The sequence below is a fragment of the Pseudochrobactrum sp. Wa41.01b-1 genome (assembly GCF_019464455.1).
Taxonomy (GTDB): domain Bacteria; phylum Pseudomonadota; class Alphaproteobacteria; order Rhizobiales; family Rhizobiaceae; genus Pseudochrobactrum; species Pseudochrobactrum saccharolyticum.
In genome coordinates this window covers 1,208,785-1,266,455 of record NZ_CP080493.1, presented here as the reverse complement: position 1 = coordinate 1,266,455, position 57,671 = coordinate 1,208,785, and the positions used below count along the sequence as shown (strand labels likewise).

The following is a 57,671-nucleotide window of genomic DNA, read 5'->3' as shown; positions in this document are numbered from 1 at the left end:
TGTATCTGGATCATACGCCGTGATCAGACCTACTACGGGTGGTATGCATTTTCGTCACTGTTCTGGCTTGTTTTCATAGCTAATATTCTTGTGACCACGCCTTGGCCTTTTTCGAATTCTGTAACATTCGTAAGAGTTAACGCAATTGCCTTATTGCTGAATATTGCATGTTTTTGCATGTTTACATTGCGCTTTGGCGAGCTGGTTTTAAAGCGTTATGAGCGTTTTTTATGGGGGATTTTCAGCGTATTTATTGGCGCACTCATTCTTACACCACAAGATTATCTTGGTGCGATCCAAATATCGAGTGTACTCGTTGCGTTAGGCTTTTTCTTGTTTAACTGTGTGCAGTTTCCGCTATTGACGTTTCAAAAGCGCAATAACGAATATTTTTTGTTCTCAATTTGCTTATTAGTACTTTTTGTGACAATTCAGTACGATGCGTTGCTCCTCTTTCGGCCTGATCCGGAAAAATTTCCAATATTGCCATATGCGAATATTGTCATCACATTGTGCTTGGCGGGGATACTGGGGCTGCGTCAGGCGCATAATGTCAGACGCATTGAACGGTTTAATGTTGAATTAGCCGAGAGCATTGCGAACGCACGTTCAGAACTAGCCGTTACATTAGAGCGAGAACATTTCTTAGAGCTAAAAAATGCAAAATTAAGAGAGCGTTTGGATATCGCCCATGATCTTCATGATGGTATCGGTGGAACGCTCGTTCATATGATGGCAAAAGTTGAACAAGGCAGTGAGCAGGTTCATCGCCCCCAAGTCATTTCCATGTTGAAATTGCTTCGGGATGATTTGCGCCAAACCATCGATCATAATTCCAGTCCTAGCACTAAAGTTCCAGCTACGCCGCAGGAATGGATTGCCCCATTACGTCATCGGTTTAGCATTCTTTTTGATGAGCTTGGCATTAAGTCCGACTGGCAATTTCCATCGGCTTGGCGGAGTACACCCAGCACATTACAATGTCTGGCACTCACACGTGTTGTTGAGGAGGCATTAACAAATCTCATAAAACATAGTCGCGCGCAGCAGATGTGCTTTCGCTTGCAGCAGCAAAGCCCAAATGAACTCGTACTTGAGTTGGAAGATGACGGTATCGGATTTGATGTTTTAGCGGTGCAAACAGCTAATATCAGTGTTGGTATGAGAAGTATGTCAACAAGAATTCTCAAAGTCGGTGGCAAGTTAGAAATTTCATCAACGCCAGGAAGAACCGTCGTAAAAGTGATTATGGCACAACTTTAATTTCCGATAGTCACGGATATTAAAGTTGTGCCAGCTATCTTGTCTCTCCATAGACCAGCTAGCTGATAAAGCGGTTAGCTATCTATCAACGCAACCTTTTAAGTGTGTTTAGGCGCGGTAGTGGCGTGCTGCGCGTCTCCGCTTATTACATCTAGTAAAATAGCTATATTTTCTAATGTAGCACTGAAAATTTTAATAACTTGTCTTCCACAAATGGACAGTTATTTGTGTGACATCAATTCGGTGCTTATTTTAATAGATAAGGCTTAAATTTCAATTGAGAATAAGTGTCGGTATCGGTAGTTGCGTGCCCCCGCAACCAAATCCCCTCAAAGCAATAAAGCTCCGGCAGAAATGCGCGGAGCTTTTTTGTATTTAAAATATGCAAGAGGAGGGGAGGCGTGGGTAGTTTTTTAGCTGCTTTGCAGGTTGTTTAATGCTCATGTCTGATCCTGCGGCATTACAGGCAGATAATCCCTCTTGAGCTGTGAAGGTGAGTGGCTTATGCCTGAGTGCAAAGACACATAAGCGGGAATGAAATTTATGCAAGCCGTTGATAAATCAGCAATTGATGCTGTGATGCTGAGCCTCTCCGAACAATATAAAGGACCGGGAGGCGTCGCTGCGGTTCTCAAAGATGGTGGGGTTATAGCGAAGCAGGTTTGGGGCTATTCTGATCTGGAGAAAAGGGTGCCGATGAGTGCGGCGACCATGATGCCGATCTGCTCCGTCAGCAAAGAGTTTACCTGCGCAGTCTTGTTGGATATCTTTAGTGAAACCTCTGTTCTTGATGATGCGCTGGCTACCTATCTGCCTGACTTTGAAGGTAAACGCCCTGCAATTGCTGATCTATGTAATAATCAGTCCGGCCTGCGGGATTACTGGGCGCTGACTGTAGTTAATGGCGCTGATCCGGAAGGTGTTTTTACGGCAGATAATGCTCGTCAGCTTCTTGGAAAAATCCGAACAACCCATTTTGAAACCGGTACACATTATTCCTATAATAACGGCAATTTCCGTCTGCTGTCTTTTTTGATTGAAGAGAAAACCGGTCGTTCACTGGATGAACTTCTGCGTGAGCGTATTTTCCTGCCTGCAGGCATGAAAACTGCCGGACTTTTCCCTGACACATCTATAACGCCTGGCGATGCAATCGGTTATGAGGGCAATATTGTCTCCGGTTTTACAGCGGCAGTGAATAATATTCACTGGAGCGGGGATGCAGGCGTTTGCGCCTCTCTGGATGATATGATTGCGTGGGATCAGTTTATTGATGCAACGCGTGGAGACGAAAACGGTATTTATAACCGTTTGTCCCGTCCGCAATTTTACACGGATGGTAAACCGGCTTGTTACGGCTATGGCCTTAACCATGTCAATTTTGACGGTGTTAAAATTACCGGTCATGGCGGGGCGCTGCGCGGTTGGCGCTGCCAGCGGTTCCATGCGGCTGATGCACGTGTATCTGTTATTGTGATGTTTAATCATCAGGCCAGCGCCTATGGTGCAGCTGAGCAGTTGATGCGTGCTGCTTTGGGCATTCCTAAAGCGAAAACTGAAGTTCTGCCTGTTGATGCAGGTTGGTATGGAAATTATTTTGATCCGGCCACGAAACTGAGCCTTAGCCTTACACCGGCTGTCGGCGGGCAGGTTCATGCGCGGTTTGCCACTTCACCAGAAATGATGGATATGCAGACCGATGGCAGTTTGCAATCTTCGGGAATGGTTTTGCAGCGTAAAGACGATGAGATTGCTCTTCGTCGCGATGGCGAAAACCTCTCCGCAAAATTGCATCGTGTTTCCGGAAACGGGCGACAGGATATTGCCGGACGTTATCATTGCGCGGAAATGGATGCTGATTTTGTCTGTGAAATTGCAGGTAGCGCCGCCTATGCAGCATTTGAAGGCTTTTTAGGTAAAGGGCCAATGCAACCGCTTTATGCGATTGCTGAAGATATCTGGCTTTTACCATGTCAGCGCGGAATGGATGCTCCGGCACCGGGAGACTGGACTGTGGTGGCCGAACGCGATACGTCCGGTGCGATCTCGGGGCTGACAATCGGCTGCTGGCTTGCCCGCGGCATAATCTATAAAAAAGTCTGATATTAAAACCCCGCCGGATCATTCCGGCGGGGTTTTCACTTGTTAGTTCTTGATAATATTATGTGTATCACTTTCGGATGCAATTTTAAAAAATGCATTGATAAGTGTGCCATTGCTGCGTTCCTGAAGGCAGATCAGCGTTTCATCCATCAGCTCTTCACGCGTATTGATCGAAAGCGGATGCAAGCGGCTGTCATTGCTGAATTCGGCTAATGAAACAAAGCCGATACCGGCACCGCCTGCAACAATCTCACGAACGGCTTCGCGGCCTTCTGCCTCAATAGCAGGTTTCAGCACGACATTCTTCTCAAACGCGAGATCTTCCAATTTCTGGCGCGTTTTTGAGCCTTTTTCACGAAAGACCAGCGGCCATTGCAGCAGTTCTGCGAGGTCAATATTAGAAAAACGGCTGAGCGGATGATCTCTGGCGACAAAGGCGATGATCGGAGAAGAGTTCAGCTTATGGACGAGAAAGTCCCTTGCTTTGGGTACTTCGCCCAGCACGCCGATATCCGCTTCATAGCGATAGAGGCTGGAGATAACTTCCTCACTATTGCCGGTTTGCACACTGATTTGCACGGAGGGGTATTTCTCCCTAAAGGCTCCGAGAATACCAAGAATATGGTGTGCCGCATCGGCCATAATACGCAATTTACCTGCACGCAGCACCCGCGATTCTGACAGGAAATCCAGTGCCTGCTGCTCTACTTCAAATAGCCGGTGAGTGATCTCCAGCAGTTTTACACCGGCATCGGTCAGGCTGACTTGTTTCTTATGACGGTTGAACAGCAGCACATCATATTCTTCCTCCAGCTTGCGCACCTGATCGGAAATAGCAGGCTGTGTCAGGCATAAAGCTTCCGCAGCGCGGGAAAATCCGCCGGAAATTGCCACATAATGAAACGCCCGTAACTGAACATAGCGCATGGATTTCTCCTGATGCCGAGTGTTTTCTGACTGTAAAACGAACTCTAACATAGAGGAATTCCGGCACAAGTTATATCTGTAAAACTTATAGTTTGATTTAAAATAACGATTTTACAAATAATTACCTTTGCCTGAGGATGAAGCAAATCCGCATTTATGCAAGCTATCCGGAGGGACAGGAAATGCAATCAGCCGGTGAAAAACGACCGCAGTCAGGAGCAGATATGCTTCCGCACTGGAAAGCTAATCAGTTTCTGGCGCCGGCATTGGGAGAACCCTATTTGCTGACACCGGGGCCTTTGACCACCGATTATGCGGTGAAGCAGGCGATGTTGCGGGACTGGGGCTCATGGGACGGTGATTTTCGGGCAATGACAGCCGAAATGCGTGAGCGCTTGCTGCGTGTTGCTGGTGATGACAAGCATGAATTTGATTGTGTGCCGATACAGGGCAGCGGCTCCTTTGCGGTTGAAGCCATGCTCGGGACATTTTTGCCGAAAGACAGCAAAATTCTGGTGCTGATGAACGGTGCTTACGGGCAGCGCATTGTGCAGACACTGAATTATCTGGGGCGTGCTCATAGTAAAATTGACAAGGGAGACTATCTCCCGCCACGTGCGGATGAGGTTGCGCAGGCACTGGATGCCGATCCGGCAATCACCCATGTGATTGTGGTGCATTGCGAAACCAGTTCCGGCATTCTCAATCCGGTCGCGGAAATCTCAGAAGTTGTTTATGCCAAGGGGCGCAAGCTGCTTGTCGACAGTATGAGTGCTTTCGGCGCGGTTGATCTGAGTGTGAATAAAATCCGCTATGAAGCCATGGTCTCCTCGGCCAATAAATGTATCGAAGGTGTGCCCGGTTTTGGCTTTGTGATTGCCCGCAAAAGCGTACTGGAAGCATCTAAAGGCAACTGCCATTCTCTGAGCCTCGACATATATGAACAATGGGCAACGATGAATAAAACCGGCCAGTGGCGCTACACGCCGCCGACCCATGTGGTTGTTGCGTTTCTGGTTGCATTGCGTATGCATGAAGCCGAAGGCGGTGCTGAAGGACGCTTGGCGCGCTATACCAATAATCGTGATGTGATGGTGGAGGGGATGCGCCAGCTGGGTTTTGAAACGCTGCTGCGTGATCGCTGGCTATCGCCGATCATCGTAACCTTCTTCAATCCTGCTCATCCGAAATTCGAGTTTTCCCGCTTCTATGATCTGATGAAAGATAAGGGCTTCATCATCTATCCGGGCAAGCTGACCGTTGTCGACAGTTTCCGTGTCGGCTGCATCGGGCGCATGGACGCCAATATTATGCGGCAGGTTGTTGCTGCCGCCGCAGACAGCCTGACAGAAATGGGTGTGGACACGGCTGCCCCGCCAGCCGCCGCACTGGATGAACGCGCTAAGCTCGCAGCCTGAGTTTTAAATTTAAAACAGCAGGTTAGCGTCATGCCGCCTGCGGAGGATAATGAAGTGAACAAGATGACCAAGGTAACCGTAACCGTGAACGGCCGTGATTATAACTGGCCGAACGTCCCCGCTATCGCGATCTGCCTTGACGGGTGCGAACCGGCTTATCTGGATGAGGCAATTGCTGCGGGGCTGATGCCGACACTGAAACGCATTAAAGAAACCGGCACGGTACGCACCGCCCATAGTGTTATTCCGAGTTTTACCAATCCGAATAATCTTTCCATCGCCACGGGGCGTCCGCCTGCAGTCCACGGCATTTGCGGTAATTATCTCTATGACCGTGAAACCGGTACGGAAGTGATGATGAATGATGTGCGCTTTCTGCGTGCACCGACCATTTTCAAAGGCTTCTATGATGCCGGTGCGAAAGTTGCTGTAGTGACAGCTAAAGACAAGCTGCGGGCTTTGCTGGGGGCAGGCCTGCAATTCGGCGATAATCGCGCGATTTGTTTTTCGGCAGAGCGTTCCGATACGACAACGAAAGCGGAAAACGGCATTGATAATGCATCACAATGGCTGGGTATGCCGGCGCCTGAGGTCTATTCCGCAGAGCTTTCAGAATTTGTGTTCGCTGCCGGTGTGAAGCTGCTCAAAACTTTCCGGCCTGATGTGATGTATCTGACCACAACAGACTATGTGCAGCATAAATATGCACCGGGTGTGCCGCAGGCCAATGCGTTTTATGAAATGTTCGACAAATATCTGGCCGAGCTGGATGCTTTAGGTGCGGCCATTGTGGTGACTGCGGATCACGGCATGAAGCCGAAACATAAGGCTGATGGCTCACCGGATGTTGTCTATGTGCAGGATGTGCTCGACGACTGGCTGGGCAAGGATGCCGCGCGGGTTATTCTTCCGATTACAGATCCTTATGTGGTGCATCACGGTGCGCTTGGTTCTTTTGCAACGGCATATCTGCCGGATGGTACGGATATCGGTGATATTATGAAGCGGCTGGCTGCCATTGAAGGCATTGATGTGGTGCTGAACAATGCTGATGCTGCTGAGCGTTTTGAACTGCCTCAAGACCGTATCGGCGATATTGTTCTGGTGTCATCGGAGAATAAGGCCATTGGCACCAGTGAGCATCGCCATGATCTTGCAGCATTGAATGAGCCTCTGCGCTCGCATGGCGGGCTGACAGAGCAGGCCGTACCTTTCATTGTGAACCGTCAGATGCCGGATTTGCCGGAAGCACCGGTTCTGCGCAATTTTGATGCGTTTTTCTATGCGGTTACAGCTGCGGTAGCTCAGTCGTAAATTGAGGAAAAACATTCCCCCGTGCCGGTAAACCGATCTCTGATCTTAAAATCAGAACGGTTTCCGGTGGGGTGAATTGAAGGGAGAGCCTTTGTGGTGAAGCCGGAAACAATCATTAAAACCAGACATGAGCCTATGCGGATCGCCGGTAAAAAGGTCGATGCGGATGCCGTTTTTGATGTGCATTATCCTTACACAAATGCGGTTATCGGTACGGTTCCGGCAGGGCGTGCCGAACATGCCCGCGAGGCTTTCAGGATTGCCGCAGCCTATAAGCCGAAGCTGACACGCTATGAGCGGCAGAAAATCCTGCTGCGCACCGCTGAATTGCTGGTGGCGCGCAAAGAGGAAATGGCCGATCTGATTACTTCAGAACTGGGCATCTCCAAGATGGATTCCTATTATGAAGTAGGCCGTGCCTATGATGTGTTTACGCTTGCAGGGCAGATGTGCCTGCATGATGACGGGGAGATATTCTCCTGCGATCTGACCCCGCACGGCAAAGCCCGCAAGATTTTCACATTCCGTGAACCATTACGTGCGATTTCGGCAATCACACCGTTCAATCATCCGCTGAATATGGTTTCGCATAAAGTGGCACCGGCGATTGCCACCAATAATTGCGTGGTGGTAAAGCCGACCGAACTGACACCGATGACTGCATTGCTGCTGTGCGATATTATGTATGAAGCCGGATTGCCGCCGGAAATGCTGTCGGTGGTGACAGGCCTGCCGAAAGATATCGGTTCGGAAATGATTACCAATCCGGATATTGATCTGATTACCTTTACCGGTGGTGTTCCTGTGGGCAAGATGATTGCCAATACTGCAGGTTATAAACGCACAGTACTGGAACTCGGCGGTAATGATCCGCTGATTATTCTCAATGATCTGAGTGACGATGATCTGGCAAAAGCGGCTGATCTTGCTGTGGCGGGGGCGACGAAAAACTCCGGCCAGCGCTGCACGGCCGTTAAACGTATTTTGTGTCAGGAAAGCGTGGCCGACCGTTTTGTACCAATGGTGCTGGAACGGGCAAAGAAAATACGCTTTGGTGATCCGATGGATCCGAAAACAGAACTCGGTACCGTCGTACATGAACAAGCTGCCGCACGGTTTGAAAAACTGGTCTATATGGCAGCCGAGCAGGGGGCAAAAATTCTCTATGATCCGGGTCGTCAGGGCGCTTTACTGCCACCGATTGTGGTTGACGAAGTGCCGCACAGCTCGGAACTGGTGATGCAGGAAACTTTCGGACCGGTTATTCCGATTATTCGCGCGCCGGATGATGATGATGCGCTGATTGCGCTGTCTAACTCGACAGATTTTGGCTTGTCATCGGGTGTCTGCACCAATGATTACCGGCGTATGCAGAAATATATCCGCGGGCTCAATGTCGGTACGGTCAATATCTGGGAAGTGCCGGGTTACCGTATCGAGATGTCGCCTTTCGGCGGGATTAAAGATTCCGGCAATGGTTATAAAGAAGGTGTGATTGAAGCGATGAAAAGCTTCACCAATGTCAAAACCTTCTCACTGCCATGGGAGTGAGACGCGGGAGAAGGGCTTAAAACAAGGTTCGCGATACGTAAAATGCAATAAAGTATAACAGGCATACGTATCGCAACCGCCACATTATCTGAAAACCGTTCGGGGAGGCGGCGAGTATGAAACTGGCAGTGCACACAGAGGGCGAGTCCAACCGCTCCGAGGCAAGGCAGCGATGGCAGGCGCAGCAAAACAGTTCTCACATGAAGGAAGTGCTGCGCCGTGATGCGGATGTTTTTCTGCATCAGAGCCTTTCCAGCCCTTGCCTCACAGCGATTGTTAAGGCGCAGGGTATCTGGATTGAAGATGCCAACGGGCGCCGTTTTATGGATTTTCATGGAAATAGCGCCCATCATATCGGCTATGCCCATCCTAGACTGATTGCTGCGGTAAAGCAGCAAATGGATGATCTGAGTTTTGCACCACGCCGTTTTACCTGTGAACCGGCAATTGAACTGGCCGAGAAGCTTGCTGAAATAGCACCGGGCAATCTGGGTAAAACGCTGTTCACTACCGGCGGGTCAGATGCCATTGAGGTTGCGCTGAAAGTGGCGCGTGCAGCCACAGGACGATTTAAAACCCTGTCTTTCTGGGATGCCTTTCACGGGGCTGGCTTTGGCGCCTCTTCAGTCGGAGGGGAAGCAACATTCCGTTCGGGTATTGCAGGTCCTTTATTGTCCGGCGCAGAACATGTGCCGCCTTTTGCCTGTTATCGCTGTCATTACAAGCATAAAGGGCCTGAGAGCTGCGGCATTGCCTGTGCGGATATTGTGTCTTTTGTACTGGAACGTGAGGGTGATATTGCCGCTGTGGTGGCTGAGCCGATGCGCGCCACACCCTATCCGCCGCCGCCCGGTTTCTGGCAAAAAGTGCGTGAGGCCTGTGACCGTCACGGAACTTTGCTGATTTTTGATGAAATACCGACCGGACTTGGCAAGACGGGCAAGTTTTTTGCGTCCGATCATGATGGTGTGACACCGGATATGATTGTGCTCGGTAAGTCGCTGGGTGGCGGTATGCTGCCGATCGCAGCGGCAATTGTGCGCCGTGATCTGGATGTATGCGGTGATTATGCGATCGGGCATTATACCCATGAGAAAAATCCGGTGACGACGCGCGCCGCGCTCACCACAATTCAGATTATTGAGGAAGAAGGGCTGGTTCAGCGTGCGGCCGAGCTTGGCCAATATGCGATGAACCGTCTTCGGGAGTTGCAATTGCGCTCACCGCATGCGGGAGATGTGCGTGGTCGTGGCTTGCTGTTCGGCGTGGAGCTGGTGCGCGACCGGCAAAGTCGTGAGCCGGATAATGCACTGGCTGAGGCGGTTTATTATCGCTGTCTGGAGGGCGGTGTCAGTTTCAAGATCAGTCAGGGCAATGTGCTGACTTTATCACCGCCGCTCATCATTACTCAGCAGGAGCTTGAACAGGCACTGTCCGTTGTCGAAAGAGCGATATTGGAAGGCGCATAGATTTTTCTGTCCGGAGGAAACGCTCTCTAACCTATAAGTTTTGGAGGGCGATGTATAAAATAAATAGATTTTACTTATTGAACTGCGGTTCGCACTATGAGGAGCCATAAGAGGGAACAGCCTGCAAAAGCAGGTATAAAAATAAGCAATCAGCTATCAAATACATAACAAAAAGCTGATATAACAATGGGGAAATATGAAATGAAAAAGCATCGCGCTTTTATTCTGTCCCTTGCTGCCGGTATTGCTTTGGCATCAAGTGCTTATGCACAAACAGAACTGACTGTTTATACTGCTTTTGAAGCGGTTGATCTGCAACGTTTTGCAGAAGCTTTTAATAAAGATCATCCGGATATTAAAGTGAACTGGGTACGTGACTCCACAGGGGTCATGACCGCCAAGCTGCTGGCCGAGAAAAATAATCCGAAGGCAGATATTGTCTGGGGTATTGCGGCCACATCGCTGCTGATCCTTAAAAATGAAGGCATGCTAGAGCCTTATACGCCGAAAGATGTCGACAAGCTGGATCCGCGTTTTGTGGATAAGGATCGCCCGACCAGCTGGATCGGCCTTGATGCCTATGTGGCCGCGGTCTGTTTCAATACGGTTGAAGCAGAGAAACTTGGCCTGAAACCGCCGGCAAGCTGGAAAGACCTGACCAAGCCTGAATATAAAGGTCATGTGGTCATGCCTAATCCGGCATCGTCCGGCACCGGCTTCCTCGATGTGTCATCCTGGTTGCAGATGTTCGGTGAAAAGGGCGGCTGGGACTATATGGATGCCCTGCATGAGAATATCGCCAATTACACGCATTCCGGCTCCAAACCGTGCAAAATGGCCGGTGCGGGTGAAATACCGATCGGCGTTTCCTTTGAATTCCCTGCCTCTCAGGTAAAGAGTGCCGGTGCGCCGGTGGATATTATTTTCCCTGAAGAAGGTTCCGGCTGGGAGTCCGAGGCCGTGGCAATTATGGCCGGTACAGCGAATATGGATGCCGCCAAAACCCTGATGGACTGGACACTGACACCGAATGCCATGGAAGCGCTCAATAAGAGTTTTGCCGTGGTCGCGTTGCCGGGCATTGCCAAGCCTGTGGAACATATCCCCGCTGATCTCGAAAAGAAGATGATTAAAAATGATCTGGAATGGGCGGCGAATAATCGCAAAGCCATTCTGGAGGAATGGTCGAAACGGTACGATTCAAAATCTGAATCCAAAGGCTGATCGGAACGCTGTCTCATTGAGCGGCAGAATTTCTGTCTTCATATGGTTTCGGACACAGACCGGTTCCCGTGTTTTCCGAAGCTGCTCTAACAGACACGCATAATGCGACTGCGAACGCGGGCTTTTCCGCGTTCGTTCAGGGAGTGTGACCATGTCAGTCCAGAGGAATGAATTCGTGAAACATGAAATGGCTACAGATGCTGTTCGTATCGGTCAGCAGGCATATAATGCCGGCGATGCGGCAGCAAACAGACAGGAATATCTCAAGGTTGACGGCCTCTGGAAAGCTTTCGGAGAGTTTTATGCGCTGAAAGACATCAATCTGGAAATCAGAGAAGGCGAGTTTATCTGTTTTCTCGGGCCTTCCGGTTGCGGCAAAACCACATTGCTGCGTGCCATTGCAGGGCTGGATCTGCAGACAAGGGGGACGGTTCATCAGGCTTCCAAAGATATTTCCTGCCTGCCGCCAGCACAACGCGATTACGGGATTGTTTTTCAGTCCTATGCTTTGTTTCCCAATCTGACCATTGAAAAGAATATCGCCTTCGGGCTTGAAAATATGAAGAAATCACGCGCTGAGATTACGCAGCGTGTTGCCGAATTGCTGGAACTGGTGGGACTGGCAGATCAGGCGAAAAAATATCCTTCACAACTTTCCGGCGGACAGCAGCAGCGTATTGCGCTGGCAAGGGCGATAGCGATTTCTCCCGGTCTTTTGCTGCTTGACGAGCCGCTATCCGCGCTTGATGCCAAGGTGCGCGTTCATCTGCGCCACGAGATTAAAGAATTGCAGCGTAAGCTCGGCGTGACAACAATCATGGTCACCCACGATCAGGAAGAAGCGCTGGCTATGGCTGATCGTATCGTGGTGATGAATAAAGGGACAATCGAACAGGTTGGCACGCCGCTTGATGTTTATCGCCAGCCAAGCAGTCTGTTTGTGGCCGATTTCATCGGAGAGACCAATAAATATCCGGTCACAATCGGTGCGGATGGCACCGCCGTTTCCGGTGATCTGGTTCTGCAATGCAATGAGCATAATCTGCCGGAGGGCAGTGAGGCGGTTGCAGTGATCAGGCCGAATGATGTGATCCCCCATGGCCGCGCTGTGGATGCGAGTTCCTCTGCCGGAAACGGGGAAAATCTGATTGAGGTGCAGATCGAAGCCATGGAATTTCTCGGCTCTTTCTGGCGCACGCATATGCGCAGCACCTATTTGCAAAACCAGCAGCTGATAGCAGATTTTTCCATCAATGCGGAACGTCGCCTCGGCCTGACAGAGGGTATGACCATTCTTGTTGAATTGCCGAAAAGCCGTTTGCTGATTTTTGACGGAAAGGGCAGGCGATGAGTGCTGTAAGCGATTATTCTACCGCGCCGCTCATGCCGGCGGGCAAGGCTATCCGTCAGAAGGTCAGTTCGGACGACTGGATCAAGCGCGGTATGATGCTGATTATCGGCGCGTATCTGCTGATAACACTGGCGGCGCCGCTTTATGTGATGCTGTCCAAATCTTTTGCCAGTTACCAGTTTCAGCTGGAAAACTATGAAGTGCAGGTTGGTGACGGCAAAGGTAACTGGGCTCCCGCGCAGTCTTTGAGCCAGCTGAATGCTGAACTGAAAACCATTTCAGAAGATGAGCTGGCAACCTCCAATAGTGGCCGTTTGTCTCCGGTTGCCTTGTTTCCGGAATTCAGCTTTCGCGGACCCGAGCATTATCGTATTCGTGGTTTGACGGATAACAGCCGGTTTCTGATCGGCTCTGCTCCCTATCAGGGGCAGGAATGGCAGGAGGTGGATTCCAATAATTTTCGCCGTGTCATGCTGATGCCGCATCAAACGACAGGGCTGGATAATTATCGCACTTATTTTTCATCACCGGCGCTGTTTCAGTCGATCAGGAATTCTCTGGTGATCGCGCTGGTCAGCATGGTGCTCACCGTTTCACTGGCTTTTGGTTTTGCCTATGCGCTCAACCGTTCCAAAATGCGCTTTAAAGGCTTTTTCAAGCTGGTGGCGGTGATGCCAATTCTTGTGCCGTCACTGTTGCCGGGGATTGCGCTGATCTATCTGTTCGGTAATCAGGGGATTTTGAAAGAGCTGCTGTTCGGCCTGCCGATTTACGGGCCGCTGGGCATTGTGCTGGGGTCGGTTTTCTTTACTTTTCCCCATGCCTTGATGATTATTTCAACGGCTCTGGCTGTGTCGGATGCCCGTCATTATGAGGCCGCGGATTCCCTGCGGGCAAGCAAATGGCGCACATTCTGGACTGTGACAGTTCCGGGTGCCCGCTATGGTTTGATTTCAGCAGCTTTTGTGGTGTTCAATCTGGTTATCACGGATTTTGGTCTGCCAAAGGTTATCGGCGGCCAGTATAATGTGCTGGCGGTGGATATTTATAAGCAGGTTATCGGCCAGCAGAATTTTGAAATCGGTGCCGTTGTCTCTGTGATGCTGCTGTTTCCCGCTGTGATCGCCTTTGCCGTTGACAGAGTTATCCAGCGCAAACAGGTTGCCTTGTTATCTGCGCGTGCGGTGCCGTTTGCTCCGAAAAAGAAACCGCTGTTTGACAATCTGTGCCTGCTTTATTGCGCTCTGATAGCTGTTTTCATCACCGGCCTTTTGCTGGTCTGCCAATTAGCGGCCATCGTAAAATTCTGGCCTTATGATCTGAGCCTCAGCCTGCGCAATTTTGAGTTCGGGCGTATGGATGGCGGTGGCTGGAGTTCCTATTATAATTCTATCCAGCTGGCTTTTCTGACGGCGATTATCGGAACTGTGGTTGTGTTTGTCGGTGCCTATGCGGTTGAGAAGACCGAGGGCTTTGCTAAAGGCCGCGCCTTGTTCCAGTTTCTGGCTATGCTGCCAATGGCTGTGCCGGGGATGGTGCTGGGGCTTGCCTATATTTTCTTCTTTAACAATCCGGCCAACCCGCTGAGCACTATTTACGGGACAATGATAATTCTTGTCATCTGTACCGTGACGCATTTTTATACAGTGTCCCATCTGACGGCGCTGACCGCACTGAAACAGATGGATCCGGAATTTGAATCGGTTTCGGCATCACTCAAACAACCATTCTACAAATTATTTGCGCGGGTGACCGTGCCGGTATGTCTGCCGGCCATTCTGGATATTTCAATCTACCTGTTCGTCAATGCGATGACGACAGTCTCCGCCGTGGTGTTCCTGTATTCTGCTCATACTACGCTGGCTTCCGTGGCCGTGCTGAATATGGATGATGCAGGGGATGTGGCACCCGCTGCCGCTATGGGGATGATGATCTTCTATACCAATGTCGCGGCACGATTTGTGCATTATGGCTTGTCGCAAATGCTGCTGCGCAAGACACAGAAATGGCGGGGCACCTGACAGTGATTAAACGGCACCTTCTTCGGGAGGTGCCGTTTATTTATTGTGGCGCTGCTGCCAGAGTTGCTTTGCCTTGGTGTGGCAGGCGCTGAAGTCGGGATCATTGTGCAATGTCATCAGGCCGAGCGCCGCTGTTGCTGTGACAACGGTTTCAAGACGCGGGTCAATGGCAGTTCCTGCCCAGATAGCCTGCCAATATTCAAAGGAATCCATGCCGATACGGGGCAGGGCTTCCGGCTCATGCAGTGCTTTTATAATAATGTCAGAGCTTTCCGTGCCGCTGAGGCTTAAAAGTGTTGCCACACGGAAAGGATAAAACTCCGCAACATCGCGATTGCCGCTGAGAACGGTCAATTGTCGCTGGCTGTTTCCATAAACAGCAGTGCTATGCGTTTCCGGCAGTTCCTGCAACAGCTTTGCCGTATCTCTGTGCAGTTCCCGATAGGCCGGTCGGGATACACCCAGCAGGCTGGCACGCGCTTGCAACGGATTGAGAAGATGTACACAGTCGCCCACCGGAGAGCGCGCGGCAAATAGCGGATAGAGCGCCATCATCGATGCAAGAGCAGGCGCAAAACCTGTTAATGGCATATAGACAATGTGGCTGTTTTTCAGTGTCTGACGGGCATCGGCAAGGTTTTGTGCAACAGGAATGCCAAGCGCATGTGCTGCCTGTTCAATCTTACCGCTATTCATGCCGCTGCCATTGCTGCCATGCAGTGCGATTTTATATCCGGCCTGTGCGAGCAGTTTGGCGGCCTGTAAAAACCATGGTGCACGTGGTGAATTGGGGGAGAGATAGGCCGGCCAGTCCAGATCCGCCTGCGGACTGAATGTATCATCCAGCTGATAATATTGGCGTGCAGCCCTGACCATACCTGCCAGTTCCTGAGCGGCTGTTCCGCGATAATGGATCAGGCTGAAAAATGCGCTGGCCTGCATCGGATCAACCTGTTGCTGCAGGATCAGGGAAAAGGCTTCCTCTGCCTCCTCAATCGTCAGCGGACGGCTGTTACCGGCACCACGACCGAGTATGCCCAGAAACCGCGAAAACCGTAAAACAGGATCATGACTGCTGCTCAGATTAGCGAGCTGATTGGCGAGTTGTTTGGGGCTGGGTTGCCCGCCGATCAGTGGTGTTCTGAGCGATAAAGGCGGAACGGCGAGTAAAGCCTGTTGCTGCCAGCCGGTTTCCGCCGGTGTCTGCGTTGCCGGTATATCGGGGCTGAGCAGGTTTTCAGCCTCATCCGCAAGAGCACGCAGGCGCAGGCGCAGCATTTCTGCGCGCGGAGAGGGGATCATCCGGCGGCCGGAACGCACTAAAATGGGATCGTTGAAGGCTTCCCGAATCTGGTTGAGCAGACGACTCATCGCCGGAGCGCTGAGATTCATGCGCTTGGCAGCCTGCTGCACGCTGCCCTCCACAAGCAATGTATCCAAAGCTATCAACAGCCTTAACTGCCCTAAGCGGGACGCGGGCAAGGCGCTGTTTGTGCTGTCTTTGGCTGACTTCTTGTCATCAGGCACAGTCTTTTCACGCATTTAACTGTTCCTTCCGGCTTTGGTGCAGAGCAAAGCTTTTTTCAGGCGGTGCGATATCTTCATTATGCGGAATGCAAAAAGCTGATGTTGGAATAAGTCTGAAACATGGCGATTGACCTGTTACCTTGCCACACATAAGGGGAGTAAATAACTCATATTTGTGGCAGAGGGCAATTGAAATGACAGATATCGGACATTCAAGAGCGGAAATTCAGACAGTTTCCGGATCTGAGATGTTAAAACAGGTCAAAATGCGTCGTCTCGCAGCTCTTGCATGCGGCACAATTCTGGCCGGAACAATGCTGTCTTTCGCCCTTCCGGCTCAGGCACAGGCTGTTAAAAAGAAGCCGGTTGCGGCTGAGGCGCAGGCCGAGCAACCAACGGAACAAGTTGCGGATCAGGCCGCTGAGCAGGCTGCAGCGCCGGCAGGTACAGTGCGTCTGGATCAGATCGTTGTCACGGCCACCGGTTTTGAGCAAAATGTTAAAGATGCGCCGGCCAGCATTACTGTTGTACCGCGCGAAGAGCTGGAAAAAGGTGCTTTCCGCAACCTGACCGATGCGCTTAACAGCGTGCAGGGTGTCAGCGTGACCGGTATCGCCAATGAGCAGGATATTTATATCCGCGGTTTGCCGGGTGCCTATACGCTTATTCTGGTCGATGGTAAGCGCCAGAGCACCCGTGATGCCCGCACCAATGGTAATGCCGGTTTTGAACAGAGTTTTGTTCCGCCTGCATCGGCCATCGAGCGGATTGAAGTGGTGCGCGGCCCGATGTCTTCGCTCTATGGTTCGGATGCCATGGGTGGCGTTATCAATATTATTACCCGTAAAGTTGATGATGCATGGCATGGGGAACTGACGCTTGACGGTACCGTGCAGACCAAATCACGCTACGGCAACAGCGGACAGGCTTCCTTCTATGTCAGCGGACCACTGGTACCTGACGTTGTCGGTGTTCAGGCCTGGGGACGTGGTCTGAAGCGCAGTGAGGATAAATTCCTCAATGGTACGCAGGAACAGCGCGATGGTGATCTGGGCGGAAAGCTGACAATTACGCCGAACGAAGATCATGACATTTTCATCGAAGGTGGCGTCACCCGTGTACGTCGTGAAGGCAATGTCGGTGATACAATCGCTTTGACCGGAACAGATACTTATAATTACAACGACCGCAAACATTGGTCGATCAGCCATACCGGCCGCTGGGGTCCGACAACGTCTGATTTCTCGTTCTCGCAGGAATGGGCAGAACGCACGAATTTCAACTGGGATAAAGCTCAGGGCTCCTATGTGGAAAATCTGCGTTCACCGGAAATCCGTAACTCTGTACTCGACGGTAAATTCACCACACCGTTTGAATTTTACGGCGATCATACGCTGGTCACCGGCGGTCAGTTCATTGATGCACAGCTGACAGATCAGAATCCGGGACGCCGCACCGGTCTTGATGAGACATTCAGCATTCGCCAATGGGCGGTCTTTGCTGAAGATGAGTGGTGGATTACACCGGACTTCTCGCTGACCGGTGGTCTGCGTATGGATGACCACGAAATCTACGGTTCCCATCTCAGTCCGCGTGCTTATGCCGTGTGGCATGCAACGGAGCAGCTGACGCTGAAAGGTGGTATTTCCACGGGCTTTAAAGCACCGGAAATCCGCACAATCGCACCGGGCTATGCTTATACAACTGGCGGCGGCGGCTGTTTCTATGGTCCTGAAGCGAGCCTGCCATCCGGCAAGAACCCTTGCGGTGTGATTATTGGCGATGAAAGCCTGAAAGCAGAAAAGAGCACGAGCTATGAACTGGGTGCCCTGTGGGACAATCAGGACGGTTTGCAGCTTGGCGCGACGTATTTCTACACGGATTTCAAGGACAAGATCTCCAACAAGCAGATGCTTGATGCAAATGGCAAGCCGATCCGCTGGAGCGAAAACACCAATTATGTTCTGTGGAGCAGCTTCAATATTGATAATGCTGTGATGCAGGGTGTGGAACTGACCGCAAACTGGGAAGCCACATCTGATATCCGTTTGCGCGCCAGCTATACCTATACGCATTCCCGTCAGAAGGGCGGGGACTATGATGGTCTGCCACTGACACGTACACCTGAACATATGGGTAATATCCGTGCGGACTGGACTACACCGGTTGAAGGTCTTTCTGCATGGACGGCTGCCAATTACCATGGCTCGGAAACGAATGCCGGAGCCCGTATCGGCAGTAACGGTAAGCCGGTTTACAAAAACGGCAAGGTCATTGCCCGTAAATATGATGCCTATATGACTTTCGATATCGGTACGAGCTATGAGTTCAGCGAGAATGTTACATTCAATGCGGCACTCTACAATCTGTTCGACAAGCGTATTGAAGAGAGTGATTTCAACGCTTCGGTTGACGGACGCCGTCTCTGGGTCAGCATGACCTCGAAGTTCTGATTGTTCAGCTGTTAAAAATGAAAAGCCCTTGTGTTCTGCACAAGGGCTTTTTTGTCAGATAAATGCTAGTTCACCAGACGCGGTTGACCGGCGCATTGACGGGCAGTGCTCTTTTTGTGTTGTGTGGTATCCAGCGCGGAAACCAGATGGCGGAAGAGCAATTATTATTGCTTGATCTGACCGGCGGCGGTTGTTTTCTGCGATTGGTATTTTCCGAGGGCGGATGCATGACCGTAATCTCCGAAAAACAGGACTTCCGCATTCTCTGCAATTTCAATGAACAGCGCATGACTGTTGTGCAACGCATTTGTGATAAGTCCGGCACTCGTTCGCATCATTTGCATGGCCGGATTGAAATGTCGTTATCAGACTATTGCGCGAAAATGCATGTGGCATGGCGAACTGCAAAATAAACGTGCATTTTGCGCAATTTTAAAAAGAAACCCTGATATTTTTGATAGTTTTCTTGCTTTTAATCGGATAGACCATTGCGATCAGAATGCGCCGGATTCCGGTTTTCGGTGTCGGTGGTGCATAATTCAGGTCAGTCCTTTTCTTTTTAAACGGCTGTTCTGCGTCGATATTTCAGCAGGTCTGCGGGATCGGATTTTACACTCGTAAACTTGCGCAAACAGGATAAAAAAATGAGTGTTTCCGGTGCCCCCCGGAGTGCAGTTGCCGGTAAAAACGGCCAGGCAGCTCCGGCCTTGAATTCGCCCGCGCGCGTGCTGTTTGCCAGCCTCGTGGGAACAACAATCGAATTTTTCGATTTTTATGTTTATGCAACGGCTGCCGTTCTGGTGTTTCCGGCTGTGTTCTTTCCGGCCAGCGATCCGACTTCGGCCATGTTGCAATCTTTTGCTACATTCTCGATTGCTTTCTTTGCCCGTCCGTTTGGTGCCATGGTTTTCGGCCATTTCGGTGACAAAATCGGCCGTAAGGCAACATTGGTTGCCGCACTGATGACCATGGGTCTTTCGACCGTCATCATCGGTTTGCTGCCAACCTATGCGCAGATCGGTGTGGTTGCGCCGCTGTTGCTCGCATTGTGCCGTTTCGGTCAGGGACTTGGCCTTGGCGGTGAATGGGGCGGTGCTGTGTTGCTGGCAACCGAAAACGCGCCGGAAGGCAAGCGTTCATGGTATGCAATGTTCCCGCAGCTTGGTGCGCCGATCGGCTTCATCCTCTCTGCCGGTACATTTATTATTCTCGGTGCCACACTGAGCAATGAGCAGTTCATGAGCTGGGGCTGGCGTATTCCGTTTGTCGGTTCGATCCTGCTGGTTGCTGTTGGTCTTTATGTTCGTATCAAGATCACCGAAACACCTGAATTCCAGAAGGCAATGGACAAGCAGGAACGCGTTCAGGTGCCGCTGGCGGCAGTCTTCAAACATCACAAGCGTGCGCTGGTGCTCGGTACTTTCTCGGCGCTGGCAACCTTTGTGCTGTTCTATCTGATGACCGTATTCATGCTGTCATGGGCAACACGTCCGGTTGAACAGGCCGGCATGGGCTATTCCCGTGAGCAATTCCTGTTCATTCAGATGGTTGGCGTTGTGTTCTTTGGTCTGTTGATTCCGGTTTCCGGTCTGTTGTCTGACCGTTTCGGACGCCGCTTCATCATGATCCTCACCACAATCGGTATTGGTGTGTTCGGCCTGTTCATGGCACCACTGCTGGGTGCCGGTGTTGTCGGTGCTGTGATGTGCTCGATCATCGGTTTCGCACTGATGGGCATGACCTATGGTCCGATCGGTGCGGCGCTGGCTTCGCCGTTCCCGACTGCCGTTCGTTATACCGGTGCTTCCATGACCTTTAACATGGCCAGTATTTTCGGTGCTTCGCTGGCGCCATATATCGCGACATGGCTGGCTACAACCTACAGCCTTAGCTATGTTGGTCTGTATTTGCTGGCTGCGGCGGCAATTACTTTGCTGGCCATTCTCGGTCATAAAGACAAAGAGTTTTCTTCCTGATCGTTTCATGAAGATGATTTGCAAAAGGAGCCGCTTGCGGCTCCTTTTTTGTTGGTTTGCATAATTAAAATTTCTGAAACTGGTAAGCACGGAGATTTGCTCTATGTATAAAGAATGAAAATAAGACAGGAGAGATGATCTATGGTGCAGGTGACCCCGCAGGATATTCTGGATTTCTGGTTTTCTGATGCAACGGAAGCGCATTGGTTTGTCCGTTCTGATGATCTTGACCAGCAAATCAAACAGCGTTTCAGCGCGGTATATGAGCAGGCAGTGGAAGGTGAACTTGCGCATTGGAAGAATGATGCCAAAAGCGCTTTGGCTCTGACTATTATTTTTGATCAGTTTCCGCGCAATATGTTCCGCGGTGATCCTAAGGCTTTTGCGAGTGATCCGCTTGCCTGTGCACTGTCAAAATATGCGCTGGAGCATGATTATGACATGGCTGTGGATGAGAAAGCACGGCAGTTTTTCTATCTGCCGCTGATGCATAGCGAGGTGATTGAAGATCAGGAGCAATGCGTGAAGCTTTATAAAGCGCTAGGCAATGATTTTGCTCTCGGCTTTGCCAGAGAGCATCGTGATATTGTCGAGGAATTCGGCCGGTTTCCGCATCGCAATGCCGTACTCGGCCGCAAAAATACGCCGGAAGAAACCGAATTCCTGAAAACCCATACAGGCTTTTAAACTATTCAGGCGGCGGAACGGGCAGCCATGCGCTTTTCGTGCTCAAGCAGCCAGCGTTTGCGCCATAGACCGCCGCCATATCCCGTGAGTGATCCGTCCGAGCCGATGGTACGATGACACGGGATAATAATTGACAGCTGATTAGCGCCATTGGCATTGGCCACGGCACGTATGGCATCAGGGCGTCCGGTCAGTTCTGCCAGCTCGGCATAGGAGCGGGTTTCACCCAGCGGAATTTCCTGCAATGCATCCCAGACCGAGCGGGTAAAGGCCGGAGCATAAAGCGCCAGCGGCGTTTTAAAACCGGTAAAACCACCGGTGAAATAGAGCTTCAGCTCTGCTTCAATCTGATCAATCGGCGCAAGACGGCCAAAGCTGATGGATGATTTGGTATAGAGGCGCAGTTTTTTCAGCTCATTGGGCAGGCCTTTGCGCTCAAAAAATTCCAGCAAATGCAGATGATGCTGATCGGCTACGGCCAGCATGGAGCCGATCGGTGTTTCCAGCCAGTCGGCTTTCAGCAGATCCCGGCCTTTCAGCTGGGCAGGCGTATCACCGATCAGCTGCGTAATGGCTTCGCGAAAACCGCTGCCGGAATCATAACCGGCCTCAAGCTGCGCATCGATCACGGAATGACCGGCTGCAATGCTTTCAAGCCCGCGTGCTTTCCGGCGTAGTCGTGCCATATCCAGAAAAGTCATACCCAGATGGCGTTTGAAAGCACGGCGCACTGTGGAAGGATCAAGTTGCATGCCGATGAGGTCATCTTCGCACCAGAAATGATCCGGTCGGGCATCCAGACAATCCAGTAATTTGGCGACAACCGGTTCCTTGCCACGATAAAAATCCAGAGGACGGCAGCGCTGACACGGCCGGAAACCTGCTTCCATACAAGCGGCCGGATGATCGAAAAAGCGGCTGTTCTCGAATTTCGGTTTACGCGCCGGACAGGACAGACGGCAGAAGATGCCGGTGCTGGTTACACCAACAAAAACATGGCCGTCATAGGACTGGTCACGATCAAGAAGCGCCTGATAAAGAGTGTGCGGGTCGGGTAAAGAAAATAGCATAAACAGACTTTATCATGATTTGTTTGCGGTGCCGCCGGAAATCGGGCGTCTATTTTTCTGTTTCGTCAGATTACTGGCAGATGCGATAGGTACAGGATTTGCCGTGGCAGCCCATATCAAGATGCAGATTGGTTTCATGGGCGCTGTCGGCCTCCGGTCCTAAGACTGTCATGAACAGTTTGCAGCTTTCCTTATGTAATTCGCGCCAGAATTTCTTTTGTTTTTCACTGCCGTTCCAGTCTGTGGCAAGTGTGGTTTTTTCACCATTGGCGAGTGTGAAAGACATGATATCCAGAGCATTGCCAAAAGCATGTTCGGATACACGTCCTGCCGAGCCGTTATTCACTTTCCGGCACTGATAATGCGAACCGGTGCCGATGGTTTTGATATCGCTGCCAAGATGGGTTTTGGCCAGATTGTTAGCCTGCTGCACCCATTCAGTGAGAGCGACAGTCATCGTGCAATTGGTTGTTATCGTCTGATCCAGTTCTATCGGGACAGGTTTGGTGAAGGCCGTGATTTCCAGCGGGCTTTTGATCTGGCATTGCCCTTCATTGACAGGCGGGATGACTTTGCCGGTCACTTCATTTTGCACTAATGGCAGGCAGGCCGCCTGATAAATCCGTTCGGCTTTCGGTGTCTCCGGTTTTGATATATCCGGCTTTGGGGGAGCGGGCGGTTCTTTTAGTTCCGGTTTTGGGGCAGGGGTAATGGTTTTATTCTCTTCCGCTGCGGGTTTTTGTGCAGGTATCGGAACAGTTTTCGCTGTGGCCGGTATTGTCATCAAAGTGCCGCTACTCAGCACTGCAAGCAAACAGAGGGGCAGAAAATATCGCATCAAAAGCCTTTCCGTGAGTGCAAAATCACGACTGATTTTGCAGGGAATGCCTGAGTAAACCGCTGACCTGCCGTTTCAGTTCCCGTTTTTCTTGGTTTCTCCTGAAAGTCAGCACTTCTATGCGGCGGATAAACTATGTTAGAGGGAGGCATGAGCACATACTCTTCCGCTTCTCCTGTTTATAATCCGCCTATGGATCCGATATCGGTGATCTATCAGGATGCGGATATTCTGGTGCTGGATAAGCCGAGCGGGCTGTTATCTGTGCCGGGGCGTGATCCGGCTTTGTCTGATAGCTTAGCGACGCGGGTGCAGAAGCAGTTTCCAAAGGCACTGATGATCCACCGGCTGGATAAGGATACATCCGGCGTGGTGCTGATGTCGCTGAACCGTAAAGCCCATGCACAGATTGCCAGACAATTTGAAGAGCGCAGCACCGAGAAATCCTATGTCGCTGTGGTCTGGGGTAATGTAGCTGAGGATGAAGGTCTGATTGATCTGCCGCTGGCGATTGATCCGGACAATAAACCGCGTCACCGTGTGGATTACGAACATGGCAAACCGGCACAAAGTCGCTGGCAGGTGCTGGAGCGCGGAGAGCAGACAACAAGGCTGCGTTTGTTTCCACTGACCGGCCGAACCCATCAGCTGCGTGTGCATATGAAAGCCATCGGTCATGTGATGTTGGGTGATGAATTCTATGCAGAGGGCGCTGCTTTGCAGGCAGCAGATCGCTTGCTACTGCATGCGGAGAGCCTGAGCTTCCGTCACCCTGATGGTCGTGCTGTTACTTTTACCATACCTTGCCCGTTTTGAGAGAACCTATGCAGCAAGCAGATGATAATAACCTGATTGTTGATTTTGTCGGCGGGGCTGTCGGTCATCGTTTCCGCTCCGGTGAAGGACGCGGTCAGGCGCTTGCCAAAGCGGCAGGGCTGGTGCGCGGTGCAACACCGGATATTGTGGACGCTACCGCAGGGCTTGGCCGCGATGCTTTTTTGCTGGCATCACTCGGTGCAAAAGTGACCTTGATTGAGCGGTCAGAAAAAATGCATGCTTTGCTGGCCGCAGGGCTGGAACGCGCCGCGGCAGAAGGCGGGCGCTTGGCGGAGACCGTGGCGCGGATGACGCTGCTCTTTGGTGACTCCTGTGCCTTGTTGCCGGAGCTGAAGCCGCAGGTAGTTCTGGTTGATCCAATGCATCCGCCACGCGGAAATACGGCGCTGGTCAAAAAAGAAATGCGCCAGATCCGCGAGATTGTCGGTACCGATCCTGATGCGGAAAGACTGATGCATGTGGCGCTGGAAGCTGCGCAAAACCGCGTTGTTCTGAAATGGCCGCTGCGTGCGGAACCAATGGCAGGTATCCGCAAACCTTCGCATCAGATATTAGGAAAAAGCACCCGCTATGATGTGTTTGTGAAAGCGAAGATTATTTAAACCTTGATCCAATCCAGCATACCTTGAGCTGCCGCGCGGCCAGTTGCGAAGCAGGCGGTGAGAAGATAGCCTCCGGTCGGAGCCTCCCAATCCAGCATTTCACCAGCAACAAAAACGCCCGGTAATTTGTGCAGCATATAAGTGTCGCTGACCTCATCCCAGACAATGCCACCGTCAGAGGAGATCGCCTCTGCAATCGGGCGCGGACGCAGCAAAGGCACTGCAAGATTTTTAATCTGCTGCGCGAGATTTTCCGCGGAGAGCGTATGAGCATCCGGCACCAGTTCGCGCAATAAAGCTGCTTTCACACCTTCAAGGCCGGTGGCTTTGCGCAGGCGGTTGGAGAAGCTGCTTTTGCTGCCTTGTTTGATAAGGTCGCGTATCAGCCGTTCAACTGACCGTGCCGGTGTCAGATCAAGATAGAGACTGGCGGTGCCGGTATTATTCAGCTGATCGCGCAATGCAGCGGTGTGGGCATAGATCAGACTGCCTTCAATGCCGTGCTGCGAGATAACAAATTCGCCCTCAATCCGGCCTGCCGGAGATGTGACGGCAACCGATTTGATCGGTGCACCTGCAAAGCGCTCGCGAAAGAATGTGCTCCAGTCAACATCAAATCCGCAATTGGCCGATTGGAAAGGTGCAATATTGATATTCTTTTCCTTAAGCCACGGCACCCATGCGGCATCAGAGCCAAGACGCGGATAGCTGGCGCCACCCAGAGCCAGTAATGTGGCATCAGGGCTGATCTGTTTTTCACCTTCCGGCGTGTCAAGCAAAAGAGCGTCGCCGCTGAAACCTTTCCAGCGATGACGTTTCAGGATTTTGATGCCTTGCGCTTCCAGCCGTGCCACCCAGTTGCGCAGCAATGGCGAGGCTTTCATCCGTTTCGGAAAGACGCGGTCGGAACTGCCGGTGAAGACCTCAATATCCAATGCTTCTGTCCATTCACAGATATCAGTAGGTGTGAAAGCATCGAGTGCTGGAATGAGGCGGGAGCCGCTGGAACCATAGCGGGTACGAAAGCGTTCATAGGGTTCTGAATGGGTGATATTCAAACCGGATTTGCCTGCCAGCAGAAATTTGCGTGCAACAGTCGGCATGGCTTCGTAAACAGTAACGTCATGACCGTGCGCGGACAGAATTTCTGCCGCAGCAAGGCCTGAAGGGCCGCCGCCAATAATGGCAATGGTCTTGCCGTTGGTATGTGTGTTTTGAGACGTCATCCGGTTCACCTGCTGTTCAGGTTGTTTTAGCTAAGTTCAGTGCTGACGCAAGTAAGAAGCGAAGACGGAGAAGCCTGTGAAAAAGACCTTTATTATACCTGTTGTAACTGCGGCCATTGTTGGTGCCGGTCTGTTGTCGATGCAGCAGGCGAGTGCAGCCGGTAAGAATGAGGTGCTTTATATCAATAACAAGCTGGTTGATTGTGTTGGTGTAGGGCCGCAAAAATGCATGCAGGTGCGCAAAAGCCCGAAAAGCGAATGGACATTATTCTATGGCGGTATTGACGGTTTTCGCTATGAGCCGGGTTATCGCTACAAGCTGAAAGTGAATGTGAGCAAAATCAAAAATCCGCCTATGGACAGTTCCAGCCTGAAATATAGTCTGGTGAAGGTGCTGAGCAAGAAAAAGTAATCAGCAGCACGAGTGCTCCATCAAATGAGCCCGCCTTTGGCGGGCTTTTTTATTGGCTCGCAATAAGAATCATTAGTGGGAATAGCTGCTTTAAAGGTCGCATTCGCCTTGTCAAAGCTCATGGCAAAAATGTCACGTCTTGCAAAAAGCGTTTCAGACAGCTTTTCATCTTTTAGAAAATTAGATTTATCAATCTATATTATTCAATAAATTTTCATGGTTATTCTTAAATATTTGTATCTTTCTTAAGATGTGAACATATTTTGTGAAATTTATTCTAATTGATTGTCATTTTTTATTTGAATTGTTATTCTTTGGTTGTCCTGATTTTTTATACTGTTTTATTTTTATTGATATTTTAAAATAAGATAAGGTTTTTCCGATGAATATATCGCGGCCAATACTTTATGGTGTCAATTTAACAGATGTACAGGAAATTGAACTTGTCGATATTATCAGTAGTCATGCGGTGCGGCTTGGCTTTGACTATTACAGTTTTGTTCTTCGTATCCCGCAGTCACTGACGCGCCCGAAAATTCAGGGTTTCGACAATTATTCTGAAGGTTGGCGCAGTTATTATGTGCGCAATGAATGTATTCTGACCGATCCCGCAATTCAGCAGGCGATGCGGTCTTCCAAGCCGGTCGTCTGGACTGAGAAACTCTATCAGCAGAATAAAATTCTGTGGCAGGAAATGAGGCGTGAGGGCCATTCTGTGGGTATTACGCAGTCCTGCTGGGGGCCGCAATCGGTTGCCGGCTTTCTGTCTTTCAGCCGAACCAGCGATGCAATCAGCAAAGCTGAGCTGAAAGAGCTGGAGCCGGAATTGCGTGAGTTGAGCCTGTCTCTGTTCACAAGATTTTATGATCTTTATCGGCTGGATGAGACCTATAATACTGAGGATCAGATTATTACACTGCGGGAGCGGGAAATATTGCGCTGGACCGGTGACGGTAAAACCGCTGAGGATATTTCAATCATACTCAATATCACGCCGCGCACGGTACATTTTCACATGAACAATGTTCTGAATAAGCTGATTGTTTCCAACAAGGTTCATGCGGTGATGAAGGCGCATCTGATTGGTCTGCTCTGAAATGCAAAACGCCGCCGCAAAATTTGCGGCGGCGTTTAAGCGGAGGATGTAATTTTACTTGTAGCGTGACAGGCCGAGATCTGAAGTATCAATATCCGGTTTTTTGCCGGAGATCAGGTCGGCCATAACGCGGGCAGAACCGGCAGACATTGTCCAGCCGAGTGTGCCGTGTCCGGCATTGATATAGAGATTGTCGTATTTTGTGCCGCCGATAATCGGTGTTGAATCCGGTGTCATCGGACGCAGACCCGACCAGAAAGTTGCCTTGGACAGGTCACCCGCACCACCGAACAGGCCGCTGACGGAAAGTTCCAGCGTTTCGCGGCGTTCAGGCAGCAGACGTGTCACATAATCGGTGACTTCAGCCATACCGCCGACGCGGATACGGTCGCCGAGACGGGTAATCGCGATCTTATAGGTTTCATCCAGAATGGTCGAAACCGGTGCGCGGGATTCATCGACAATCGGAATGGTGATCGAATAGCCTTTGACCGGATAGATCGGCACATTGAGGCCGAGGCCTTTGACCAGCTGCGGCGTGAAGCTGCCGAGTGCGGCTACATAGCGATCAGCAGTGAAGATGCCTTTATTGGTTTCAACCGCAACAATCTTACCGCTGTTAAGCTGGAAGCCTTTAATATCCACATTGTAGTGGAATTTTACGCCCAGTTCTTCAGCCATTTTGGCCAGTTTATTGGTGAATGTGAAGCAATCGCCGGTGCCGTCATCCGGCATGCGCAGGCCGCCGGTAATCATGTGCTTTACATTGGCAAGGGCTGGTTCTGCCTTGGTGCAGCCTTCGGCATCCAGCACTTCAAATTTGATGCCGTCCTGACGCAGGCTTTCAATATCCTTGGTCATTACCGCATCAAAATCTTTCTGACTGCGGAACAGCTGCAAAGTACCTTTTGAACCTTCATCATAGGTGATGCCGGTATCATTGCGCAGTTCGGTCAGGCATTCGCGGCTGTAATTGGAAATGCGCAGCATGCGGGCTTTGTTGGTCGCATAGGCCGATGCGGTGCAATTGGCCAGCATGGACATCAGCCAGCTATACATTGCCGGATTGCAGGTCGGACGGAAAATCAAAGGTGAGTGTTTTTTAAACAGCCACATTGCCGCTTTCTGCGGAATACCCGGAGCAGCCCATGGGGTCGAGTAACCATAGGAAAGCTGACCGGCATTGGCGAAACTGGTTTCGAGCGCCGGTCCTTCCTGACGGTCGAGCACAGTCACTTCATGGCCGGCTTTTGCCAGATAATAGGCGGTCGTTACGCCGATCACACCGCTGCCGAGTATTGTAACTTTCATGGTCTGCCTCTGTCATATCCTGTCTGATGCCGCATGTGCAGGCTTGTTTGTTCTTCAGGCAAGAATGTCGTTAATGTAATTGCGATGATATCTGTTCCCCAGAGATGTCAGAATCTCATAGGAAATTGTTCCGGCATCCTGTGCCACTTGTTCAAGGGTCTGATGTGCGCCGATCAGCTCCACAAGGCTGCCGAGTTTTAATGTGCCTTCCGGCAGGGCGCTGACATCCAGAGTAATGGAATCCATGGAAACACGGCCGATAATAGGCAGGCGCACAGCACCATAATATGCTGCGCCTTTATTGCTTAAATGCCGTGGCCAGCCATCTGCATAGCCGACGGCAATCGTGGCAATCCGTGTCTCGCCCTGTGTTTCGTAGCTGCCGCCATAACCCACCAGAGTATGTGCCGGAACGGTGCGGCATTGAATGACGCGCGCCTGCAGCGACACAACCGGCAGCATCGGGTTCGGTGCATTTTCCTGTGGTGCGCCGCCGTAGAGTGCGATGCCCGGACGTGCCAGATCAAAATGATAGCCGCGCTCCATGAAGCTGCCGCCGGAATTGGAAAAAGCAACGGCATAATGCGGCAGAAGTTTAAGAGCTGCCTGCATGCGCTCCAGCTGGGCGTGGTTCTGCGGGCTCTGCACATTATCAGCAGAAGCCAGATGGCTGATAATGAATTTTACATCAATGCCGTCCAGCAAGGAAATATCTGCCAGCAGTTCTTTCAGTTCCTGTTCGGAAAGACCGAGACGCGACATGCCTGTATCAAGCTGAAGCAGTGCCGGAAGCTTCCGGTTGCCGGCCTTGCCCAGAGCTGCCCAGTTGCGCAGCTGTTCCAGCGAATTCAGAACAGGGATAATATTATTATCCGCGCAGAGTTTTTCTGTCTGCGGCTGCAGGCCGTTGAGAACATAAATAACAGCATCTTTGCCGATATGCGGTTGCAGCTTCAGGGCTTCTCCCAGATGTGCAACGAAAAAATCGCGGCAACCGGCGGCATAAAATTGCGGGGCGACTTTATCTGCGCCCAGACCATAGGCGTCGGCTTTCACAACAGCTGCGGCTCTGGTCGGGCTGAGTGCATCGGCGATCAGCTTGTAATTCGCGCGCAAAGCGGCCAGATCAACGGTAAGAATACCGCCGGCCGCGAGGATTTCCGGATTTTCACCGGCAGTTGTATCAACAGGCGCTGCCGCACGGGTTTCAGAAAAGAGTACAGACATAAGCAATTCCGCATTGTCATGTTCAACACGTTGGTTGGCTGCCAGTATGCATATCCGGAAAACTATAACACAGTTTCAGGTTATGCTCTGCATGCAGACCATGCCAGAGATGCCAAACAAATTTTATAAGAGGCAGCATCGTTCAGCGTCGTAACTTTACGAGCGGTATCACGTGCCGGAACTCTCTCCCTGTTTCTCAGTGTAGTCGAATAGTCTTCGAATGTTTTTGCTATTTTTCGCAATTTATGCGAATTGTAGCTAAATCAGCACGATAAAATACTATGAATTGGAAGATTCTGCGTGTCGACTTTAGATGCTATTGATCGTAATATTATCCGCTGTCTGCGCCGTGACGGGCGTATGACCAACAGCCAGCTGGCTACAGAGGTCGGTTTATCGCAATCGGCGTGCCTGCGGCGTGTGCAATTGCTGGAAACAAGCGGGGTTATCCGCGGCTATACGGCGATTATTGCGGCACCCGATGCTGATGACCGGTTGGTGGCGCTGGTGCGCATTACGCTGGAGCGACAGACGGAGGAATATCTCAATCGTTTTGAAGAAGCGGTGCGCCGTCATCCGGAAATTCAGGAATGTTATCTGATGACGGGGGATGCCGATTATATCCTGCGTGCCGAGGCAGAAAACACGGCAGCCTATGAGGTCATTCACAAAGAAATTCTCTCACGCCTGCCGGGTGTGGTGCGTATTCACTCCAGCTTCTCGATCCGCAGTGTGCTGCTGAGCAGAGCGCCGGTACAAGCATTTCGTCATCAAGTTGAAACAACTTGATGGATACGATACTGCGTCAGCTAAAAATTAGAGCGGTTTTGCAACGAAGTTGCGTAACTGCTCTAAGAACGGCGCTCTATTCGTGTAAGAATACTCAGTCTTTATGCAGGATTGAGGCATCCACATCCGTGATACGGCGTTTGCCACACAGAGCCATAGTCACATCTGCCTCACGGGCGATGATGTCCAGTGCTTTAGTCACGCCGGCTTTGCCCATGGCGCCAAGACCATAAAGAAACGGCCGACCGATATAGGTACCTTTCGCGCCGAGTGCCACGGCTTTGAGCACATCCTGACCGGAGCGGATACCGCCGTCGAGATGGATTTCCACCTTGTCACCGACTGTATCGACAATGCGCGGCAACATCGAAATGGATGATGGTGCGCCGTCGAGCTGGCGGCCGCCATGATTGGAGACGATAATCGCATCGGCACCGGTTTTGGCTGCCATCAGGGCATCTTCTTCATCAAGAATACCTTTGAGGATCAGCGGGCCGCCCCAGAGTTTTTTGATCCATTCCACATCATCCCAGTTCAGTTTCGGGTCAAACTGCTCGGCCGTCCATGAGGACAGGGATGAGAGGTCGCTGACACCTTTGGCATGACCGGCAATATTGCGGAAGGTGCGGCGCTGGGTTGCCAGCATACCGAGGCACCATTGCGGGCGGGTCATCATCTGCCAGATGTGTTTCGGCGTGAATTTCGGCGGAGCCGACAGGCCGTTGCGCAGGTCTTTATGACGCTGACCGAGAATTTGCAGGTCGAGCGTCAAGACCAGAGCTGAACAACCGGCCGCTTTGGCGCGTTCAATCAGATTGCGCACAAAATCACGGTCTTTCATGACATAAAGCTGGAACCAGAACGGCTTTTTCGTTGCCGCGGCAACATCTTCAATCGAGCAGATGCTCATGGTGGAAAGGGTGAAAGGCACGCCGAATTCCTGTGCGGCCTGTGCTGCCAGAATTTCCCCGTCCGCATGCTGCATCCCTGCCAGACCTGTCGGAGACAGGGCTACGGGCATAGCCACATTCTGGCCGATCATGGTTGTTGCCAGAGAACGGTCGGTCATATCTACCAGTACGCGCTGGCGTAGTTTGATTTTGGCAAAATCACTTTCATTCGCCCGATAGGTCGATTCTGTCCATGCGCCGGAATCTGCGTAATCGAAAAACATCTTTGGCACGCGGCGGCGTGCCAGTTTTTTCAGATCGGCGATTTCCAGAACAGTGCTCATATCAGTTGCTTTCTAAATTCAGTTTTAAAGAGTTATTATCATCCCGATTTTATAAAGTCAGGCTCAGAAAGACTATTAATACCGGAATGATCCGCTATGTTTGCTGTAATGCAATAGGTATTTTAAAGGTTGTGAATTTGATGGTCAGACGGCGCAGACACATTCTTCTTCCTGTTCCCCTCGCTTCCTTTATGCTTGCGTCTGTTTGCAGTGTTTTTGCTCAGGCCAATCCTCCCTCGCAACAGCCTGTCACTAATGCCCATAGTGTTGCAGTCAGCGCGCAGACCGTCCGTGTCAGCGATTATCGCCCGAAGCTGGTACAGACCGGCACAATTGCTGCCCGTAATCTTATCAATCTTGCTTTCCGCGCCTCCGGTCAGGTGACAGAGCGCAGCGCTGATGTGGGACAAAAAGTTGAAGCCGGTGAATTGCTGGCGCGTATTGATGCTGTGGAGCAGCAAGCTGGTCTGCGCTCGGCTCTGGCCTCTCTGAATGCGGCGCAGGCGCAATTAATACAGGCAACTGCCAATTACACACGCCAACAGGCATTGCTGGATCAGGGGTTTACCACGCGCAGTCAGTTCGGCACTGCGGAGGAAACCAAGCAGCGTGCCGAAGCGGCTCTTATCAGTGCGCAAAGCCAGATGAAAAATGCGCAGGATATGATGAGCTATACGGAGTTGCGTGCGCCGCGCGCCGGTGTGGTGACTGCCCGTAATATTGAAACGGGACAATTGGTGCAGGCGGCACAAACCGCCTTTGTGATTGCTGCCGATGGTGAGCGGGATGCTGTTTTTGATGTGCAGGAAGCGCTGGCTGCCCATGCGGAGTCCATGGAACAACAAGGCGGGAAACAGGCGCTGCCTCAGGTGAGTCTGACACTGGTTTCCGATCCGTCTGTCACTGCAACCGGCCATGTGCGTGAGGTTGCACCGGTGGTGAATGCCACAACCGGCACAGTGCGGATTAAGGTTGAGCTGGATACGCCGCCACCTGCCATGACACTCGCGGCACCGGTAACCGGTAGTCTGCAATTGCCGGTGGTGCGTGCGGTGATCTTGCCATGGAGCGCGATGACATCACAGGGCGGAAAACCGGCTGTGTGGGTACTTGATCCGCAGACGAAAACGGTTTCTTCCGCTTTGGTGCGGATTATGGACTATGAGCGGGAAAAAATCATTATTTCTGAAGGTTTGCAGGACGGGCAAATGGTCATAACCCGCGGCGGACAGTTGCTGAGTGAAGGCGCTGTTGTGGAGCTTCTGGTGGCTGATGAGCAGAAAGTAACACAGTGATGCGGGCGACGGGTTGGACGATGAAGCGCAGAATTTTCAGAACAGCTGCGGCAGGATCAGTTTTGCTGATGCTGGCAGCCTGTGGTGAACAGGCCGATGAAGCGAAAGAACCGGTTGTCCGGCCGGTATTATTTGTTGTTGCAAAAGCGGAAACCTCGCAGCAGAGCGGTTTTGCCGGATCTGTGGAGCCGCAATTCAGCACGGATCTTGCCTTTCGCGTTTTGGGGCGGCTGATCCAGCGTGATGTGGATATCGGTGATTTTGTCAAAAAAGATCAGGTTGTGGCGATGATTGATCCCGCGCAGCTTGATCTGAATTTGCAGGCAGCCAAAGCCGACATGGCCAGTGCCGAGGCGCAATATGTGAATGCGCAGGCCACAGAGGACAGGCAGGCGCGTTTGCTGGCCATGCGCAGTATTCCGCAGGCGGTTTATGACAGTGCCAAACAGGGGCGCGATACTGCGGCTGCCGGTCTGGAAAAAGCCCGTGCCGCCTTGCGAAAGGCTGAAGACGAGCGTGGTTTTGCACAACTGGATCCGGATTTTGACGGTGTTGTTTCCGCGGTGAATGCCGAGGTCGGGCAGGTTGTGGCTGCCGGACAGAGTGTTTTGACCGTGGCGCGGCCGGATGTGCGTGAAGCCGTTGTCGATGTGCCTGATCACATTGCGGAGACGGTCAAAGACGGCGATAGATTTATGATTTTCCTGCAGGCCGATCCGACTGTGCAGGCAGAAGGTCATGTGCGGGAAATTGCACCGCAGGCGGATAATGCCACGCGTTTACGCCGTGTAAAAATCACGCTTGATGATGCACCGGAAGCTTTCCGTTTAGGCACAACAATCACAGCGCTGCGCAGTAATGGTGACCATCAGGAACAGATTGCTCTGCCGCTATCCGCTTTGCTGGAGCTGGAGGGCAAGACCTATGTCTGGATCGCTGATCCGCAGAGCCAGACTGTTCGCCGTCAGGCCGTTGAAGTTGTCAGCCGCAGGGACGGGCAATTTATTGCCAAGGGCGTGGAAGCCGGTCAGCGCATTGTCAGTGCAGGCGTGAACAGTTTGCAGGATGGCCAGAAGGTTAAGCTGCCGCAGGGAGAGGAATAATGAAGAAATTTAATCTCTCTGACTGGGCGCTTAATCACCGCTCGCTGGTCTGGTATTTCATGCTGGTGTTTCTGATTGCCGGTATTGCCGCCTATATCAATCTCGGGCGCGAGGAAGACCCGCAATTCACCATTAAAACCATGCTGATACAGGCCAACTGGCCCGGTGCATCGGTAGATGAGACGATCAATCAGGTGACTGATCGGATTGAGAAAAAGCTGCAGGAACTCGACAGTCTCGATTTTACCAAATCGGTGACAACGCCGGGTAAAGCGGTGATTTTTGTCAATCTGAAAGCGACGACCAAAGCGCGGGATGTGGAGAAAATATGGCTCCAGACCCGCAATATGATCAATGATATCAAGGGGAATTTCCCTGAAGGCGTCTACGGGCCTTTTTATAATGACCGCTTCGGCGATGTGTTCGGTAATATTTACGCCTTCACGGCTGATGGTCTGAGCCACCGGCAATTGCGTGATTATGTGGAGACTGTGCGCACACAGGTTCTGCAATTGCCGAGTGCCGGTAAAGTTGATTTGATCGGCGCGCAGGATGAGGTGATCTATCTCGAATTTTCATCCCGTCAGATTGCGGCGCTGGGGCTGGATCAGCAGGCGATTTTAAAGAGCCTTCAGGATCAGAATGCGATTACCCCGTCCGGTGTGATTAATGCGGGGCCGGAGCGGGTTTCTGTGCGGGTGAGCGGGCAGTTTACCTCGGAAGAAAGTCTGAAAGCGGTCAATCTGCGGGTCAATAACCGCTTCTTCCGTCTCAGCGATGTGGCGGAAATCAAGCGCGGCTATACCAATCCGCCGGAAAGTCTGTTTCGCGTGAATGGTGAACCGGCAATCGGGCTGGCTATCGGCATGAAGCCGAATGAGAACCTGCTGGATTTCGGCAAGGCGCTCAATGATTTGATGGCGCGCGTTGAAGGGGAACTGCCGGTTGGTATCAGCGTGCATCAGGTGGCCGATCAGCCGGATGTGGTGGATGAGGCTGTATCCGGTTTCACCAAAGCCCTGTTCGAGGCGGTGATTATTGTTCTGGCCGTGAGCTTTATAAGCCTTGGCGTGCGTGCCGGTTTTGTGGTGTCGCTGTCCATTCCGCTGGTTTTGGCGATCACCTTCCTCACCATGCAATATATGGATATTTCGCTGCAGCGCGTGTCACTGGGGGCGCTGATTATTGCTCTCGGCCTGCTGGTGGATGATGCGATGATTGCCGTGGAGATGATGGTTGCACGGCTTGAGGCGGGCGATCCGATCAATAAAGCGGCGACCTATGTCTATTCTCACACCGCCTTTCCGATGCTGACCGGTACGCTGGTGACGATTGCCGGATTTATCCCGATCGGTCTGAACACCAGTCAGGCGGGTGAATATACTTATACTTTGTTCGTGGTGATTGCCGTTTCGCTGGTCGTATCATGGGTGGTGGCTGTATTGTTTGCGCCACTGCTTGGCGTGACACTGCTGCCAAAGGTGATGAAAAAACATGAGGAAAAGCCGCGCCGTGTCGGCAAGGCTTTTGCCGCGGCTTTGCTGTGGTGCATGCGTCATCGCTGGACGACAATCTTTGCCACGGTCGTGCTGTTTTTGATTTCTCTCGGTGGTATGACACTGATTGAGCGCCAGTTCTTCCCGTCTTCGGATCGGCCGGAACTGGTGATTGACTGGAAATTGCCGGAGAACAGTTCAATTGCCGAAACGCAGGCGCAGATGCTGCGTTTTGAAGAGACGATGCTCAAAGGCAATGAGGATATCGACCACTGGAGCAGCTATATCGGGCAGGGCGCAGTGCGTTTCGTACTGACTTTCGATGTGCAGCCGGTCAATCCGTATTTCGGTCAAATGATTATTGTCGCTAAGGATGTGGAGGCGCGCGACCGGCTGAAGCAGAAATTCGATGCGGTGCTGCGCAAGGATTATATCGGCACCGATGCTTATGTGAAATTCCTTGAGTTGGGACCTCCGGTTGGCCGCCCTGTTCAATATCGCGTCAGCGGGCCGGATATTCAGGCTGTTCGCAGCTATGCGCATCAGGTTTCTACGATCATGGCGCAGGATCAGCGTCTGGGTGTTGTGGCTTATGACTGGAACGAACCGGCACGCGTGGTGCGGGTTGATGTATTGCAGGATAAGGCGCGTAAACTCGGTGTTTCTTCTAAAGACATCTCGATGACGCTCAACAGCGTGGTCGGCGGTCTGGCGATCACACAGGTGCGCGATGCTACCTATCTGATTAATGTGGTGGTGCGGGCACAGGCGCAGGAGCGTGACCGGATTGAAACTCTGCGTAATCTGCAGATCGGTACCGGCAACGGGGATTCCATCCCGCTCGCCTCGATTGCCAATTTCCGTTACGAGATTGAGCAGCCGGTTGTCTGGCGCCGTGACCGCCTGCCGACAATCACAGTCTCTGCCGGTATTCTCGACAAGACCATGCCGGATACGGTGGTGGAACAGATGAAGGGGCAGGTTGATGCCTTCGCGCAGAAACTGCCGCTTGGTTATTCCGTCCATATTGCCGGTACTGTGGAAGAAAGCGCCAAAAGTCAGGGGCCGATTGCTGCCGTTGTGCCGCTGATGCTGTTCGTTATGGCGACGATTTTGATGCTGCAATTGCAGAGTTTTCAGCGACTGTTTCTGGTGGTGGCGGTTGCTCCGCTCGGCCTGATCGGTGTAGTGGCGGCCTTGCTGCCAAGCGGAAAACCTCTGGGCTTCGTCGCTATTCTCGGTGTGCTGGCGCTGATCGGCATCCTGATCCGCAACTCGGTGATCCTGATCGTGCAGGTGGAGGATCATATCAAAGAGGGGATGCATCCGTGGGATTCTGTTTATCAGGCTTCCCAGCATCGTATGCGTCCGATTGCGCTGACCGCAGCGGCGGCCAGTCTGGCGCTGATCCCGATTTCCCGCGAAGTGTTCTGGGGGCCGATGGCCTATGCCATGATGGGTGGGATTATTGCCGGAACGGTTATTACATTGCTGTTCCTGCCTGCGCTTTATGTGGCCTGGTTCCGTGTGAAAGAGCCTGAGCATCCGGAGCCGGAAGATAGCTCCGAGATGCCACCGGCTGAGCCGGTGTTAGTACAATAGCTCAAATGCTAAAGGGCAGTTTTCCAAACAGAAGCTGCCCTTTTTATTTTGAGCTGGCAGATAATTCCATTTGTCATTGGTATTAAAAAGGTATTATAGTCTGGGTATGGATAATACCAGATTACTTCCTCTTCTTCAGCGCGGATTAGCGGCGCAAACGACCGGCGGGCCGCTTTATAAGCAGGTTTCCGTGGTGCTGACCAATTTGATTGAGGATGGCAGTCTCGCCGCTGGCAGTAGTTTGCCGCCTGAGCGTGAACTGGCGCAGGCGCTTGGTCTGGCGCGGGTCACCATCCGCTCGGCCTATCAGGCGCTGCTTGAAAACCGGTTGGTGGAACGCCGTCATGGCAGCGGCACCTATATTTGCGAACGTCCGAAAAAGATCAGTCAGCCACTCTGGCAGCTTACCTCATTCTCGCAGGATATGATCGCTCGTGGTAAAGTACCGGGGGTGCGTATTCTATCCGGCGGTATCGGGCAGCCGTCACCGGAGGAAGCATTCCAGCTTGGCATTTCCATGCAGGATCTGGTGGTGCGAGTGGAGCGCCTGCGTCTTGCCGATGATATGCCGATGGCAATTGAACGTGCAGTGGTGCCGCAGCGTCTGCTGGGTACCGCTACATTATCTGCCGCCGGACAGGAAACGGAACTGGCACAGGCTGTGCTCAGCGGTGCGCTGTCGCTTTATACAGCACTGGAACAGCATGGCTATAAGCCGGTGCGCGCTTTGCAGAGGCTGACTGCTGTTGTGCTTGATCCGGTCAATGCGCGTTTGCTTGGTGTGGCTGACAAGGCTGCTGCCCTGCAAATGGAGCGCGTGTCGCGCACGCAAACAGACCGGATTGTTGAATATACCCGCTCGCTTTATCGCGGCGATGCTTATGACTTTATTGCAGAATTGAAAACGGGAGAGGTCCGATGACCGTATCACCAACACTCATGCTTCAGGAAACCGAACAGGCTGCTTCAGTTGTTGCCGGCATGTTAAAAGACCAGAAGCCGGTTTTTGAAGAAATCGCGGCGGTCTTTGCCTCCCGTAAGCCCGCGCTGATTTCGACCTGTGCACGCGGTTCTTCTGACCATGCTGCAACATTCTTCAAATATCTGGCAGAAATCCGTTTAGGCTTACCGGTGGCAGCAATCGGCCCGTCGGTGGCATCAGTTTATGATGCACCGTTGCAGCTTGGTTCTGCCGTGCATTTTACCGTTTCGCAGTCCGGTGCCAGCCCAGATATCGTTGCTATGCAGCGCGCGGCTAAAAAGGGCGGCGCAGTCACAGTTGCTGTGGTCAATGTGACAGACAGCCCGTTGGGCAATGAAGCTGATATCGTACTGGGGATCGGTGCAGGCCCAGAAAAAAGTGTTGCTGCGACCAAATCTTTTATCGCTTCTGCTGCTGCGCTTGCTGGCGTGATTGCTGCGGTGAGCAAAGACAGCACAATGCAGGGCGGACTTGATCAGCTGCCGGAAGCTCTGGGTGCGGTTCAAGTTGATGCAGGCAATGCGCTTGAGAATATTCTGGCTGAAAAACAGTCGCTGTTTATCGGCGGTCGCGGCCCTTCAATGGCGATTGCGCTTGAAGCAGCGCTGAAAGCCAAGGAAACTTCGGCTATTCATGCAGAAGCCTTCTCGCTGGCCGAGCTGATGCATGGCCCGATGCGTCTGGTGGAGAAAGGCTTCCCGATTGTGGCCTTTGTCTCGCAGGATCAGGCCTATCAGCATAATCTGCAGGCGCTGAAACATCTGGAAAGCATTGGCGGCAATATTCTGGCGATTTCACCACTGGATCTGCCATGGAGCCAGATTAAAACACCGGCAACCGGTTCGGCGCTGCTTGACCCGCTGGTATCGCTCGGTGCCTATTATCGTGTAATCGAAGCGGTGACGCGCCGCCGTGGTTTCAATCCTGATAAGCCGCTTAATCTGAATAAGGTAACGGAGACTGTCTGATGGGTTTTCAGCTGCTGCGTGGTGCGCGTGTTTTTGACGGTCATCGTTTTCATGAGCGGACAGCCGTTCTGATCGAGAAGGGCAGAATTGTCCGTCTGGTGCAGGATGGTGACGCATTGCCGGAAAATCTGCAGATTATTGAACTGGACGGCGGCATTCTTGCGCCCGGTTTCATTGATGCGCAGGTCAATGGCGGCGGCGGGGCAATGCTCAATGACGGGCCGACACCGGAAATCATGTTCACCATCGCGGCAGGCCATCGCCCATATGGCACAACCAGTCTGTTGCCGACGCTGATCACCGATACCGGTGATGTGACAGAACAGGCAATGACTGCCGCAGTGGCTGCGGTGCAGGCTGATAAAGGTGTTGCCGGTCTGCATCTTGAAGGGCCGCATCTGGCACCGGCCAAAAAAGGTGCGCATCTGGCTGAATTGATGCGCCCTGTAGAGGCAGCTGACATTCAGGCGCTGACTGCAGCGGCACAAAAAATCGGTTGTCTGCTGGTAACAATGGCTGCGGAGCAGGTGACGCCGGATCAGGTACGTGAACTGACTGAAGGCGGCGTGATTATCAGCATCGGCCACAGTGACAGTTCCTATGAAGCCGCAATGGCGCGGTTCGATGCCGGTGCGCAGGGTGTAACTCATCTGTTCAATGCGATGAGCCAGTTCGGTCATCGTGCGCCAAATCTTGTCGGTGCGGCGCTGGATCATCCGTCCGTTTGGGGCGGCATTATTGCTGACGGTCATCACGTCGAGCCTGCGGCTCTGCGCGTGGCTCTGCGTGCAAAACGCGGTCAGGGGCGATTGTTCTTTGTCACCGATGCGATGTCGCTGGTCGGTTCCGGCCGCGATACATTCCAGCTCAACGGCCGTACGGTCTATCGTGTTGAAGGTGGTTATTGCCCGAAACTGGTGCTGGAAGACCGTGTGACATTGGCAGGTTCTGATCTCGATATGGCATCGGGTATCCGCTATGGTATGGCGATGCTGGATCTCTCTTCCGAAGAGGCTCTGCGCATGGCGACATCCTATCCGGCCGCGTTTTTGCAGCTGAAGGATCGTGGGGTGCTGGCACCGAAAAAGCGTGCTGATCTGGTCTGGCTGGACGATCAGTGCCATGTCAGAGCGACATGGATTTCCGGTGTGCGACAGGATCAGCAGGCATGAGCATTATCAATGATTATTTCGACCGTCTGACTGCGCATCTCACGCAATTGCGTGACAGTCAGGCCGAGGCGATGAAGCAGGCTGTTGCCATGATCGGCGAGGCTGCACGCAATGATAAGCGTGTCTTCGTGTTCGGTACCGGCCATTCGCATATGCTTGCCGAAGAAGTGCATTATCGTGCCGGTGGTCTGGCGATTACCGTGCCGGTTCTCTCGGCTTTCACGATGCTGCATGAAGGCGCATCTTCCAGCACCAAATTCGAGCGTATCAGCGGCATGGTTCAGCCTTTGCTGCAACGCTATGATATTGGTGCCGGTGATATTCTGCTGGTTGTTTCCAATTCCGGTGTTAATGCCGCGCCGGTTGAAGCCGCACGCTTCGGCCGTGAAGCCGGTGCAAAAATTATCGCGCTGACATCCGTTTCCTATTCTGCCAGCGCGGCCAATGGCCGTGTGCGGCTGTCTGAACTGGCTGATCTGGTGCTGGATAATGAAATTCCGGCCGGTGATGCGATGATGCAGCTGCCAAACAGCGGGATGAAAGCGGGCGCGGTTTCCACCGCCGTTGGTGCTACCATTCTCCATGCGATCTTTACCGCGGTTGCTGCCGAACTGGCCGCAGAGGGCGGAGAAGTTCCGGTCTATCGCAGTGCGAATATGCCGGGTGCCACGGAAATCAATGACCGTCTGATTGAAAAATATAAGACCCGCAATCCGCATTTGTGAGTTTTACATACCACCCATAAGTCAGGAAATCATCACCTGTAACCTGAGATTATGGGTCATGCAGATTTGTCTGCAAATGGCAGGAATCCGTCAAACAAAAGCGTAATCGGGACTGTTAAGCGCTGAAATTCTGTGTAAGAGCTTCATACGGAACCGGAATTTTCCGGTTCATTCTCATTTGAACTGTTGAAGCTTAAGGGACACTCCCATGCAGAATTATGTGTTGACCGTCAGTTGCCAGTCACGCCTCGGTATAGTTGCCGCTATTTCCGGATATCTCGCGGGTATGGGGTGTAACATCGTTGACAGCGCACAGTTCGATGATCTCGGTGCCGATAAATTCTTTATGCGCGTCAGCTTTATTACCGAGCAGGGTAAGAGCTTCGAAGAAATCGCCGGTGGTTTTCAGGAAACTGCTGACAAATTCGGCATGGCCTATGATTTCCACGATACCCGCAAGCCGGTGAAAACATTGCTGATGGTTTCCCGCTTTGGCCATTGCCTCAACGATCTGCTCTATCGCTGGAAAATCGGCGGTCTGCCGATTGATATTGTGGGTGTGATCTCCAACCATTTTGATTATCAGAAGGTTGTGGTCAATCACGATATTCCTTTCCACCACATTGCGGTGACTAAGGAAAATAAGATCGAAGCTGAAGCCAAGATGATGGATATCGTCAACCAGACCGGCACGGAACTGGTGGTTCTCGCGCGCTATATGCAGGTTCTGTCTGATGAACTGAGCCAGAAAATGTCCGGCAAGATTATCAATATTCACCATTCCTTCCTGCCGTCTTTCAAAGGCGCCAATCCTTACAAGCAGGCCTATGAGCGTGGCGTGAAGCTGATCGGCGCCACCGCGCATTATGTGACCGCTGATCTCGATGAAGGTCCGATTATCGAGCAGGATGTTGCCCGTATTACTCATGCACAGTCGGCTGCTGATTATGTTTCCATTGGTCGTGATGTGGAAGCGCAGGTTCTGGCACGCGCCATTCACGCGCATATCCATCACCGCGTGTTCCTCAATGGCAACCGGACAGTTGTATTTCCGGCGTCACCAGGGTCGTACGCCTCTGAACGCATGGGCTGATCAACCCACCGTTATTCACGCACTGACGGTCTGCAAACGGAGCATTCCTCCGCTTCCGGTGCTCATGTACCTCAAAGTACATTCCGCTCCGGTTCTCGGAATTACTCCGTTTTCGCCTCGTCATTGCAAGAATTCCGGCAGGTCGAGGGCGTCGTGCCCTGAAGAAAATTAAAGCCGGAATTTCCGGCTTTTTATTTTTGCAGAGAAGTCTGGCATTTCTCTTCAACAGCATTTCTGAAGTCAGACATATTTCTTACCCACGCATTTTCCCCCTCAACCAGAGGTCTGGAATAGGCATCCAGAATGACCGTCTGAAAAATCTCATGCACCGCCGGATCAAATTTGACCTCCAAAAGATCAGCCAGCGGCTTTCCCTGCAAACGTGCCGCCATCGACCGTCCCGCAAGCTCCCCGAGTTTGGTGCAAAATACCGCATTATTCTCACTCGCATGCGCTGCGGGCAGAGGCGCAGTATAAATAATAGTCGTCAGGGCTGCTAAAAATAAACGCATGTGAGCCTCCGTTGCGGAGAATTTTGACAAGATATGCGTGAATGCTGCGTCTAATAGAGACCTGCGTGCGATTTTAGTCAATAAAAAAGCCCCTCGCGAGAGGGGCTTTTCTTTGTCATCAGGAATGATGATTAGTCAATATCGAAGGATACGCCCTGTGCGAGCGGCAGTGCCTTCGAGTAGTTTACAGTGTTGGTTGCACGGCGCATATAAGCTTTCCATGCATCCGAACCGGATTCACGACCGCCACCGGTTTCTTTTTCACCGCCGAATGCACCACCGATTTCAGCACCGGATGTACCGATGTTGACGTTGGCAATACCGCAATCCGAGCCGGATGCAGAGAGGAAACGCTCAGCTTCCTGCAGATTCAGTGTGAAGATCGAAGACGACAGACCGGCACCAACTGCGTTGTGCAGTTCGAGTACGTTGTCGAAATCGCTGTATTTCATCACATAGAGGATCGGTGCGAAGGTTTCTTCGAGAACCGGACCAGCCTGTTCCGGCATTTCAACGATTGCTGGCTGTACGTAGTAACCTGTGTCCGGACCTACGGAAACGCGTTCACCACCGACAACTTTACCGCCATGAGCCTTGGCTTCTGCCAGAGCTTTCTGCATGCCGTCGAAAGAAGCTTTGTCGATCAGCGGACCGATCAGTGCAGGGGTTTCCAGCGGGTTGCCGATGGATACGCTCTGATAGGCTTTGACCAGACGTGGTACCAGTGTGTCGTATACGCTTTCGTGTACGAACAGACGACGCATGGTGGTGCAACGCTGACCTGCAGTACCCATGGCACCGAAAGCAATCGCGCGCAGAGCCATGTCGAGATCGGCTGAAGGGCAGACGATACCGGCATTGTTGCCGCCGAGTTCGAGGATAGCGCGTGCGAAACGCTTGGCCAGACGCGGGCCTACATCGCGACCCATGCGGGTTGAACCGGTTGCGGAAACCAGCGGAACCTTCGGATGGTCAACCAGAACTTCACCGATTGTACGGTCGCCGATGATAACAGCAGACAGACCTTTAGGGGCATCTGCGCCGAAACGGGCAGCCGCACGGTTGAAGATCGCTTCACAAGCAAGTGCTGTGAGAGGGGTCTTTTCGGAAGGTTTCCAGACAACAGAGTCACCGGCTACCAGTGCCAGAGCCGCGTTCCATGACCAAACAGCAACTGGGAAGTTGAAGGCGGAGATAACGCCGACAACGCCAAGCGGATGCCATGTTTCCATCATGCGGTGACCGGCGCGTTCAGTCGCAATGGTCAAACCGTAAAGCTGACGGGACAGACCAACTGCGAAATCGCAGATGTCGATCATTTCCTGTACTTCGCCGAGGCCTTCGGAGATGATCTTACCGGCTTCGATCGAAACGAGACGGCCGAGATCAGCTTTGGAAGCGCGCAGTTCTTCACCGAGCAGGCGGATCAGTTCACCACGGCGTGGAGCCGGAACATCGCGCCATGTGCGGAATGCTGCATCAGCTTCTTCGATCATGCGGGCAGTGTCTGCAGCCGAATGAGTCTTGAGGGCGCCGATCTGTTCGCCGGTAACCGGGCTGAACGAGGCAAGATCACCGCCTGTATAGGCAGCGCTGTCAACGCCAAGCTTGGCGAGAATGTCAGCAGCTTCCTGCTTAACGTTCACTTTTTTATTTTCGGTGCTCATAAATCGCATTCCCTATTGTTTATCGTTCAGAATATCAGGCGTTTGTTCGGGTAAGGGAACAGACCTGATATTCTATCTGGTACGGTGGAGCAGTAATCTGCTCCGGAGCATTTCGCAGTTAACTGGCTTCAGTTAACGACCGCGATAATGCGACAACTCAAGAATCTAGAGCGAGTGTTGTGGATCAAATGAAGCGCGACACGCTCTAGTATAAACAGCTGAACGGCAATCCGCTTTGAGGGCAGATTGCCGTTTTCATATGTTATCTAGTTATTCTGCTGCAGCTTTAAAGGCGAGAGCCTTCAATGCACCCTCAACAGATTCGCGTTCGATGCGTGCATAGTGTTCAAATTCATTGAGCACGGTTGCGCCGAGATCAGCTTCGAAACGCTTCTGGTTCGGGCTTTCAGTGAATTCCTGTGTATCATCGTCGCCGAGATTGGACTGGAAGATACCAGCGGCGCTGACCGGCAGGAAGTCTTCATAGACAATCGGGTCAAACTGGATTGCGCCTTCAGCAATCAGGCTGTCGAGATTGGTGGCGGTCAGTTCGCTCTTGGCTTTGGAACGATCTGCAACGCTGTAAGCGAAATAGCCGAGACCCTGTTCACGGATTTCTGCCCATGTATCCGGGAATTCTTCGAAAACTTCACCGAGAATGCGAACATATTCAGCAGCATTCGAGCCATCCGGCGCAGGGCGGATACGTGCGCGGGTCTTGTCGAGTAGCGCATCATAAAGGCCGCGGCCCTTTGGTGTCAGTGCAATGCCGCGCTGTTCAATTTCACCAAAACGGGCAGTGTGTGTACCGGCTTTCCATTCGCCTGCAGCATCAGTGAAAGAAACGGATTCTTCGAGCGCTTTAAACGAGGTCTGACGCAGCAGAACCGCACATTTACGGGTTGGCGGGCCTTCAACAACAGCTTTAGGCGAAATATTGCGCGCCGGCATCTGCGCCTGCACGGCATCAATATCGAGTGTGCGCGGTGTCAGATGGTTGATATGCGGGCCTTTGAAAGACACAACGTCAGCAATCAGACGATGGGCGTCGTGCAGACGGTGATAGAGTTCTGCACTCACATTGGCTTTATCGTGCCAGCGGAATGTTTCCAGAACTTCGGAAACGAATTTGTCAGCCTGTTCCTGTGTGAGGCCGCCCTGTTTTTCAGCAATCTCGATCAGTTCAACCGCACCGGCAGTGAAGATATTGCGTTTTGCGAGTGTTTCTTCAGCTTCCTTGCGCAGCTTCTCGTCAGCGATCAGGTCGAGGCGCAGCAGCGAGGTGAAAACGCGGAACGGGTTGATCTTCAGCGATGCATCATCAACCGGACGGAAAGCTGTGGAATGTACAGGCACACCGGCAGCGGACAGGTCGTAGTAACCGACAGGGAACATGCCCATAACTGCATAAGCGCGGCGCATCATGGAAAGTTCAGCGGCGGTGCCGAGGCGGATCGCGCCGTGACGCTCTTCAGAAATACGATCCAGAGAATCGGTATCTTCGAGACGGGCGAGCAGTTCAGGCTGGGCTTTCAGGGTCGCAGCATTAACATCTGCAACCAGTTCCATCAGCGTACCGTAAGCAGGCACTTCTGTACGGTACATTGCGGACATTGCGGCTGAGAATGCAGCGCGGATGCTGTCGGCTGATACGAAATTCATGGTTTGCCTCCTTGAGGGCTTTCCGTATGCGAGCTGTTATCTGTCTTGGGAGAAGATAAAGCCCTGTCTGTTTTGCTCTTGGTGCAGTTCCATAAAGAAAAGCGGATGACGTTTTTCCTGAAACTGCCCTAACACTGCTTAGTGTGGTTGATTTGTGCTCTTTGGGAGTCGCACAAAACCATCCTGATGTTGTTATAAAGGCCTATCTGATCCGAAAAATGTCAGCCAGTTTTCGGGATATGCTTTAAATTTGATGCGTAATTTCTTTTTAAATCGATTTTCGACTATCAGAAACACGTATCAGATGTTGATATCATGACTAAAATTGATCATATCAGCTGTAGTGGCCGCATGATTGCGACGAAACCGACTATGTTTATGCGAGGCAGGAATGAAGCTCAGCCGACGACTGATACCGGATATCGCCATTTTGCAGGCTTTTGAATGCGCTGCACGTCACGGAAGTTTCACGCAGGCAGCCCACGAGCTGAACCTGACGCAAAGCGCGGTGAGTCGTCAGATCAAGGATCTGGAAGGCCAGCTCGGCGTTTTGCTGTTTGAGCGAATCCGTCAGCGTATCCTGCTTTCCGATGCGGGACGCAAGTTTTTGCCGGAAGTACGCCGCCTTTTGAACCAGACCGAAGATACGATGTTGCGAGCGATGGCCTCGGCACAGTCTTCTTCGGCTTTCAGCGTGGCGACATTGCCGACATTCGGCGCGCGCTGGCTGATGCCGCGTATTCCGAATTTCATCGAAGAAAATCCGGGCGTAGCGTTTAATGTCGGCTCACGCACCGGTGTGTTCGACTTTGAAGAATATCCGTTTGATATGGCTATTCATTATGGTCAGCCGGTTTGGGCACATGCCACCTGCAATTATCTGTGCAGTGAAATGGTGGTGCCTGTTGCCAGCGATGCTTTGATCGAAAGCCACCGCATTGTTGAGCCGGAAGACCTGCAGAAAGAGCCTCTGCTGCATCTGACAACGCGTCCGAAAATGTGGACGCAATGGTTTGAACTTTGCGAAGTGGATGCACGCAGCACATATAGTGGACATCGTTTCGATCAGTTCTCTATGGTGATCGAGGCGGCTGCCGCAGGACTTGGGATCGGATTGCTGCCGGTTTATCTGATTGAGCAGGAGTTGCAGGAAGGTCGTCTGCGAATTCTGTTTGATAAGCCGATGCGTACCGAGAATGATTATTATCTGGTGGTGCCGGAAGGCAAACATGAGAACCCGCTGATACAGACATTTTCCAGCTGGATTCGCGGGCAGGTCGGCCAACACGATTATATGGCGCTGGTGCATCTGAACGCAGAATAAGATATGTAATGCAATTTAAGTGGACAGGTCATTCCGCAAATGAATGATCTGTTGCGCAAAAATTGCTACTTTTGCCAAAACCGAAAGGTGTATGGCTACTCAGGCGCCAGAAGAAAAAGACGATAATAACACTGGTAAATAACAAGCCGGATGATTTTCCGTGTTGTGCTTCAAATTTCAAACACTCAGAGTGTTGTGTGTGTATCCGCATTATATATACGGCGCTCTTTATCCATTTTGATCGTTGACCTTTTGTCTGAGCCGCTTTTGCGTGGTGCGTATATTTCAGGCGCATAATCGTAGGCTTGTTGCTGCAATTCAGGCTGACATAAGTGGCAACGTTGTTTTTGAGAAATGAACTGACATGTTGAATAATCCCCGTTCTCACGGTCTCTGGGAAAAATCCGCTCCTGCCGCTCCGGTTACATCTACCCTACAAGGCGAGTTAAACGTTGACGTGGTTGTTGTCGGCGGTGGTTTTACCGGCCTTTCAACCGCACTGAATTTAAGTGAACGTGGCAGTAAGGTTGCCGTGCTTGAAGGCGTTGAAATCGGTTTCGGCGGTTCCGGCCGCAATGTCGGTCTGGTCAATGCCGGTATGTGGGTTATGCCGGATGATCTGCCGGGTGTGCTCGGCCAGAAATATGGTGACCGTCTGCTCGAAGCGCTCGGCAATGGCCCGAAGATGGTTTTCGAGCGTATTGAAAAACACAATATCGCCTGTGAAGCGACCCGCACCGGTACGCTGCATTGCGCTGTCGGCCAGAAAGGTCTGCGCGAATTGCAGGATCGTGCGGAGCAGTGGCAGCGTCGTGGTGCGCCGGTCACTCTGCTGAGTGCCGAAGAAACTGCAAAGAAAGTCGGCACCAAGGCCTATAGCGGCTCGTTGCTGGATATGCGTGCAGGCACCATTCAACCGCTGGCCTATGTGCGTGGCCTTGCTCATGCGGCACTTGCTGCGGGTGCACAGATTTTCACCGGTTCTCCGGTGACTTCCACTGAACGTGTGGGCAATGACTGGGTGGTTCGCACTGCCAAGGGTTCAGTGCGTGCGCAGTGGATCGTGGTGGCAACCAATGCCTATACACAGGCACCATGGCCGCAGATTCGTGCAGAGATTATGCATCTGCCTTATTTCAATCTTGCTACCAAGCCGCTGACCAAAGAGCAGCAGGCACAGATTCTGCCGGAACGTCAGGGCGTATGGGATACCAAACAGGTGCTGTCGTCTTATCGCTATGACCAGTCCGGTCGTCTGGTGTTCGGCAGCGTTGGTGCATTGCGCAATACCGGCACAGGTATTCATACGGCATGGGCAAAACGCGAAATGAAGCGTCTGTTCCCGCAGCTTGGTAAAGTCGAATTTGATTATGAATGGTACGGTCTGATCGGCATGACCAATGACAGCCTGCCGAAATTCCATCGCTTTGATAAGAATGTGATCGGCTTCAGCGGTTATAATGGTCGGGGCATTGCCACCGGTACAGTATTCGGCAATGTGCTGGCACGTCATATCAGCGGTGAAATCAGTGAAGCTGATCTGCCATTGCCGGTGACTGAGCCGGAAACACAGTCCTTCCTCGGTATTCGTGAAGCCTATTATGAAACCGGCGCACAGATCGCGCATTTTGCCGGCGCTCGCTTCTGAGCGCCTAAATCAAAGAACATGCTCGCTTCTGAGCGCCTAAATCAAAGAGCACGCAAGATTCTGAGCCAACTGCCAGAATAGATGAGGTTTTAACAGGGCATTGCTGGTTCAATGCCCTGTTTCTTTTTGTTTTCTGTGGTGACTTTATTCTTTGTCATAAACTTGTAGTGTTCATTTAATAAATGAACGGCGAGTAACCGGCTCACTCCGGTGTCGGATGAATGATTTCAGGGATAAAAATCATGTTGCAGAAACGCACGTCACGTAAAACAGTTCTGGCTACTGCTCTGGCAGTGTTTATGGGCGCAACTGCGGTGAATGCAGAAACGCTCAATCTTTACACCTCGCAGCCGGAAGCTGATGCGACCAAAACCGTGGAAGCATTCCGCAAAGCCAATCCTGATATTGATGTGCAGGTGTTCCGTTCCGGTACCAGCGATATTCTTAGCAAGCTGGCTGCTGAATTTGCTGCCGGTGCGCCGCAGCCGGACGTGCTGCTGATCGCCGATGCCGTGTCGATGGAACTGCTGAAAAAAGACAATCGTTTGAAAGCCTATGAAGGCGCGAAGACTGAAGGTCTGACTGAGGGTTCGTTCGACAAAGACAAAACCTATTTTGGTTCCAAGCTCATCACCACCGGTATCGCCTATAACACACAGGCGAAAAGCAAGCCTGAAAGCTGGGCTGATCTCGGCAAAGAAGAATACAAAGGCCAGATCGTGATGCCAAGCCCGCTTTATTCCGGCGCGGCTGCTTATCTGCTCTCCGGTTTTGCGCTGAATTCTGAACTCGGCTGGGATTATTTCGAAAAGCTGAAAGCCAATGAGCTGATCAGCGTGCGCGGCAATGGTGCTGTGCTGAAATCCGTTGCCAGCGGTGAAAAGCCTTACGGTATTCTCGTGGATTTCATGGCGCTGAATGCCAAGGCAAAAGGTTCGCCGGTTGAGTTCGTATTCCCGAAAGAAGGCGTGCCAGCTGTGACTGAACCTGTTGCAATCATGGCGACAGCCAAGAATGTTGCCGGTGCAGAGAAATTCGTTGATTTCATTCTCTCTGATGATGGTCAGAAACTGGCACTGGAGCAGGGCTATCTGCCTGCCAAGGAATCTGTTGGTCGCCCGGGCTGGTTGCCGGAAGGTACAAAAATCAACATCATGTCGATCGATACGCTCAAAGTTCTGGGTGTGACAGAAGCCGACAAGAAGCGTTTTTCTGAACTGTTCGGCGGTTAAGGCATTATTGGATGTCAGACAAAATATTTGGTCAGAGCCGGGATACGGCTCTGATTTTTCTTGTGGCGGCAGTGGTGTTCACGCTGTCTCTGTGGCCGATGCTGCGGCTGGCCAGCGAGATCATTGCGCCGAATGGTCAGCTCTCTGACAGTGCATTGCGCTCGGCGCTTTCTTCAACTTCCACATGGGTTGCCACCCGTAACTCTTTAATCACCGGCTTTGGCGGCACACTTGCTGCTGTTATCCTTGGTAGTGCCGTGGCGCTGCTGGTAAGCCTTACCAATATTCGCGGACGCGGCGTATTCGTGCTGATGTTTGTGGTGCCGCTGCTGATTGCCCCGCAGGTGACAGCACTGGCATGGTTGCAACTCTTTGGCCCTGCGAGCCCGTTTCTCAAAATGATCGGTATGGCGCCGGAGCTTGGCAGCCGTAATCCGCTCTATTCGACCACCGGTATTATCGCACTGCTCGGCATTCAATATGCGCCGCTGGTGTTCCTGATTGTGCGTGCCGGTTTGCGTAAATTACCGCGTGAGCTGGTTGAAGCCGCTTTGAGCAGTGGTGCCAGTAAGTGGCAGGTAACGCGCACAATTATTGTGCCGCTGATGACACCATCGGTAATCGGTGCTTCTGCACTGGCTTTTGTTTCCTGTGTCGGCAATTTTGGTATTCCAGCATTCTTAGGTATTCCGGCCAATGTGCTGGTATTGCCAACATTGATTTACCAGAAACTTGCCGGTGGCGGACCATCGGTGCTGTCGGAAGTCGCTGTGCTTTCGCTGCTGATTGGTGTCATCGCGATGGCGGGTATTCTCTGTCAGGATTATATGGCACGCCGCCGCGATTATCGTATCGCTTCTACCTCACTGCCTGCCGCACCTTTCGAGCTTGGCTCATGGCGTCTGACTGTTGAGATCGCTTGCTGGCTGCTGATTGCCGTGGTGCTGGTGCTGCCGATGTTTGGCCTGTTGCTCACCGCATTGGTGCCTGCTTTTGGAATTCCGCTGAGTTGGCAGACCGCAACTCTGGATAATCTGAAATTTGTGCTGCTGGATCATGCAGGGGCTCGCCGTGCGCTGGTCAATTCTTTCACACTGTCGCTTGCTGCTGCCGGTTTTGCAGTGCTGGTGGCGGTGCCGCTCGGCTATCTCATCACATGGCGTTCGCGCTGGTGGACACGGTTGCTCAATCTCGCAGCCGAACTGCCTTATGCTCTGCCGGGTGTGGTGCTGTCGATTGCGGCATTGCTGATGTTCCTCAAGCCTTTGCCGGTTGTAGGGCTGCATCTCTATAATACGATCTGGATTATTCTCTACGCCTATCTGGCACGGTTTCTGGTGCTGGCACTGCGCCCGACCATTACCGGCCTGCATCAGATCGACCGTGCTCTGGAAGAGGCGGCGCAGGTGGCAGGCGCAGGGCTGCTGACACGGCTGCGCACTATCGTGTTTCCGCTGGTGGCACCGGCAACATTGGCTGGCGGTGTGCTGATTTTCATGACCGCTTTTTCGGAGCTGACAGTTTCTGCACTATTGTGGTCATCAGGGTCGGAAACGCTGGGCGTGGTGATTTTCTCTTTTGAGCAGGGTGGCGATTCACCCTATGCGGCTGCAATATCTGTGCTGGTCGTGTTGATTACATTCTTACTGATGCTGGTGACCAATATGTTCGCCAGATATCTGCCTGACGGAGTTCTGCCATGGCGGGATTGACTATCTCTCAGCTTTCCAAAAGCTTTAACGACACTAAAGTGCTGACCGATGTGTCGCTGGATATCGCCAATGGTGAATTCATTGCCGTGCTGGGGCCTTCCGGCTGCGGCAAGACTACATTGCTCCGCATGATTGCCGGATTTGAACAGGCTAACGACGGTGTGATCTATGTCGGCGATAATCTGGTGACCGGTAAAGGACAATTTGTTCCGCCGGAAAAACGTCGTGTCGGTATCGTGTTTCAGAACTATGCACTCTGGCCGCATATGACTGTTTCGGAAAATGTCGGTTATAGCCTGAAAATTGCCAAGGTGGAAAAGGCCGAGCGTGAGCGCCGTGTGCAAGAAGCGCTGAAATTGGTTGATCTGCAGGGCTATGGGGATCGCCGTCCGGCGAACCTGTCCGGCGGGCAGCGTCAGCGCGTGGCACTGGCACGTTGTCTGGTGGCTGCGCCGTCGCTGGTGCTGTTTGACGAGCCGCTGGCCAATCTGGATGTGCATCTGCGCGCATCGATGGAAGATGAGTTTGCGCGCTTCCATAAGCGTACCGGCACGACGATTATCTATATTACGCATGATCAGGCCGAGGCGATGGCACTGGCGGACCGTATTGCGGTGATGGACAAAGGCAGGCTGATGCAGTTTGCCTCGCCGAAAACGCTCTATAATGAACCGGCCAATGCGATGGTCGCGTCCTTTATCGCGCAGGGCATGGTGCTACCTGCGGAAATTTTGAGCGTCAATGGCAGTGGTGCTTGTGAGGCCTTGGTGCTGGGGCAGCAGGTGCGTTTGCGTTGCCGTGCCGATGAGGTGGTGCGTAAAGATACACAGATTTGTATCCGCGAAGATGATCTGGAACTGGTGAAACAGGACGGATTTGCCGTGCGGGTTACACGCTCGGTCTATCAGGGCGGTGCATCACGGATTGAAGCTGTTGCCGAACAGGCACCGGAACTGAACCTGCATTTCAATCTGCCGGATCCGCTGCATCTCAAAGCGGATGATGTCGCGCAATTGCGTATCCGCTCAGGCTGGGTGATCCCGCAAGCAGGTGCCGTATGAAGATCAATCTCTATGGCGGTTTTGGTGAAAAAGGACGTTTAGGCGTTGGTATCAGCACGACTAAAACTAGGCTGCTGTTTGATGTCGGCATTAAAGTCGGAGTCACAGGGCGTGATTATTATCCGCTGATCGAGGCCAATGCGATTGCCGCTTTGGATGCGGTGCTGATTTCCCATGCCCATGAGGATCATGTCGGTGGTTTGTTGTGGTTGCAGGAGCAGGGCTTTCAGGGGCGTATCCTGATGACTGCCGAAACTTTGGCTGAAACCGCTCAGACCCTGAAGAATTATGCCGAACAGCATCATCTCGATAATGTTGCATTTCCGCATGAGCGCATTGAACTGTTCAAAGCTGGTGATGTGCTGACCATTGGTGATGCGGAAATCATCACGGGTCGTTCCGGTCATGTGGCTGGCGGCGTGTGGTTCTGTGTTGAGGCCGAAGGGCGTAAGGTTCTCTATAGCGGCGATGTGGTGCCGGATAGTCCGGTGCTGGAAATGGATGCATTTCCGCACTGTGATCTGTTGCTGTTGGATGCTTCTTACGGTGCTGATGCGGTTTCGGGTGCTGCGCGAGCGCAGCAAATACGCGAATGGATTTTGCAGAACCGTGACGGTTGCTTGCTGCCGACGCCACTCTCCGGTCGTTCACTGGAACTGATGGCGCTGATGCCGGTTAATTTTGCCATTCATGCGGATATGCGTGCTGCACTGGCTGAGCAGATTGCAGCGTCTGGTGCCTTGCGGGATGGTGTGGCCGGACGGTTGAAACAATTGCTGCATAATGCACAGGACTGGCGGGAGGATCAGGCGCTGCCGCGCTGCCCGCTGCTGACATTCGATGCAATGGGGCAGGCAGGACCTTCCGCCTATGCGATGAACCGTGCGCTGCGCACCGGCTGGCCGGTCTTGCTGACCGGCCATGTGCCGGAAGATACACCGGCTTTTGATATGCTGCGTGATGAGCTGGCGGACTGGATAAGACTGCCAACCCATCCGACACTGAGCGGTATGGTCGCGCTTTGGGAGCAGGCGGGTAAGCCTGACATGCTCGGCCATTCCTGCTCGGCTCAATTGCTTGGCGAACTGGCAGAGCATATCCCAGTTGTGCGTCAGGATGTGAAGAGCGGTGATGTGATAGAATTGGGAGCAGCCTGATGCGTATTTTGCTTTGCAATGATGACGGTATTGATGCGGATGGTTTGGCTTTTCTGGAACGTGCTGCACGGGCATTGAGTGATGATGTGTGGGTGGTGGCGCCGGATGGTAAGCGCACGGCTGCGGGTGCATCCATCACTATCGGCAAACCACTGACTATGGTGAAACGCGGTGAGCAGCGCTATTCCTGTTCCGGCACACCTGCAGACTGTGTTGTGTCGGCGATGACTTGGCTGTTCAAAGATCAGGGTAAGCCTGATCTGGTGCTGGCGGGGATTAATGACGGGCGCAATGTGGCGGAAGATCTGGCCTATTCCGGCACACTCGGTATTGCCCGTGAGGCAACATTCTGGGGTATTCCTGCCATTGGCTTCTCACAGGTCAAGCAGCCGCGCCGTGGCGAAGACGATCTGGCCGCGCTGGTGCAGTTATTGCGCAACCTGTTAGAGCAGTGCACCGACTGGCAGCGTGAAGGGCATTGGCTGAGCATTAATCTGCCGCATAGTTTGCCTGCGCCAATTGCCCAGCCGCGCATTGGTCGGGACAAGATTGCATCTGCCGCAGATGTGGTCAGTACAGATGGCGATCAAACAGTGCTGATGGTGCCGCGCGGTCGCCCGCATTCATCTTCTGAAGGTGATGATAATGATCTGATTGATCGCGGATTTATCTGCATTAACCGGCTTAACTGGTTTGGTGAGACGGAGCTAAGTGAGAGTCTTATCAAATCCTTAGACAGATAAGTTTGTCTTTCGATTCAAATATGAAAAAGGCCGCTCAATTTAGCGGCCTTTTTATTTGGTTATTTGCGTTTCATGGCTTCAAGCAGTGCTGCACCAAAACCGCCCTGAGTCTCAGCGGGTTTTTCCTGCGGCTTGGCTGTGAAATGTTTCTGTGCCGGACGTTGTCCGCGCTCACCCATAGGCTTAGGAGCCGCTTCACCGCCGCCGTCTTTGCGCATGGTCAGGCCGATACGTTTGCGCGGCACGTCAACTTCTGTCACGCGCACTTTGACCACATCACCGGCTTTCACGACTTCATGCGGGTCCTTGACGAATTTATCGGCAAGCTGGGACACATGCACAAGACCATCCTGATGCACACCGATATCAACAAAAGCACCAAAGGCGGCAACATTGGTCACGGTGCCTTCCAGCAACATGCCAGGTTTGAGGTCTTTGATGTCGTCAATGCCATCGGCAAAGGTTGCGGTTTTGAATTCCGGACGCGGATCGCGACCGGGCTTTTCCAATTCCGACAGAATGTCTTTCACCGTTGGCAGACCAAAGCGCTCATCGACAAACAGTTTCGGATCAAGCGCACGCAGCGCACTGGCATCGCCCATCAGCGAGCGCACATCGCGGCCGCAAGCGGCAACGATTTTTGCAGCCACGCCATAGGCTTCAGGGTGCACGGATGAGGCATCAAGCGGTTCGATACCGTTTGGAATACGCAAGAAGCCTGCGGCCTGTTCAAAGGTACGGTTGCCGAGACGGGCGACTTTGAGCAGGTCTTTACGCTTCTTGAACGGGCCGTTTTCATTGCGGTGCGCAATAATGGCTTCGGCAAGTGATGTGCCAAGGCCGGAAACACGGGCGAGCAGTGAAGCGGAAGCAGTGTTGAGATCAACACCCACAGCATTCACTGCATCTTCAACAACCGCATTCAGCATATGGGCGAGGCGTGCCTGATCCACATCGTGCTGATACTGACCAACGCCGATGGATTTCGGCTCGATTTTCACCAGTTCTGCCAGCGGGTCTTGCAGGCGGCGGGCAATGGAAACCGCGCCGCGCAGCGACACATCAAGCTGCGGAAATTCTGCTGCCGCTGTTTCCGATGCTGAGTAAACCGATGCACCGGCTTCTGAAACAATCACTTTAAGCGGTTTCGGAGCAGGCATGTCGCCGAGCAGGTCGGCAACCATGCGCTCAGTCTCACGGCTTGCGGTGCCGTTGCCGATAGCGATCAGTTCAACTTTATGCTTGCGGATCAGCGAGGCGATTTCAGCCTGTGCACCGCGCAGATCATTGCGCGGCTGGAACGGATAGACGGTTGCTGTGTCCAGCAGCTTGCCGGTACCGTCAACGATGGCCACTTTAACGCCGGTACGGATACCCGGATCAAGACCCATAGTAGCACGCGAACCGGCAGGGGCTGCCAGCAGCAGGTCTTTCAGATTGCGGGCGAAAACGTTGATCGCTTCTTCTTCCGCGCGTTCACGCAGATCACGCATCAGATCGAGGGAGAGGGACAGCGAGAGTTTCACACGCCATGTCCAACCGATCACTTCCATCAGCCATTTATCACCGGCCAATGTGCCTCCGACCTGATAGCTATGGGCGATCATGCGCTCAACCGGTTTGACAGGTGATGTATCCTGCTGGTCTACAACAATATCAAGTGTCAGGAAATCTTCATTACGGCCGCGCAACATAGCAAGAGCGCGGTGACCGGCAACCTTGTTCCACTGTTCGCTATGGGCAAAATAATCGGAGAATTTTGCGCCTTCTGTTTCTTTGCCAGCTACGACACGGGACTGTAGAACCGCATTGTCCTTCATGTAGCTGCGCAGACGGCCGAGCAGGTCAGCATTTTCGGTAATACCTTCGGCGATAATATCGCGCGCACCCTCAAGGGCGGCTTTTACATCGGCCACATCCGGCGTGATATAGGCGGTCACCAGTTCGGCAGGTACCGCAGCGCGGTTATCGAGAATAGCCTGCGCCAGTGCACCAAGGCCACGCTCACGGGCGATTTCCGCACGGGTACGGCGCTTTGGTTTGTATGGCAGATAGATATCTTCAAGCTCAGCTTTGGTGCTGACATTCGCGATTTTCAGTTCCAGCTCCGGTGTGAGCTTTTCCTGTGTACGGATGGATTCCAGAATGGAACTGCGTCGTGCTTCCAGTTCACGTAAATAGGTCAGACGCTCGGACAGGTTACGTAATTGCGTATCATCAAGACCGCCGGTCACTTCTTTACGGTAGCGGGCGATAAACGGCACGGTCGAGCCTTCATCAAGCAGGCCGATAGCGGCAACCGCCTGTTCCGGTTTGGCATTGATCTCACCGGCAATGATGGCGGCAATCCGTCTGGTAATGTCTGTCATAAGAATCTCATGCTGATAATAACGCCTTTATCATAGAGCTTTGATGCGGCGCATTGAAGGCGGGAATCATATCCTTGCCGGAATATGACGCAGAGAGTTTCACGACTGAGCAATATTGTTTTGTGTATTATAAATTTCTGATAAAATATTTGCTGTACTCATGATGAGGACGCACGGAACTTTTCAACTTAGCGTTATCAGCAGCCGTTAATGCCGTTTTAC

Annotated in this window: 45 protein-coding genes (1 of these 45 running past the window's edge); 33 read left to right on the top strand and 12 right to left on the bottom strand. The window is 52.3% G+C overall.

Annotation, left to right across the window (positions count from 1 at the left end; translation table 11 throughout):
• Positions 1-1,263 carry the 3' portion of an ATP-binding protein gene (locus K1X45_RS05980; RefSeq protein ID WP_255560744.1) on the top strand. The gene continues 588 nt to the left of window position 1, outside the view, so 1,263 of the gene's 1,851 nt are visible here — the last part of the coding sequence; its start codon lies off the left edge, out of view; it ends in the stop codon at positions 1,261-1,263.
• A gap of 543 nt (positions 1,264-1,806) precedes the next feature.
• Positions 1,807-3,366 carry a D-aminopeptidase gene (locus K1X45_RS05975; protein ID WP_220160103.1) on the top strand — a complete coding sequence of 520 codons (1,560 nt, stop codon included), beginning with the start codon at positions 1,807-1,809 and terminating at the stop codon, positions 3,364-3,366.
• A 42-nt stretch (positions 3,367-3,408) separates the two neighbouring features.
• Here K1X45_RS05975 and K1X45_RS05970 read toward each other — a convergent pair whose 3' ends face one another.
• Positions 3,409-4,293 (bottom strand): LysR substrate-binding domain-containing protein, encoded by an 885-nt coding sequence (locus K1X45_RS05970; protein ID WP_220160102.1) that lies wholly within the window; start codon positions 4,291-4,293, stop codon positions 3,409-3,411.
• A 224-nt stretch (positions 4,294-4,517) separates the two neighbouring features.
• Between K1X45_RS05970 and K1X45_RS05965 the strand changes: the two genes are divergently transcribed.
• The 7 genes from K1X45_RS05965 to K1X45_RS05935 all read left to right on the top strand — a co-directional run bounded on the left by K1X45_RS05965 (position 4,518) and on the right by K1X45_RS05935 (position 14,641).
• Complete coding sequence (locus tag K1X45_RS05965) at positions 4,518-5,711, top strand: 2-aminoethylphosphonate--pyruvate transaminase (RefSeq protein WP_220160101.1); 1,194 nt, start codon at positions 4,518-4,520, stop codon at positions 5,709-5,711.
• A 54-nt stretch (positions 5,712-5,765) separates the two neighbouring features.
• On the top strand, positions 5,766-7,025 hold the full coding sequence (gene phnA, locus K1X45_RS05960) for a phosphonoacetate hydrolase (protein WP_220160400.1): 1,260 nt from the start codon (positions 5,766-5,768) through the stop codon (positions 7,023-7,025).
• Between the two features lie 93 nt (positions 7,026-7,118).
• Entirely contained in the window at positions 7,119-8,576 is a 1,458-nt protein-coding gene (gene phnY / locus K1X45_RS05955; protein ID WP_075655880.1) for a phosphonoacetaldehyde dehydrogenase, read from the top strand.
• A gap of 116 nt (positions 8,577-8,692) precedes the next feature.
• Positions 8,693-10,045: an aspartate aminotransferase family protein gene (locus K1X45_RS05950; RefSeq protein WP_220160100.1), complete on the top strand. Its 1,353-nt coding sequence runs from the start codon at positions 8,693-8,695 to the stop codon at positions 10,043-10,045.
• Between the two features lie 201 nt (positions 10,046-10,246).
• Positions 10,247-11,269: a putative 2-aminoethylphosphonate ABC transporter substrate-binding protein gene (locus K1X45_RS05945; RefSeq protein WP_022711017.1), complete on the top strand. Its 1,023-nt coding sequence runs from the start codon at positions 10,247-10,249 to the stop codon at positions 11,267-11,269.
• Positions 11,270-11,456: 187 nt separating this feature from the next.
• Positions 11,457-12,620 (top strand): putative 2-aminoethylphosphonate ABC transporter ATP-binding protein, encoded by a 1,164-nt coding sequence (locus K1X45_RS05940; RefSeq protein ID WP_220160399.1) that lies wholly within the window; start codon positions 11,457-11,459, stop codon positions 12,618-12,620.
• Entirely contained in the window at positions 12,617-14,641 is a 2,025-nt protein-coding gene (locus K1X45_RS05935; protein ID WP_255560729.1) for a putative 2-aminoethylphosphonate ABC transporter permease subunit, read from the top strand. Before K1X45_RS05940 ends, K1X45_RS05935 begins: the two co-directional genes overlap by 4 nt.
• Before the next feature lie 36 nt (positions 14,642-14,677).
• Here K1X45_RS05935 and K1X45_RS05930 read toward each other — a convergent pair whose 3' ends face one another.
• Entirely contained in the window at positions 14,678-16,183 is a 1,506-nt protein-coding gene (locus tag K1X45_RS05930) for a glycosyl transferase family protein (RefSeq protein ID WP_220160099.1), read from the bottom strand.
• Between the two features lie 233 nt (positions 16,184-16,416).
• Between K1X45_RS05930 and K1X45_RS05925 the strand changes: the two genes are divergently transcribed.
• The 4 genes from K1X45_RS05925 (at position 16,417) to K1X45_RS05910 (ending at position 21,284) form a co-directional block, all read left to right on the top strand.
• The gene (locus tag K1X45_RS05925) at positions 16,417-18,621 is read left to right on the top strand and encodes a TonB-dependent receptor domain-containing protein (protein ID WP_255560726.1); all 2,205 of its coding nucleotides are present in this window, start codon (positions 16,417-16,419) and stop codon (positions 18,619-18,621) included.
• Between the two features lie 62 nt (positions 18,622-18,683).
• On the top strand, positions 18,684-19,034 hold the full coding sequence (locus K1X45_RS05920) for a hypothetical protein (protein WP_220160098.1): 351 nt from the start codon (positions 18,684-18,686) through the stop codon (positions 19,032-19,034).
• 231 nt (positions 19,035-19,265) lie between these two features.
• Positions 19,266-20,597: an MFS transporter gene (locus K1X45_RS05915; RefSeq protein WP_220160097.1), complete on the top strand. Its 1,332-nt coding sequence runs from the start codon at positions 19,266-19,268 to the stop codon at positions 20,595-20,597.
• Positions 20,598-20,741: 144 nt separating this feature from the next.
• A complete protein-coding gene (locus K1X45_RS05910; RefSeq protein ID WP_220160396.1) occupies positions 20,742-21,284 on the top strand; it encodes a DUF924 family protein in 543 nt (180 codons plus the stop codon).
• A gap of 5 nt (positions 21,285-21,289) precedes the next feature.
• Here K1X45_RS05910 and K1X45_RS05905 read toward each other — a convergent pair whose 3' ends face one another.
• Both K1X45_RS05905 and K1X45_RS05900 read right to left on the bottom strand, forming a co-directional pair.
• Positions 21,290-22,354, bottom strand: coding sequence for a bifunctional transcriptional activator/DNA repair enzyme AdaA (locus K1X45_RS05905; protein ID WP_220160096.1), 1,065 nt, complete (start codon positions 22,352-22,354; stop codon positions 21,290-21,292).
• A 70-nt stretch (positions 22,355-22,424) separates the two neighbouring features.
• Complete coding sequence (locus K1X45_RS05900; RefSeq protein ID WP_220160095.1) at positions 22,425-23,138, bottom strand: extensin family protein; 714 nt, start codon at positions 23,136-23,138, stop codon at positions 22,425-22,427.
• A gap of 204 nt (positions 23,139-23,342) precedes the next feature.
• Between K1X45_RS05900 and K1X45_RS05895 the strand changes: the two genes are divergently transcribed.
• Positions 23,343-24,008 carry a pseudouridine synthase gene (locus tag K1X45_RS05895; RefSeq protein WP_220160094.1) on the top strand — a complete coding sequence of 222 codons (666 nt, stop codon included), beginning with the start codon at positions 23,343-23,345 and terminating at the stop codon, positions 24,006-24,008.
• Between the two features lie 8 nt (positions 24,009-24,016).
• On the top strand, positions 24,017-24,631 hold the full coding sequence (locus tag K1X45_RS05890) for a class I SAM-dependent methyltransferase (protein WP_220160093.1): 615 nt from the start codon (positions 24,017-24,019) through the stop codon (positions 24,629-24,631).
• Here K1X45_RS05890 and K1X45_RS05885 read toward each other — a convergent pair.
• Positions 24,628-25,857 (bottom strand): TIGR03862 family flavoprotein, encoded by a 1,230-nt coding sequence (locus K1X45_RS05885; protein WP_220160092.1) that lies wholly within the window; start codon positions 25,855-25,857, stop codon positions 24,628-24,630. The two genes, K1X45_RS05890 and K1X45_RS05885, sit on opposite strands and share 4 nt — an antisense overlap.
• A gap of 76 nt (positions 25,858-25,933) precedes the next feature.
• Between K1X45_RS05885 and K1X45_RS05880 the strand changes: the two genes are divergently transcribed.
• Positions 25,934-26,269, top strand: coding sequence for a DUF4377 domain-containing protein (locus K1X45_RS05880; RefSeq protein ID WP_220160091.1), 336 nt, complete (start codon positions 25,934-25,936; stop codon positions 26,267-26,269).
• A 382-nt stretch (positions 26,270-26,651) separates the two neighbouring features.
• Entirely contained in the window at positions 26,652-27,365 is a 714-nt protein-coding gene (locus K1X45_RS05875) for an autoinducer binding domain-containing protein (protein WP_220160090.1), read from the top strand.
• Positions 27,366-27,419: 54 nt separating this feature from the next.
• Here the strand turns inward: K1X45_RS05875 and K1X45_RS05870 are convergent, their stop codons facing one another.
• Positions 27,420-28,676: a D-amino acid dehydrogenase gene (locus K1X45_RS05870; protein ID WP_022712270.1), complete on the bottom strand. Its 1,257-nt coding sequence runs from the start codon at positions 28,674-28,676 to the stop codon at positions 27,420-27,422.
• A gap of 54 nt (positions 28,677-28,730) precedes the next feature.
• Positions 28,731-29,903 (bottom strand): alanine racemase, encoded by a 1,173-nt coding sequence (gene alr, locus K1X45_RS05865; RefSeq protein ID WP_220160089.1) that lies wholly within the window; start codon positions 29,901-29,903, stop codon positions 28,731-28,733.
• A 300-nt stretch (positions 29,904-30,203) separates the two neighbouring features.
• Here alr and K1X45_RS05860 point away from each other — a divergent pair, with 300 nt between their 5' ends.
• Positions 30,204-30,692 carry an Lrp/AsnC family transcriptional regulator gene (locus tag K1X45_RS05860; RefSeq protein WP_220160088.1) on the top strand — a complete coding sequence of 163 codons (489 nt, stop codon included), beginning with the start codon at positions 30,204-30,206 and terminating at the stop codon, positions 30,690-30,692.
• 94 nt (positions 30,693-30,786) lie between these two features.
• On the opposite strand, the gene K1X45_RS05855 is transcribed toward K1X45_RS05860, so the two are convergent.
• Complete coding sequence (locus K1X45_RS05855; protein WP_220160087.1) at positions 30,787-31,926, bottom strand: alpha-hydroxy acid oxidase; 1,140 nt, start codon at positions 31,924-31,926, stop codon at positions 30,787-30,789.
• A gap of 191 nt (positions 31,927-32,117) precedes the next feature.
• Here K1X45_RS05855 and K1X45_RS05850 point away from each other — a divergent pair, with 191 nt between their 5' ends.
• The 8 genes from K1X45_RS05850 to purU all read left to right on the top strand — a co-directional run bounded on the left by K1X45_RS05850 (position 32,118) and on the right by purU (position 42,362).
• Positions 32,118-33,221, top strand: coding sequence for an efflux RND transporter periplasmic adaptor subunit (locus tag K1X45_RS05850; protein ID WP_220160086.1), 1,104 nt, complete (start codon positions 32,118-32,120; stop codon positions 33,219-33,221).
• A 20-nt stretch (positions 33,222-33,241) separates the two neighbouring features.
• The gene (locus K1X45_RS05845; RefSeq protein WP_220160085.1) at positions 33,242-34,324 is read left to right on the top strand and encodes an efflux RND transporter periplasmic adaptor subunit; all 1,083 of its coding nucleotides are present in this window, start codon (positions 33,242-33,244) and stop codon (positions 34,322-34,324) included.
• Positions 34,324-37,422, top strand: coding sequence for an efflux RND transporter permease subunit (locus K1X45_RS05840; RefSeq protein WP_220160084.1), 3,099 nt, complete (start codon positions 34,324-34,326; stop codon positions 37,420-37,422). Before K1X45_RS05845 ends, K1X45_RS05840 begins: the two co-directional genes overlap by 1 nt.
• A gap of 106 nt (positions 37,423-37,528) precedes the next feature.
• Positions 37,529-38,344 (top strand): GntR family transcriptional regulator, encoded by an 816-nt coding sequence (locus K1X45_RS05835; RefSeq protein WP_022709351.1) that lies wholly within the window; start codon positions 37,529-37,531, stop codon positions 38,342-38,344.
• Positions 38,341-39,372 carry an SIS domain-containing protein gene (locus tag K1X45_RS05830; protein WP_220160083.1) on the top strand — a complete coding sequence of 344 codons (1,032 nt, stop codon included), beginning with the start codon at positions 38,341-38,343 and terminating at the stop codon, positions 39,370-39,372. Before K1X45_RS05835 ends, K1X45_RS05830 begins: the two co-directional genes overlap by 4 nt.
• Complete coding sequence (gene nagA, locus K1X45_RS05825; protein ID WP_220160082.1) at positions 39,372-40,544, top strand: N-acetylglucosamine-6-phosphate deacetylase; 1,173 nt, start codon at positions 39,372-39,374, stop codon at positions 40,542-40,544. The genes K1X45_RS05830 and nagA overlap by 1 nt, the downstream gene beginning before the upstream one ends.
• Complete coding sequence (locus K1X45_RS05820) at positions 40,541-41,269, top strand: SIS domain-containing protein (protein ID WP_116087868.1); 729 nt, start codon at positions 40,541-40,543, stop codon at positions 41,267-41,269. Before nagA ends, K1X45_RS05820 begins: the two co-directional genes overlap by 4 nt.
• Positions 41,270-41,477: 208 nt before the next feature.
• Entirely contained in the window at positions 41,478-42,362 is an 885-nt protein-coding gene (purU, locus tag K1X45_RS05815; protein ID WP_028233241.1) for a formyltetrahydrofolate deformylase, read from the top strand.
• A 191-nt stretch (positions 42,363-42,553) separates the two neighbouring features.
• Here purU and K1X45_RS05810 read toward each other — a convergent pair whose 3' ends face one another.
• From K1X45_RS05810 to K1X45_RS05800, 3 genes are all read right to left on the bottom strand, one after another.
• On the bottom strand, positions 42,554-42,955 hold the full coding sequence (locus K1X45_RS05810) for a hypothetical protein (protein ID WP_220160081.1): 402 nt from the start codon (positions 42,953-42,955) through the stop codon (positions 42,554-42,556).
• A gap of 50 nt (positions 42,956-43,005) precedes the next feature.
• The gene (locus K1X45_RS05805; protein ID WP_022709346.1) at positions 43,006-44,541 is read right to left on the bottom strand and encodes an aldehyde dehydrogenase family protein; all 1,536 of its coding nucleotides are present in this window, start codon (positions 44,539-44,541) and stop codon (positions 43,006-43,008) included.
• A 270-nt stretch (positions 44,542-44,811) separates the two neighbouring features.
• Complete coding sequence (locus K1X45_RS05800; RefSeq protein ID WP_220160080.1) at positions 44,812-46,203, bottom strand: VOC family protein; 1,392 nt, start codon at positions 46,201-46,203, stop codon at positions 44,812-44,814.
• Between the two features lie 391 nt (positions 46,204-46,594).
• On the opposite strand from K1X45_RS05800, the gene K1X45_RS05795 reads away from it, so the two are divergent.
• From K1X45_RS05795 to K1X45_RS05765, 7 genes are all read left to right on the top strand, one after another.
• Positions 46,595-47,527, top strand: a complete 933-nt coding sequence (locus K1X45_RS05795; RefSeq protein ID WP_220160079.1) for a LysR family transcriptional regulator — start codon at positions 46,595-46,597, stop codon at positions 47,525-47,527.
• Positions 47,528-47,891: 364 nt separating this feature from the next.
• Positions 47,892-49,175 (top strand): FAD-binding oxidoreductase, encoded by a 1,284-nt coding sequence (locus K1X45_RS05790; protein WP_220160078.1) that lies wholly within the window; start codon positions 47,892-47,894, stop codon positions 49,173-49,175.
• Between the two features lie 242 nt (positions 49,176-49,417).
• Complete coding sequence (locus K1X45_RS05785; protein WP_220160077.1) at positions 49,418-50,407, top strand: ABC transporter substrate-binding protein; 990 nt, start codon at positions 49,418-49,420, stop codon at positions 50,405-50,407.
• 11 nt (positions 50,408-50,418) lie between these two features.
• A complete protein-coding gene (locus tag K1X45_RS05780; RefSeq protein ID WP_220160076.1) occupies positions 50,419-52,119 on the top strand; it encodes an iron ABC transporter permease in 1,701 nt (566 codons plus the stop codon).
• Positions 52,107-53,180, top strand: coding sequence for an ABC transporter ATP-binding protein (locus K1X45_RS05775; protein WP_220160075.1), 1,074 nt, complete (start codon positions 52,107-52,109; stop codon positions 53,178-53,180). Before K1X45_RS05780 ends, K1X45_RS05775 begins: the two co-directional genes overlap by 13 nt.
• The gene (locus K1X45_RS05770) at positions 53,177-54,337 is read left to right on the top strand and encodes an MBL fold metallo-hydrolase (protein ID WP_220160074.1); all 1,161 of its coding nucleotides are present in this window, start codon (positions 53,177-53,179) and stop codon (positions 54,335-54,337) included. The genes K1X45_RS05775 and K1X45_RS05770 overlap by 4 nt, the downstream gene beginning before the upstream one ends.
• Positions 54,337-55,080 (top strand): 5'/3'-nucleotidase SurE, encoded by a 744-nt coding sequence (locus K1X45_RS05765; protein ID WP_220160073.1) that lies wholly within the window; start codon positions 54,337-54,339, stop codon positions 55,078-55,080. The genes K1X45_RS05770 and K1X45_RS05765 overlap by 1 nt, the downstream gene beginning before the upstream one ends.
• A gap of 59 nt (positions 55,081-55,139) precedes the next feature.
• Here the strand turns inward: K1X45_RS05765 and K1X45_RS05760 are convergent, their stop codons facing one another.
• Positions 55,140-57,449, bottom strand: coding sequence for a Tex family protein (locus K1X45_RS05760; RefSeq protein ID WP_220160072.1), 2,310 nt, complete (start codon positions 57,447-57,449; stop codon positions 55,140-55,142).
• Between the last annotated feature and the right edge of the window lie 222 nt (positions 57,450-57,671).

Excerpts from the sequence above, each read along its gene's own strand:
- K1X45_RS05975 (WP_220160103.1), top strand. The coding sequence starts at position 1,807 with ATGCAAGCCGTTGATAAATCAGCAATTGATGCTGTGATGCTGAGCCTC.
- K1X45_RS05970 (WP_220160102.1), bottom strand. The coding sequence starts at position 4,293 with ATGCGCTATGTTCAGTTACGGGCGTTTCATTATGTGGCAATTTCCGGC.
- K1X45_RS05965 (WP_220160101.1), top strand. The coding sequence starts at position 4,518 with ATGCTTCCGCACTGGAAAGCTAATCAGTTTCTGGCGCCGGCATTGGGA.
- K1X45_RS05950 (WP_220160100.1), top strand. The coding sequence starts at position 8,693 with ATGAAACTGGCAGTGCACACAGAGGGCGAGTCCAACCGCTCCGAGGCA.
- K1X45_RS05945 (WP_022711017.1), top strand. The coding sequence starts at position 10,247 with ATGAAAAAGCATCGCGCTTTTATTCTGTCCCTTGCTGCCGGTATTGCT.
- K1X45_RS05940 (WP_220160399.1), top strand. The coding sequence starts at position 11,457 with ATGGCTACAGATGCTGTTCGTATCGGTCAGCAGGCATATAATGCCGGC.
- K1X45_RS05935 (WP_255560729.1), top strand. The coding sequence starts at position 12,617 with ATGAGTGCTGTAAGCGATTATTCTACCGCGCCGCTCATGCCGGCGGGC.
- K1X45_RS05930 (WP_220160099.1), bottom strand. The coding sequence starts at position 16,183 with ATGCGTGAAAAGACTGTGCCTGATGACAAGAAGTCAGCCAAAGACAGC.
- K1X45_RS05925 (WP_255560726.1), top strand. The coding sequence starts at position 16,417 with ATGTTAAAACAGGTCAAAATGCGTCGTCTCGCAGCTCTTGCATGCGGC.
- K1X45_RS05920 (WP_220160098.1), top strand. The coding sequence starts at position 18,684 with ATGCTAGTTCACCAGACGCGGTTGACCGGCGCATTGACGGGCAGTGCT.
- K1X45_RS05915 (WP_220160097.1), top strand. The coding sequence starts at position 19,266 with ATGAGTGTTTCCGGTGCCCCCCGGAGTGCAGTTGCCGGTAAAAACGGC.
- K1X45_RS05905 (WP_220160096.1), bottom strand. The coding sequence starts at position 22,354 with ATGCTATTTTCTTTACCCGACCCGCACACTCTTTATCAGGCGCTTCTT.
- K1X45_RS05900 (WP_220160095.1), bottom strand. The coding sequence starts at position 23,138 with ATGACAATACCGGCCACAGCGAAAACTGTTCCGATACCTGCACAAAAA.
- K1X45_RS05895 (WP_220160094.1), top strand. The coding sequence starts at position 23,343 with ATGAGCACATACTCTTCCGCTTCTCCTGTTTATAATCCGCCTATGGAT.
- K1X45_RS05890 (WP_220160093.1), top strand. The coding sequence starts at position 24,017 with ATGCAGCAAGCAGATGATAATAACCTGATTGTTGATTTTGTCGGCGGG.
- K1X45_RS05885 (WP_220160092.1), bottom strand. The coding sequence starts at position 25,857 with ATGACGTCTCAAAACACACATACCAACGGCAAGACCATTGCCATTATT.
- K1X45_RS05875 (WP_220160090.1), top strand. The coding sequence starts at position 26,652 with ATGAATATATCGCGGCCAATACTTTATGGTGTCAATTTAACAGATGTA.
- K1X45_RS05870 (WP_022712270.1), bottom strand. The coding sequence starts at position 28,676 with ATGAAAGTTACAATACTCGGCAGCGGTGTGATCGGCGTAACGACCGCC.
- alr (WP_220160089.1), bottom strand. The coding sequence starts at position 29,903 with ATGTCTGTACTCTTTTCTGAAACCCGTGCGGCAGCGCCTGTTGATACA.
- K1X45_RS05855 (WP_220160087.1), bottom strand. The coding sequence starts at position 31,926 with ATGAGCACTGTTCTGGAAATCGCCGATCTGAAAAAACTGGCACGCCGC.
- K1X45_RS05850 (WP_220160086.1), top strand. The coding sequence starts at position 32,118 with ATGCTTGCGTCTGTTTGCAGTGTTTTTGCTCAGGCCAATCCTCCCTCG.
- K1X45_RS05845 (WP_220160085.1), top strand. The coding sequence starts at position 33,242 with ATGAAGCGCAGAATTTTCAGAACAGCTGCGGCAGGATCAGTTTTGCTG.
- K1X45_RS05840 (WP_220160084.1), top strand. The coding sequence starts at position 34,324 with ATGAAGAAATTTAATCTCTCTGACTGGGCGCTTAATCACCGCTCGCTG.
- K1X45_RS05835 (WP_022709351.1), top strand. The coding sequence starts at position 37,529 with ATGGATAATACCAGATTACTTCCTCTTCTTCAGCGCGGATTAGCGGCG.
- K1X45_RS05830 (WP_220160083.1), top strand. The coding sequence starts at position 38,341 with ATGACCGTATCACCAACACTCATGCTTCAGGAAACCGAACAGGCTGCT.
- nagA (WP_220160082.1), top strand. The coding sequence starts at position 39,372 with ATGGGTTTTCAGCTGCTGCGTGGTGCGCGTGTTTTTGACGGTCATCGT.
- K1X45_RS05820 (WP_116087868.1), top strand. The coding sequence starts at position 40,541 with ATGAGCATTATCAATGATTATTTCGACCGTCTGACTGCGCATCTCACG.
- purU (WP_028233241.1), top strand. The coding sequence starts at position 41,478 with ATGCAGAATTATGTGTTGACCGTCAGTTGCCAGTCACGCCTCGGTATA.
- K1X45_RS05805 (WP_022709346.1), bottom strand. The coding sequence starts at position 44,541 with ATGAGCACCGAAAATAAAAAAGTGAACGTTAAGCAGGAAGCTGCTGAC.
- K1X45_RS05800 (WP_220160080.1), bottom strand. The coding sequence starts at position 46,203 with ATGAATTTCGTATCAGCCGACAGCATCCGCGCTGCATTCTCAGCCGCA.
- K1X45_RS05795 (WP_220160079.1), top strand. The coding sequence starts at position 46,595 with ATGAAGCTCAGCCGACGACTGATACCGGATATCGCCATTTTGCAGGCT.
- K1X45_RS05790 (WP_220160078.1), top strand. The coding sequence starts at position 47,892 with ATGTTGAATAATCCCCGTTCTCACGGTCTCTGGGAAAAATCCGCTCCT.
- K1X45_RS05785 (WP_220160077.1), top strand. The coding sequence starts at position 49,418 with ATGTTGCAGAAACGCACGTCACGTAAAACAGTTCTGGCTACTGCTCTG.
- K1X45_RS05780 (WP_220160076.1), top strand. The coding sequence starts at position 50,419 with ATGTCAGACAAAATATTTGGTCAGAGCCGGGATACGGCTCTGATTTTT.
- K1X45_RS05775 (WP_220160075.1), top strand. The coding sequence starts at position 52,107 with ATGGCGGGATTGACTATCTCTCAGCTTTCCAAAAGCTTTAACGACACT.
- K1X45_RS05770 (WP_220160074.1), top strand. The coding sequence starts at position 53,177 with ATGAAGATCAATCTCTATGGCGGTTTTGGTGAAAAAGGACGTTTAGGC.
- K1X45_RS05765 (WP_220160073.1), top strand. The coding sequence starts at position 54,337 with ATGCGTATTTTGCTTTGCAATGATGACGGTATTGATGCGGATGGTTTG.
- K1X45_RS05760 (WP_220160072.1), bottom strand. The coding sequence starts at position 57,449 with ATGACAGACATTACCAGACGGATTGCCGCCATCATTGCCGGTGAGATC.